Origin of the sequence: Desulfofalx alkaliphila DSM 12257 (assembly GCF_000711975.1) — a bacterium.
GTDB lineage: Bacteria > Bacillota > Desulfotomaculia > Desulfotomaculales > Desulfohalotomaculaceae > Desulfofalx > Desulfofalx alkaliphila.
In genome coordinates this window covers 1-57,671 of sequence record NZ_JONT01000014.1, presented here as the reverse complement: position 1 = coordinate 57,671, position 57,671 = coordinate 1, and the positions used below count along the sequence as shown (strand labels likewise).

56 protein-coding genes and 1 riboswitch (1 of these 57 running past the window's edge) are annotated in these 57,671 nt (G+C 46.2%); of the genes, 11 read left to right on the top strand and 45 right to left on the bottom strand.

What is annotated here, in order from left to right; genetic code table 11:
- Positions 1 to 13, top strand: partial view of a hypothetical protein gene (locus BR02_RS15640; protein WP_169738591.1) — the 3' portion only. The gene continues 125 nt to the left of window position 1, outside the view; only the last 13 of its 138 coding nucleotides appear in the window; its start codon lies beyond the left edge, outside the window; its stop codon occupies positions 11 to 13.
- 77 nt (positions 14 to 90) lie between these two features.
- On the opposite strand, the gene rnhA is transcribed toward BR02_RS15640, so the two are convergent.
- Entirely contained in the window at positions 91 to 549 is a 459-nt protein-coding gene (gene rnhA, locus BR02_RS0108930; RefSeq protein WP_031516314.1) for a ribonuclease HI, read from the bottom strand.
- Positions 550 to 705: 156 nt separating this feature from the next.
- On the opposite strand from rnhA, the gene BR02_RS0108925 reads away from it, so the two are divergent.
- Together BR02_RS0108925 and BR02_RS15095 are read left to right on the top strand one after the other, a co-directional pair.
- Positions 706 to 2,199: a metallophosphoesterase family protein gene (locus BR02_RS0108925; RefSeq protein WP_031516312.1), complete on the top strand. Its 1,494-nt coding sequence runs from the start codon at positions 706 to 708 to the stop codon at positions 2,197 to 2,199.
- A gap of 101 nt (positions 2,200 to 2,300) precedes the next feature.
- Positions 2,301 to 3,173, top strand: a complete 873-nt coding sequence (locus BR02_RS15095) for a LysM peptidoglycan-binding domain-containing protein (RefSeq protein WP_084170997.1) — start codon at positions 2,301 to 2,303, stop codon at positions 3,171 to 3,173.
- Between the two features lie 31 nt (positions 3,174 to 3,204).
- Here BR02_RS15095 and BR02_RS0108915 read toward each other — a convergent pair whose 3' ends face one another.
- Together BR02_RS0108915 and BR02_RS0108910 are read right to left on the bottom strand one after the other, a co-directional pair.
- Positions 3,205 to 5,265, bottom strand: coding sequence for a RecQ family ATP-dependent DNA helicase (locus BR02_RS0108915; protein ID WP_031516308.1), 2,061 nt, complete (start codon positions 5,263 to 5,265; stop codon positions 3,205 to 3,207).
- 127 nt (positions 5,266 to 5,392) lie between these two features.
- Positions 5,393 to 6,730, bottom strand: coding sequence for an N-acetylmuramoyl-L-alanine amidase family protein (locus BR02_RS0108910; RefSeq protein WP_169738590.1), 1,338 nt, complete (start codon positions 6,728 to 6,730; stop codon positions 5,393 to 5,395).
- Between the two features lie 321 nt (positions 6,731 to 7,051).
- On the opposite strand from BR02_RS0108910, the gene hcp reads away from it, so the two are divergent.
- Positions 7,052 to 8,338 (top strand): hydroxylamine reductase, encoded by a 1,287-nt coding sequence (gene hcp, locus BR02_RS0108905; RefSeq protein WP_031516302.1) that lies wholly within the window; start codon positions 7,052 to 7,054, stop codon positions 8,336 to 8,338.
- Positions 8,339 to 8,414: 76 nt separating this feature from the next.
- On the opposite strand, the gene BR02_RS0108900 is transcribed toward hcp, so the two are convergent.
- A complete protein-coding gene (locus tag BR02_RS0108900) occupies positions 8,415 to 8,828 on the bottom strand; it encodes a winged helix-turn-helix transcriptional regulator (RefSeq protein ID WP_034639102.1) in 414 nt (137 codons plus the stop codon).
- Positions 8,829 to 9,012: 184 nt separating this feature from the next.
- On the opposite strand from BR02_RS0108900, the gene BR02_RS0108895 reads away from it, so the two are divergent.
- Positions 9,013 to 9,255 (top strand): hypothetical protein, encoded by a 243-nt coding sequence (locus tag BR02_RS0108895; RefSeq protein WP_031516298.1) that lies wholly within the window; start codon positions 9,013 to 9,015, stop codon positions 9,253 to 9,255.
- A gap of 95 nt (positions 9,256 to 9,350) precedes the next feature.
- Here the strand turns inward: BR02_RS0108895 and cooS are convergent, their stop codons facing one another.
- The 8 genes from cooS to BR02_RS0108855 all read right to left on the bottom strand — a co-directional run bounded on the left by cooS (position 9,351) and on the right by BR02_RS0108855 (position 16,639).
- A complete protein-coding gene (cooS, locus tag BR02_RS0108890; protein WP_031516296.1) occupies positions 9,351 to 11,267 on the bottom strand; it encodes an anaerobic carbon-monoxide dehydrogenase catalytic subunit in 1,917 nt (638 codons plus the stop codon).
- Between the two features lie 111 nt (positions 11,268 to 11,378).
- Positions 11,379 to 11,963 carry an ATP-dependent Clp endopeptidase proteolytic subunit ClpP gene (clpP, locus tag BR02_RS0108885; protein WP_031516294.1) on the bottom strand — a complete coding sequence of 195 codons (585 nt, stop codon included), beginning with the start codon at positions 11,961 to 11,963 and terminating at the stop codon, positions 11,379 to 11,381.
- Between the two features lie 33 nt (positions 11,964 to 11,996).
- Entirely contained in the window at positions 11,997 to 12,242 is a 246-nt protein-coding gene (locus BR02_RS14420; protein ID WP_034639100.1) for an FmdB family zinc ribbon protein, read from the bottom strand.
- Positions 12,243 to 12,261: 19 nt separating this feature from the next.
- Complete coding sequence (locus BR02_RS0108875; RefSeq protein ID WP_031516291.1) at positions 12,262 to 12,603, bottom strand: DUF134 domain-containing protein; 342 nt, start codon at positions 12,601 to 12,603, stop codon at positions 12,262 to 12,264.
- A gap of 94 nt (positions 12,604 to 12,697) precedes the next feature.
- On the bottom strand, positions 12,698 to 13,915 hold the full coding sequence (locus tag BR02_RS0108870) for an aspartate kinase (protein ID WP_031516289.1): 1,218 nt from the start codon (positions 13,913 to 13,915) through the stop codon (positions 12,698 to 12,700).
- Positions 13,916 to 13,957: 42 nt separating this feature from the next.
- Entirely contained in the window at positions 13,958 to 14,860 is a 903-nt protein-coding gene (gene thrB / locus BR02_RS0108865; protein WP_114638849.1) for a homoserine kinase, read from the bottom strand.
- Positions 14,861 to 14,869: 9 nt separating this feature from the next.
- Positions 14,870 to 16,165: a homoserine dehydrogenase gene (locus BR02_RS0108860; RefSeq protein WP_031516285.1), complete on the bottom strand. Its 1,296-nt coding sequence runs from the start codon at positions 16,163 to 16,165 to the stop codon at positions 14,870 to 14,872.
- Between the two features lie 27 nt (positions 16,166 to 16,192).
- Complete coding sequence (locus tag BR02_RS0108855) at positions 16,193 to 16,639, bottom strand: ACT domain-containing protein (RefSeq protein ID WP_031516283.1); 447 nt, start codon at positions 16,637 to 16,639, stop codon at positions 16,193 to 16,195.
- 365 nt (positions 16,640 to 17,004) lie between these two features.
- A riboswitch (cyclic di-AMP (ydaO/yuaA leader) is annotated at positions 17,005 to 17,185 on the top strand.
- 160 nt (positions 17,186 to 17,345) lie between these two features.
- Between BR02_RS0108855 and kamA the strand changes: the two genes are divergently transcribed.
- Positions 17,346 to 18,581 carry a lysine 2,3-aminomutase gene (gene kamA / locus BR02_RS0108850; protein ID WP_051688232.1) on the top strand — a complete coding sequence of 412 codons (1,236 nt, stop codon included), beginning with the start codon at positions 17,346 to 17,348 and terminating at the stop codon, positions 18,579 to 18,581.
- Between the two features lie 47 nt (positions 18,582 to 18,628).
- Positions 18,629 to 19,489 carry a putative beta-lysine N-acetyltransferase gene (gene ablB, locus BR02_RS0108845; RefSeq protein ID WP_031516279.1) on the top strand — a complete coding sequence of 287 codons (861 nt, stop codon included), beginning with the start codon at positions 18,629 to 18,631 and terminating at the stop codon, positions 19,487 to 19,489.
- A 30-nt stretch (positions 19,490 to 19,519) separates the two neighbouring features.
- Here the strand turns inward: ablB and BR02_RS0108840 are convergent, their stop codons facing one another.
- Entirely contained in the window at positions 19,520 to 20,803 is a 1,284-nt protein-coding gene (locus BR02_RS0108840) for a CCA tRNA nucleotidyltransferase (protein WP_031516277.1), read from the bottom strand.
- 104 nt (positions 20,804 to 20,907) lie between these two features.
- The gene (gene spoIVA, locus BR02_RS0108835; RefSeq protein ID WP_031516275.1) at positions 20,908 to 22,386 is read right to left on the bottom strand and encodes a stage IV sporulation protein A; all 1,479 of its coding nucleotides are present in this window, start codon (positions 22,384 to 22,386) and stop codon (positions 20,908 to 20,910) included.
- Between the two features lie 486 nt (positions 22,387 to 22,872).
- On the opposite strand from spoIVA, the gene BR02_RS0108830 reads away from it, so the two are divergent.
- The gene (locus BR02_RS0108830; RefSeq protein ID WP_031516273.1) at positions 22,873 to 23,523 is read left to right on the top strand and encodes a MarR family winged helix-turn-helix transcriptional regulator; all 651 of its coding nucleotides are present in this window, start codon (positions 22,873 to 22,875) and stop codon (positions 23,521 to 23,523) included.
- Here the strand turns inward: BR02_RS0108830 and BR02_RS0108825 are convergent.
- From BR02_RS0108825 to aroF (BR02_RS0108755), 15 genes are all read right to left on the bottom strand, one after another.
- A complete protein-coding gene (locus tag BR02_RS0108825; protein WP_031516271.1) occupies positions 23,453 to 24,487 on the bottom strand; it encodes an NAD(P)H-dependent glycerol-3-phosphate dehydrogenase in 1,035 nt (344 codons plus the stop codon). The two genes, BR02_RS0108830 and BR02_RS0108825, sit on opposite strands and share 71 nt — an antisense overlap.
- A 23-nt stretch (positions 24,488 to 24,510) precedes the next feature.
- Complete coding sequence (gene plsY, locus BR02_RS0108820) at positions 24,511 to 25,107, bottom strand: glycerol-3-phosphate 1-O-acyltransferase PlsY (RefSeq protein ID WP_034639097.1); 597 nt, start codon at positions 25,105 to 25,107, stop codon at positions 24,511 to 24,513.
- Between the two features lie 17 nt (positions 25,108 to 25,124).
- Positions 25,125 to 26,447 (bottom strand): ribosome biogenesis GTPase Der, encoded by a 1,323-nt coding sequence (gene der / locus BR02_RS0108815; protein WP_031516267.1) that lies wholly within the window; start codon positions 26,445 to 26,447, stop codon positions 25,125 to 25,127.
- A gap of 68 nt (positions 26,448 to 26,515) precedes the next feature.
- Positions 26,516 to 27,838 carry a DUF512 domain-containing protein gene (locus BR02_RS0108810; RefSeq protein WP_031516265.1) on the bottom strand — a complete coding sequence of 441 codons (1,323 nt, stop codon included), beginning with the start codon at positions 27,836 to 27,838 and terminating at the stop codon, positions 26,516 to 26,518.
- Positions 27,839 to 27,898: 60 nt separating this feature from the next.
- Positions 27,899 to 28,081 (bottom strand): capping complex subunit for YIEGIA, encoded by a 183-nt coding sequence (locus tag BR02_RS0108805; RefSeq protein WP_051688231.1) that lies wholly within the window; start codon positions 28,079 to 28,081, stop codon positions 27,899 to 27,901.
- Between the two features lie 11 nt (positions 28,082 to 28,092).
- Complete coding sequence (locus tag BR02_RS0108800) at positions 28,093 to 29,004, bottom strand: YIEGIA family protein (RefSeq protein WP_031516261.1); 912 nt, start codon at positions 29,002 to 29,004, stop codon at positions 28,093 to 28,095.
- A 3-nt stretch (positions 29,005 to 29,007) separates the two neighbouring features.
- The gene (spoIIP, locus tag BR02_RS0108795) at positions 29,008 to 30,201 is read right to left on the bottom strand and encodes a stage II sporulation protein P (RefSeq protein WP_031516259.1); all 1,194 of its coding nucleotides are present in this window, start codon (positions 30,199 to 30,201) and stop codon (positions 29,008 to 29,010) included.
- Entirely contained in the window at positions 30,201 to 30,953 is a 753-nt protein-coding gene (locus tag BR02_RS0108790) for a DUF1614 domain-containing protein (protein WP_031516257.1), read from the bottom strand. Before BR02_RS0108790 ends, spoIIP (BR02_RS0108795) begins: the two co-directional genes overlap by 1 nt.
- Positions 30,954 to 31,020: 67 nt before the next feature.
- Positions 31,021 to 32,184: a stage II sporulation protein P gene (gene spoIIP, locus BR02_RS0108785; protein ID WP_051688230.1), complete on the bottom strand. Its 1,164-nt coding sequence runs from the start codon at positions 32,182 to 32,184 to the stop codon at positions 31,021 to 31,023.
- Positions 32,185 to 32,312: 128 nt separating this feature from the next.
- Positions 32,313 to 34,358 (bottom strand): bifunctional 4-hydroxy-3-methylbut-2-enyl diphosphate reductase/30S ribosomal protein S1, encoded by a 2,046-nt coding sequence (locus BR02_RS0108780; protein ID WP_207641004.1) that lies wholly within the window; start codon positions 34,356 to 34,358, stop codon positions 32,313 to 32,315.
- A gap of 16 nt (positions 34,359 to 34,374) precedes the next feature.
- Positions 34,375 to 34,962, bottom strand: a complete 588-nt coding sequence (locus BR02_RS0108775) for a lysophospholipid acyltransferase family protein (protein ID WP_031516250.1) — start codon at positions 34,960 to 34,962, stop codon at positions 34,375 to 34,377.
- A gap of 50 nt (positions 34,963 to 35,012) precedes the next feature.
- Entirely contained in the window at positions 35,013 to 35,687 is a 675-nt protein-coding gene (gene cmk / locus BR02_RS0108770; protein WP_031516248.1) for a (d)CMP kinase, read from the bottom strand.
- Between the two features lie 145 nt (positions 35,688 to 35,832).
- Positions 35,833 to 37,122, bottom strand: coding sequence for a 3-phosphoshikimate 1-carboxyvinyltransferase (gene aroA / locus BR02_RS0108765; RefSeq protein ID WP_031516246.1), 1,290 nt, complete (start codon positions 37,120 to 37,122; stop codon positions 35,833 to 35,835).
- 144 nt (positions 37,123 to 37,266) lie between these two features.
- Positions 37,267 to 38,361 carry a prephenate dehydrogenase gene (locus BR02_RS0108760; RefSeq protein WP_031516243.1) on the bottom strand — a complete coding sequence of 365 codons (1,095 nt, stop codon included), beginning with the start codon at positions 38,359 to 38,361 and terminating at the stop codon, positions 37,267 to 37,269.
- 9 nt (positions 38,362 to 38,370) lie between these two features.
- Positions 38,371 to 39,390, bottom strand: a complete 1,020-nt coding sequence (aroF, locus tag BR02_RS0108755; RefSeq protein WP_031516241.1) for a 3-deoxy-7-phosphoheptulonate synthase — start codon at positions 39,388 to 39,390, stop codon at positions 38,371 to 38,373.
- Between the two features lie 302 nt (positions 39,391 to 39,692).
- Here aroF (BR02_RS0108755) and BR02_RS0108750 point away from each other — a divergent pair, with 302 nt between their 5' ends.
- Positions 39,693 to 40,883: a pyridoxal phosphate-dependent aminotransferase gene (locus BR02_RS0108750; protein WP_031516239.1), complete on the top strand. Its 1,191-nt coding sequence runs from the start codon at positions 39,693 to 39,695 to the stop codon at positions 40,881 to 40,883.
- 27 nt (positions 40,884 to 40,910) lie between these two features.
- The gene (locus BR02_RS0108745) at positions 40,911 to 41,426 is read left to right on the top strand and encodes a hypothetical protein (RefSeq protein ID WP_031516238.1); all 516 of its coding nucleotides are present in this window, start codon (positions 40,911 to 40,913) and stop codon (positions 41,424 to 41,426) included.
- 39 nt (positions 41,427 to 41,465) lie between these two features.
- Here the strand turns inward: BR02_RS0108745 and BR02_RS0108740 are convergent, their stop codons facing one another.
- The 3 genes from BR02_RS0108740 to pdxR form a co-directional block, all read right to left on the bottom strand.
- Entirely contained in the window at positions 41,466 to 41,927 is a 462-nt protein-coding gene (locus tag BR02_RS0108740) for a GyrI-like domain-containing protein (protein WP_031516236.1), read from the bottom strand.
- A complete protein-coding gene (locus BR02_RS0108735; RefSeq protein ID WP_238442438.1) occupies positions 41,924 to 42,196 on the bottom strand; it encodes a helix-turn-helix transcriptional regulator in 273 nt (90 codons plus the stop codon). The genes BR02_RS0108740 and BR02_RS0108735 overlap by 4 nt, the downstream gene beginning before the upstream one ends.
- Positions 42,197 to 42,281: 85 nt before the next feature.
- Positions 42,282 to 43,805, bottom strand: a complete 1,524-nt coding sequence (gene pdxR, locus BR02_RS0108730) for a MocR-like pyridoxine biosynthesis transcription factor PdxR (protein WP_031516232.1) — start codon at positions 43,803 to 43,805, stop codon at positions 42,282 to 42,284.
- 123 nt (positions 43,806 to 43,928) lie between these two features.
- Between pdxR and BR02_RS0108725 the strand changes: the two genes are divergently transcribed.
- Positions 43,929 to 44,972: a branched-chain amino acid aminotransferase gene (locus BR02_RS0108725; protein WP_034639093.1), complete on the top strand. Its 1,044-nt coding sequence runs from the start codon at positions 43,929 to 43,931 to the stop codon at positions 44,970 to 44,972.
- Between the two features lie 40 nt (positions 44,973 to 45,012).
- On the opposite strand, the gene BR02_RS0108720 is transcribed toward BR02_RS0108725, so the two are convergent.
- The 13 genes from BR02_RS0108720 to trpB (BR02_RS0108660) form a co-directional block, all read right to left on the bottom strand.
- A complete protein-coding gene (locus BR02_RS0108720) occupies positions 45,013 to 45,768 on the bottom strand; it encodes an ABC transporter permease (protein ID WP_031516228.1) in 756 nt (251 codons plus the stop codon).
- A complete protein-coding gene (locus tag BR02_RS0108715) occupies positions 45,761 to 46,690 on the bottom strand; it encodes an ABC transporter ATP-binding protein (RefSeq protein WP_031516226.1) in 930 nt (309 codons plus the stop codon). The genes BR02_RS0108720 and BR02_RS0108715 overlap by 8 nt, the downstream gene beginning before the upstream one ends.
- 138 nt (positions 46,691 to 46,828) lie before the next feature.
- Positions 46,829 to 47,416, bottom strand: a complete 588-nt coding sequence (locus BR02_RS0108710) for a DJ-1/PfpI family protein (protein ID WP_031516224.1) — start codon at positions 47,414 to 47,416, stop codon at positions 46,829 to 46,831.
- 220 nt (positions 47,417 to 47,636) lie between these two features.
- Complete coding sequence (locus BR02_RS15090; protein ID WP_084170995.1) at positions 47,637 to 48,956, bottom strand: DUF4825 domain-containing protein; 1,320 nt, start codon at positions 48,954 to 48,956, stop codon at positions 47,637 to 47,639.
- A gap of 27 nt (positions 48,957 to 48,983) precedes the next feature.
- Entirely contained in the window at positions 48,984 to 49,187 is a 204-nt protein-coding gene (locus tag BR02_RS0108700) for a 2-hydroxymuconate tautomerase family protein (protein ID WP_031516220.1), read from the bottom strand.
- A gap of 18 nt (positions 49,188 to 49,205) precedes the next feature.
- Positions 49,206 to 50,018 (bottom strand): 3-deoxy-7-phosphoheptulonate synthase, encoded by an 813-nt coding sequence (gene aroF, locus BR02_RS0108695; protein WP_051688229.1) that lies wholly within the window; start codon positions 50,016 to 50,018, stop codon positions 49,206 to 49,208.
- Positions 50,018 to 50,821 (bottom strand): tryptophan synthase subunit alpha, encoded by an 804-nt coding sequence (gene trpA, locus BR02_RS0108690; protein WP_031516216.1) that lies wholly within the window; start codon positions 50,819 to 50,821, stop codon positions 50,018 to 50,020. The genes aroF (BR02_RS0108695) and trpA overlap by 1 nt, the downstream gene beginning before the upstream one ends.
- Positions 50,821 to 52,017, bottom strand: a complete 1,197-nt coding sequence (gene trpB, locus BR02_RS0108685; protein WP_031516214.1) for a tryptophan synthase subunit beta — start codon at positions 52,015 to 52,017, stop codon at positions 50,821 to 50,823. Before trpB (BR02_RS0108685) ends, trpA begins: the two co-directional genes overlap by 1 nt.
- The gene (locus tag BR02_RS0108680) at positions 52,014 to 52,637 is read right to left on the bottom strand and encodes a phosphoribosylanthranilate isomerase (RefSeq protein WP_031516212.1); all 624 of its coding nucleotides are present in this window, start codon (positions 52,635 to 52,637) and stop codon (positions 52,014 to 52,016) included. Before BR02_RS0108680 ends, trpB (BR02_RS0108685) begins: the two co-directional genes overlap by 4 nt.
- Positions 52,630 to 53,421 (bottom strand): indole-3-glycerol phosphate synthase TrpC, encoded by a 792-nt coding sequence (gene trpC, locus BR02_RS0108675; RefSeq protein WP_031516210.1) that lies wholly within the window; start codon positions 53,419 to 53,421, stop codon positions 52,630 to 52,632. The genes BR02_RS0108680 and trpC overlap by 8 nt, the downstream gene beginning before the upstream one ends.
- A complete protein-coding gene (gene trpD / locus BR02_RS0108670; RefSeq protein WP_031516208.1) occupies positions 53,421 to 54,458 on the bottom strand; it encodes an anthranilate phosphoribosyltransferase in 1,038 nt (345 codons plus the stop codon). The genes trpC and trpD overlap by 1 nt, the downstream gene beginning before the upstream one ends.
- A gap of 130 nt (positions 54,459 to 54,588) precedes the next feature.
- Positions 54,589 to 56,076 (bottom strand): anthranilate synthase component I, encoded by a 1,488-nt coding sequence (gene trpE, locus BR02_RS0108665; RefSeq protein WP_051688228.1) that lies wholly within the window; start codon positions 56,074 to 56,076, stop codon positions 54,589 to 54,591.
- 244 nt (positions 56,077 to 56,320) lie between these two features.
- Positions 56,321 to 57,511: a tryptophan synthase subunit beta gene (gene trpB / locus BR02_RS0108660; RefSeq protein WP_031516204.1), complete on the bottom strand. Its 1,191-nt coding sequence runs from the start codon at positions 57,509 to 57,511 to the stop codon at positions 56,321 to 56,323.
- Between the last annotated feature and the right edge of the window lie 160 nt (positions 57,512 to 57,671).

Sequence of the window (57,671 nt, the reverse complement as noted above, 5' to 3'; positions counted from 1 at the left end):
CGGCACCTGGTAATTAAATGGGGAACGGTCTTTTTAACCGTTCCCTTTTGACTCTTTCATAAACCATATAAGCTGTTATTTTCAAAATTGTTACTGTGGCCTATCTTCCAGCGGCGTCTTTTCTTTAATTGCCTTCACAGCCAGTTCATCACACCGGTTGTTAAACTTATTATCAGCGTGGCCCTTTACCCACACCCACTTTACCTGGTGTTCAGCCACCAGCTCCAACAGCCTAATCCATAAGTCAACATTTTTAGCCCGCTCTGTTTTATTGCGCATCCAATTGTTTTTTTGCCATTTTTCTACCCAACCCTTTGTCATGGCGTTTACCACATATTGGCTGTCAGTATATAAGGTCACCCGGCAGGGACGTTTTAACGCTTCAAGGGCCTTGATTACAGCCATAATTTCCATGCGATTATTTGTAGTGTTGGTGTAGGCCCCGGACATTTCTTTTAAATGTTCCCCGTAAATCATTACAACACCGTACCCACCTGGCCCGGGGTTGCCGGAACAGGCACCGTCAGTATATATTTCAACCTTCTGCATTAATATTACCACCTTATTTTTAAAGTACGAAAATCAACATTCTATATTTTACCATAAACAAATTACGGCTTACAACCGGCTTGATTTGAGCGTCCCAGGATAAAATAATTTAAGGCAGCAAATTTACATACCGGTTATGCCTTTATGGAGTGAATTATGAATACCAAGGTGAAAAGATTTTTAATTATTATTGCACTGGCTGCATTTATTTCTTTGGCTTTCTTGCACTTTTTTGGGGGCACACAAATAACCGTTGAAGGCTTAGAGTTTCAAATTGATACTTCTTTAGCTTATCGGGGGTCGACACAGCTTGTTATCCCACCCTTGGGATCAATACGCGCTTATACCCATGATACCCCGGTAAGGCTCACTGTAACTCTGACGAACATTAATTTAGAACGGGTTCAGCAACTGCTGGAAACTGCCCCTGACCAGGAGGAGATATTTCAGCACCTGGAAGAAGACCTGCGTCAAAGAGCAAAGCGTTATGTAATAAGTTTGATTATCATGTCCGGCCTTGCGGCTTTACTGGCAGGTCTTGTTTTACGTTCCACCAATATATTTGAATATATGGCCGCACTGCTGGCGGCCATGGCACTGGTGGGCTCACTGTTGGGTGCTACATATAAAGATTATAATTATCATCATTTTTCTAACCCGGAATACGAAGGTGCTTTAAAAACCGCACCCTGGATGATTAGTATTGCAGAAAATACACTGGCAAAAATTGATACCCTTGGCCATAAGCTACAGCTGATTGCCCAGAACTTTAATGAGCTTTATCAGCAAATAGACCACTTACAGCCCCTGCAAACCGCCCAGGGCAACATTAAGGTGCTGCATGTGTCAGACATTCACAACAACCCGGCAGCAATAGAGTATATAGACCGCATGGCCCAACTGTTTGCTGTTAACTTCATCATCGATACCGGAGATATAAGTGACTTTGGCACCCCGCTGGAAGGATTACTGCTGGATCGAATAGCAAACTTAGGGGTTCCCTATGTATTTGTGGCTGGCAACCATGACTCCCCCGATATTATTAACAAAATGAACAGCTTGGGACCCAATGTCATTGTGTCCGACGGCCCGGTGGAAATTAGCGGTTTGCGCATTATGGGCTACCATGACCCCGCCTCGGTGACCGCCCATCTTACTCCCCCGGCCCCCGGTGAAGTGGAAGGATATATCGAAGAAATTAGGCAAAGGGTGGCAGAGGAAGTAAAAAGCTCCGGCAGGCCCATTGACATCATTGCAGTGCACAGCCCCTATATGGCAAGGCCGCTGGCCGGACTGGCGCCTGTTTTTGTTTTTGGGCACAATCACCAGTATGAGGTCACCACCGATAAGGGCAGCGTCATGGTAAACGCCGGCAGCTCCGGGGCATCGGGATTGGCCACACTGCAGGAAACCCAAAGAAGGCCCTATTCGGTAATGATGCTGCATTTTTTTAAGGATAACTCCGAAACTTACCTGGTGGGCGTCGATGCCATTCAAGTGGACAGCATCACCGCAGAGTTCAGCATGCAGCGGCACTTGTTCGACCATATGGATCTTAAATCCCTAAACTTTAAAACACGTCAAAATCCGGAGGAAGCAGAGGAGCCAAATGACGGTCTTTTGCCTTTGGAAAGGGAAGGTGGCGACTAATTGGCTAAGGCTTTTTAGAAAATTCCCCTTAAATTTTAGCACCTATTGTGCATTACTCACGTAATATGGTATAGAATTTTCTTGGGGGAGATGATTAAGATATGAAACGCCAAGTTTGCCCACCTGGCACATCCAGGTACACCGTCAGGGCAGGAGACACCTATTTCTCGTTAGCACAGCGGTTTAACACCACCGTTGAAGAAATTCGCAGGGCCAACCCAGGGGTTGACCCTAACAGACTGCAAGTAGGCCAGGTAATTTGTATCCCAAACGGAACGGCACCGGATCGCTGCCCGCCCGGCACCCAGCCCTACACCATTAGAGCAGGTGATACTTACTTTAGTTTAGCCAGAAGGTTTAACACCACTGTAGATGCCATTATTCGGGCTAACCCAAACGTAGATCCCGATAGATTACAAGTAGGTCAAGTAATTTGTATTCCCGGTGCACCGGCGCCCGACCGCTGCCCACCCAATACCTTTGAGTACACCATTAGAGCAGGTGATACTTACTTTAATTTAGCCAGAAGGTTTAACGTCTCTGTGGACGCCATTATTCGGGCTAACCCAAATGTTGACCCCGACAGATTACAAATAGGCCAAGTAATTTGTATCCCTGAAACAACGGCACCGGGCCGCTGTCCGGCCAATACCTTTGAGTACACCATTCGGGCCGGGGACACCTTGTTCTCACTGGCCACAAGATTCAACACCACTGTGGCAGCCATTATGAGGGTTAACCCCGGAATTGACCCCGACAGATTACAAATAGGCCAAGTAATTTGTATCCCTGAAACAACGGCACCGGGCCGCTGTCCGGCAGGAACCTTTGCTTATGTTATAAGAACCGGTGATACCTTCTTCTTGCTGGCCCAGCGCTTTGGCACCACTGTGGATGCCATCCGTCGGGCTAACCCCGGTGTTGATCCTAACAACTTACAGGTGGGCCAGGTAATTTGCATACCTGAAGCCTAATATGGGAATAGGAGCCGGAATTTTCCGGCTCCTATTTACGATGATAACCCACTATGGCCAATAAATCTTTGCCATACTGTTCTACTTTTTTCGGTCCAATACCCGGCACCTGTTTTAACCTTTCCAATGAGCAAGGCTTCCGATGAGCAATTTCCTCCAATACCCGGTCATGAAAGAACATGAAGGGGGGCATTTGATGCTGGCGGGCTAAACTGGTACGAAATTCCTTTAAGCTTTGCAGTAGCTTTTGATCAGGCTTTGGCGGCGTATCATTAGTTTTATGAAGGCAGCCCTTTACCTTAGTTTGAACACCGGTTGGCTCTGAAGGTACAGTGAGGGGATTGCCCAGGGAAATGGTCTCCCATCCTTTGGAGGTTAGTTCTAATACCGGATATTCGCCTGCTGTGGTAGCCAAATAGCCATCCCCCAACAACCTATCCACCATGGCCAGCACTGCGGCAGCGGTGCGGTTTTTTAACTTGCCGTAGTTAGGCAGGAGGTGGTAGTCCCTGGCAATAATATCCTTGGCTTTGGAACCATGCATAATGGCGGCTAATTTTTTACGCCCTACCCCATGCCGCATTTGCTGCACACAGCGAAGTATTTCTAAGGGTTCAAAGGAAACTTCCTCCTCGGCGCCGCCATTACAAGTATCACAACATGGCTCAACTGTATTTTTGGTTTTTTCCCCAAAGTATTCCAGCAGCGCGGCCCTGCGACAGCGTCCGGTGTGAATCCAGTTCACCATTGCCGCCAGCTTACTGCGCCGCTCCCTTTGGCGCCTCTGGGCTTGCTCCAGTACCTCCTGGGCAGCCTTGGAATCCATTTCTGTGAGGCCGGCTTCCACTTCCAAGTATTCAGCGCTGCGCTCCACCTGTGTAAGGACACCCTGGCGTTCAAGGGCCCCCACAATCAGGCGCAGTTTATTTTCATCCAGTTCTAATCTTTCTAACTCCGCTGGGTTAATAACGGAGCGTCCGTCTTTTAAATCCCTTTGATAGGCCTTCCAGAATATAACCAGGTGGTCCCTGGTCAAGCCGTCATTTTCAATCATCCATTCCTGCAAGGACTTATCCCGGGGGGTATAAAGCAGGGTGCATCTGGCCGGCCGGCCGTCGCGACCGGCCCGGCCCACCTCTTGATAATAAGCTTCTATGCTGGACGGAATACTGTAGTGAATTACAAATCTGATATCGCTTTTATCTATGCCCATGCCAAAGGCGTTGGTGGCTACCACAACAGGGTACTCCCCGCTAATAAAGGCCTCCTGCACTGCAGATCGCTGCTCTGCCTCCATACCGGCATGGTAAGGGGCGGCTTTAAGGCCCAACCGGGATATTAAAAACTGGGCCACCGATTCAGTCTCTTTACGGGTGGCAGTGTATACTATGCCAGAGCCCTTTTCTTCGGCCATTAGTTGGGCTAAAGCCTGTAGTTTTGCTTCACCGTTTTCTAAACGCATGGCCGACAGGTAAAGATTTGGCCGGTCACTGCCCACAATTACCCGCTGGGCATTTTCCATGTCCAGGCGGGCCAAAATATCCCCTTGCACCTTGGGTGTTGCAGTGGCAGTTAAGGCCAACACCTTGGGACGGGGGGCAATATTATTAATAAATTCTTTTAGGTATAAATAATCAGGACGAAAATCGTGTCCCCACTGGGAGATGCAATGGGCCTCATCCACCACCAATAATTCCAGCGGCATATCAGCTATCAGGTTAGTGAAGGTGCGGGTACGCAGTCTTTCCGGTGCCACAAATACCAATTTGTACTTTCCCTGACGAATACCCTGTAAACGTTCCCGGTGCTCTTCAGTAGTCAGTTGGCTGTTTAAAAAGGTAGCTTGGAAGAGCCGGCGTGTGTGTAAACTATCCACCTGGTCCTTCATCAGGGCCACCAGCGGTGAAATGACCAATGTTACCCCCGGCAGCATTAAGCCGGGCAATTGGTAACACAATGATTTGCCCAGCCCAGTGGGCATTACCGCCAGAACATCTTCCCCCGCCAGCACCTTTTCAATCACTTCCCGCTGGCCCGGGCGAAAACTATTAAAACCAAAGTATTTATGTAAAGCAGCCAATAGCTCAGCCAATGTATAAACTCCTTTATTATTTTTTACCATCCCTATTTTAACCTTCCCGGCATGGCTTGTCCAGGAAAGGCCTGTCCGGGAGTGCCCTTTCTCAAAACAAAAAGACCGACAGTACGTCGGCCGAAAACTAAGGTGCTACTCTGTCTCGGTACTCAAGTATCCCATCGACAATGCCTTGGGCAATAACCTCTTGATTTCTCGGGTCATACAAATACTGTTCCTCCTGGACATTGGTCAAAAACCCGGCTTCAATCAATATGGCCGGCATGCCGGTATGCCTGATAACATAGAAGTCAGCCTCTTTAGCGCCCCTATTGTTTTGACCGGAACGCTTAACTATTGCATCGGCGGTAATCCTTGCAAAGGTACGGTCAGATCCCCGCTTGGTATAGACCTCCACCCCCGACACCTCAGTGTTTGGGGCAGAGTTTGCGTGGATACTTACAAAAGCAAAGGCATTGGTACTGTTAGCCAGGCGCACCCTTTCTTCTAAGCTTACATATTCATCCCCGGACCTTGTCATTATAACGTCAAAGCCTTCATCCTCCAGCAAGTCAGCCACCAATTGAGCAAGGGCAGTACAAAACTCCTTTTCAAATCTTCCGGTGTAGGGACTAATGGCTCCGGGATCCCTTCCTCCGTGGCCCGGGTCAATAACTATGGTGTTATAATCCCTCTCTATATCTTGTCCCTTGTCGGCTGCCAGCGTTACCTTCAAAGAATCTTTCCCTTGCTGTAATTGATAGGTTACCGCTTGTTTTAAATCAACTACCACCCGCGCTACCGTTTCTTCAAACTGCCCCACCCTTACCGCAAAGACCAGGTCGCTGTCTATCTCACTGATGCCCTCAGTGTCAATGGTAGCATCTTCTAAGTCAATCACCAGCCGGTTTGGATTGCTTAGGGTAAACACCTTGTTTACACCCTCAGCCACTGCCAGATCCAACACCACGGCATCATCTTCCACTTCCGCCTCTATATTTTCCACAGTTCTCGCAGTTTTAGGCTTTACTTCTTCAATTAACTCAATGTTAATAACCATTCGTCCCGATTGATTGTCGGCCTCTACAGTACAACCCAGTGATTCCCCAATGAATCTCAGTGGCACCAAGGTCCTGCCCTGGCGTATTTGGGAAGCCACATCCAAGGGTATTTCTTTGTCATTTACAAAGCCCTTTGCTTGACCGATAGGAAGTTTAATTACCACATCGCCCTTTATCCCAATGGCAGTTCTCGACTGCTCATCATACTCAACTTCGGTGCCCAAAGCTTCAAAGATGGCCCTAAAGGGAACCAAGGTTCTTTGTGACCGTAAATCAATAATTGGCCTGGAATCAAATTGCACAATTTCACCGTTAACATAAACCTCAATGTCTTTTCCGCCATTATCTAAAGCAAATGCTTTTGACGATAAAGTTAATGCCAATAACAATATCAATAAAATTGTAATTTTTTTATATTTCAAATTGCCATTTCCCCTTTTAAAAATTTTTGCCATTCCCTTGGCTGATTAATTAGTCTATCAATATCCTCCCCTTATTTTAACCTGACTGGCAAAGCTTGTCCATATTAGTCGCAAATTGTACTAAAGGATAAATATTCCAATTGCCTCTTGCCCATAAAAGACTTGCTAAAGATGTTATTTATTTGAAGAATGTGATCTATATCATATTAAACGGTTTTTTAACCATGTATAATTTAAACATCATTAATAGAAATTTTAAATACACAGGAGGGATTCTCAGTGTTCTTGTTCAAAAGCAAAAAAGAAGAAGAAAAAAAAGCTATGTTTTGTTATCAATGCATGCAAACCCCCAGCGGTGGTTGCACCAAAATTGGCGTGTGCGGTAAAAACCCAGACCTTGCCAGCCTGCAAGACACAATTATATTTGGTCTGAAAGGTGTGGCAGCTTACGCCAACCACGCCAGACAACTGGGCTACACCGACCCTGAAGTGGATGCCACCATCCAGGATGCACTTTATACCACACTGACCAACGTTAACTTTAGCTTGCAAGAAAACATTGCCACAGCCTTGCGTGTCGGTTCTGCCACCGTTAAAATAATGGATTTATTGGATAAAGCCCATACCGAAAAATTGGGTGTACCACAACCGGTCAATGTACCCTCCGATAAAATAGAAGGTAAGTGCATTGTGGTAACCGGTCACAACCTCTTTGCTTTAGAAAAACTATTACAGCAATCGGAAGGAAAAGGTGTAAACATTTATACCCACTCCGAAATGCTTCCGGCCCACGGTTACCCCGAATTGAGAAAATACAGCCACTTAAAGGGCAACATTGGTAAGGCATGGTACGACCAAAGAAAGCTCTTTGAAGAGTTCCCCGGTGCCATACTGGCAACCACCAACTGTGTAATGCCCATCCGCGGTAGTTACGCAGATCGCTTCTTCTCCTATGACGTAACAGGACTTGAGGGCGTAACTAAAATTGAAAATGATGACTTTACTCCGGTGATTGAAAAAGCCTTGGCACTGCCGGCAGCAAACATGCAATCAGACAAAACAATGTCAACCGGTTTCCATCACGAAACCGTTTTGAGCCTTGCTCCTGAAATTATCGAAGCGGTTAAAGCAGGTAAAATTAAGCGTTTCTTCACCATTGCCGGCTGCGATGCACCGGGTAAAGGCGGCCAATACTACAGAGAATTGGCCACATCGCTGCCTAAGGACTGCGTTATCCTCACCACCTCCTGTGGTAAGTTTAGATTTAACGATGTGGACTATGGCACCGTACCCGGTACCAACATCCCCCGTTACATTGACTTGGGCCAGTGCAACAACTCAGTGTCAGCGGTAAAAATCGCCCTTGCCTTGGCGGATGCCTTTAACTGCACAGTTAACGACTTGCCCTTGACCATCGTACTGTCCTGGTTTGAACAAAAGGCAGTGGCCATTTTGTTAGGCTTGTTCAGCCTGGGTGTACAAAACATCTACATTGGACCAAAGGCTCCGGAATTTATTTCCCCCGGGGTGCTCAAGGTACTGGTCGAAAACTTTAACCTAAAATTAACCTCTGATGTGAAAACTGATTTGGCTGAAATGCTGAAGTAATATATAAAGACCCGAGGCCTGCCTCGGGTCTTTTACTGTGGAGCTGCAGGGTGGCCGGCAAATTTCAGAACACCGGTCAGGCCTTTCTAAATTCCTTGCGAAATTCCCTCAAAGACACGCCATCATACCCCTGTTCTAAATAGCCGGTTCCAAAACCATGCATCATTTCCAATATAGGAATTATTTTTTTTCCAATTTCCGTTAGCCCGTATTCCACCTTGGGGGGAACAACAGGATACACCTTTCTAAATATAAGTTTATCCTCTTCTAAACTCCTTAATTGCTGGGTGAGCATTTTCTGAGTTGTATAAGGCAATCTTTTTTTGATTTCGCTAAATCTTAGGGTGTTGTAACTCAAATACCACAGGATCAGTATTTTCCACTTGCCGGAAATTATTTTCTGCACCAAGGCCATGGGACATATGTCGTGCTTTAAGCATTTTTCTTTCATGTGGCATTCCTCGTGCCATTTCTCCTTATCATCAATCATTTTTACACCCCCAAGTGCTATAGTATCTATTTAGGTACTATAGCACAAAAAAGTATCTACTTGCCAATAAGATAGTAACTGGTAATATTATAATAAAATATCGCTTGGGCCGCCACTTTATTTTGACCATGATTAACGGTCGGTTGATTTATTTAACCAATAACTAGGTTTAGGGTGTGGTTATATGCAAAAGTGCAGAAGAATAGAAGAATACATTAGTACGGTCTTAAGGCAAATTGAGTGTTCGGAAACAAAAAGAGTAGTATGCCGGGTGCTGCGTTCAGATATTAACAAAATAATGAGAGAACAAAAAATTTCTAATCCGTCCAAGGAACAAGTGGTCAATATTCTTTTTATGAAAATGGGGGACCCCAAAACACTGGGACAATATTTTTTGTGGCTGGATAACTTGGTGGATTTACATTAAGAAGGCAAGGACTTGTATGGTATTGCGGGGTTTTCCCGAAAGTCCTTACTGCCATATACTTGCAAAGGAAAAAGGGTGCTAATCAAGCACCCTTTTTATTGCAATCCCAATGCTGCCCGCTTTTTATTTATGTGTTCTTCGATACCGTCGGCCGCTTCAACCGGTGTGTTGGCCAGTGCCACCTTGCCACCGGTAATGCCCTCTAAATCTTCGGTAAGCAATTTTACCAAATCAGGGCCACCGGCCACCGGCGGAACCGGCGCCAGGTGAGTGTATAAGCCAAAGGCCAGCGTAAATATAGCATCAATGGTGGCCTTTTGTTCTAAGTACTGGGGAGCGGTAACTGCCACCGGCAGATCAGAGGTGTCTACTCCCAATGCGTTGGCTACTTCGGTAACCAGCATGGATATGCGCCCGGTGTCGGTGCATGTGCCAAAGCTTAAGACCGGCGGAATACCTAAAGCCTTACACACCTCCTGTAAACCGCTGCCGGCCATACCCACTGCCTCGGGACTGCACAGGCCGGCCACTTCTAGGGCATGGTTACCGCAACCTCCGCTGATAACCAAAATGTCCCTCTTGATCAACTCTTTGGCTACATTTACTGTCATGTAGTCGTGGGGACCGGTGGCCAGTGTGGTACAGTTCACCAGGGCCACCACCCCTTTAACTTTACCGGCCTTGATTACGTCAAGCAAGGGATCCAACTTACCCCCCAGCGCCTTAACCACCGCCTCGGTCGAAAAGCCGGCCACTGCCTTTTGTACCTGCTTGGGTACCTGGGCTTCAATTTTTCTCTCTTTCCGCTTTTTATAGTTTTCTATGCCCCAATCTATCAATTGCTGGGCAAGGTTAGCCACCTCCGGCGGCTTGTAATCAAAGTTTTTCTCCACCCCCGGTATGCGCACCAAATCATTTACCGACACCAAGGTTATTTGGTATTTTTCAGCGTAGGGTGCTATATAGGGGGGCGAACAGTTTTCATCCATGGCAAATACATCCACCGTTCCGGTGGCCAGCAGGGGTTCTATGGCCAACCAGTTTCCAATGAGGCCGTTGAAAACGCCATCCATTTCAAAACGCTGCAGCACCTCTTGCCCGCATTCTATGGAGCCGGTTACCTTGATCCCCTTTGCACCTGCCTGCCGGGCTTTTTCCTGGTTGGCCTCATCCCTGGCCGCCAATATACAGGCAACACCCACCCAGGGTTCATGGCCGTTAAATACAATGTTTACATAGTCAGGATCCATAATACCCAAATCCACCTGCACCTGGTGGGGGCTTGGGGTGCCAAATAAAATATCCTGCACCATTTCCAAGCCAATTTGAGAACCGTAAATGGTAGCTATGCCCAGGCGCAGGGCCTTTTTGGCCATTGACAGGTGGTCGCCGTCCACGTTGGTCAAACAGCTGGCAGCGCTATCCTTAATTTCATGCATTACCCCTGCAGGATAGATGGCCAACTCCCGCCACAACTTCTTTCTGGGTTCAGGGGCAAATACCTCCACCATTTTGGGCGGCTGGTCGTAGTCACTGCTGAGCTGTGCCATCAAAAAATCTGCAAGGTTGATAGCCGCCTGCTCCTTGCTGTTGCCCTTATCAATACCTAACTTGTCACACATCCAGTAAAGCTTGTCCACATCGGTTATTTGAAAGGGTGTTTTACCTTCCGCCGTGGACTTTAAAGTACGAAAGGCATTATAGGCGTGGTGCGTATAGGTGGATGTACCCATCATATTGCGCAGCAACATGTCCCTCATGGCCATGGCATTGCGGTCAATACCACAGGTGCCATGGGTAGCCCCAACCTTATCTGAGATTCTGCAGGGCCCACCGGTACACAGCTGACAGCTCACTCCCTCAGAACAAAAGTTGCACCGAATCTTGGCCTGGGGATCAAAACGATCAAAAACATTGCTAAGGCCATCGGCCTTTATCCTCTCATACATTTCTTGTACAGAGTCGTGTACACTTACCCGACCGTCCATGCGATAATCTTGCTCCCTTGCCATATACTACCTCCTAATATAATTTTTAATATCTTTTCCTTATTTCTTAAAATAATGTGCTAATAAAGAAAAAAACTTGCACAAGATGCCTTGTGCAAGTTAAATAAAAAAAACCTATCTTCTTGTAACTATCCGGTCAACGATACCATACATTCTGGCCTCTTCGGCGGACATAAAGTAATCCCGCTCGGTATCCACTGCCACATTACTAACCGGTTGATTAGTATGCTTGGCTAATAGTTTATTTAATAAATCTTTCATGTAGAGAATCTCCCTGGCATGGATATCGATGTCAGTGGCCTGACCTTGAACACCACCCAGTGGCTGGTGAATCATTACACGGGCGTTGGGCAGTGCAAACCGCTTACCCTTGGCACCTGCCGCCAGCAAAAAGGCAGCCATACTTGCCGCCTGGCCCATACAAATGGTAGACACATCGGGCCTAATGTATTGCATGGTATCATAAATAGCCAATCCCGATGTAATTACCCCACCGGGAGAATTTATGTACAGATGAATATCCTTTGCAGGGTCCTCGGCCTCTAAAAATAACATTTGGGCAATAACAAGGTTTGCGGTATTGTCATCTATGGGCCCGCCAATAAAAATAATGCGATCCTTTAACAGCCGGGAGTAAATGTCATAGGCCCGCTCTCCCCTGTTGGTTTGCTCAACCACAAACGGTACTAATCCAGACATAAATTCACGCTCCCCATTAATTTGTTATTGTAATCAGTGGCATCCGCATCCACCGTCTCCACAGCTAAACTGAGGTTGGTCACAGCCGGTGCCACACACTTCACTGCTTCCGCAGCAGGACTTAGTAGACTTTTTTACAAAGGGTGAAGATATCAACTTAGTTAACTGGCCGGCACCACAAGAAGGACACTTCAAATCCCTTTGCGGATCTTTTCCCACCCCTTGCAGCACCTCAAAATTATTACCGCATTTGTTACATTTATATTCAAATATAGGCATATATGACCCCCCCTTATACTTATTCTTCAGTTTTTCCCCTGAGTCGGCATCCCTTGCCCCGCCCTTTGCCAACGTGAACATAATTGCCCCCCTCCACCCTAATGGCTTTTCCCTGCACCAGTGCCTGGGCCACCTTGTGGCGGGCGGATGTCAGCACACGGTGAAAGGTGGGCCTGGATACCTGCATTCTTTGGGCACACTGCTCCTGCTCTAAATATTCTAAATCCTTTAAACGAATGGCCTCCAGTTCTTCAACGGCTAAAGACACTTCCTCTAAATTCACAAGGGGTACACCGGCAGGTTTAAAATAGGTTATCTCCGGAATAAATTCAACACGCCTGCATTTAGATGGTCTTGACACATAATTCCCCCCCTTTTAATACAATATTTTAACCAGTTTATGAACGTATGTCAATAAACATATAACCCGGTGTTTTACACACCGGGTTATATGTTTAATTTATCTCATTTAGTTTAAATTTATTATGAATTGATTTAACAGCCTTTTCAACGTCCTTGTCATCGACCACACAGGAGACCTTAATCTCAGATGTGGTGATCATATCTATGTTCACGCCGGCCTCTGCCAGCGCCTCAAACATCATTGCCGCAACCCCAGGGTGGCTAACCATCCCGGCGCCCACAATAGACACCTTAGCAACATCCTCATCATGGGTGTAGCCCGCAAAACCGATTTCCGGCTGAATCTCCTCCACCACTGTCAATGCCTTTCGCAAATCATCCCTGGTAATGGTAAAAGAAATATCGTTTAAGTTGTTGCGCATTGAACTCTGGATAATCATATCCACGTCAATATTCTTTTGGGCCAGGGCATTAAATATTCTATAGGCAATACCGGGTTTATCCGGCACATCAAACAAACCGATTTTAGCCACATTATAGTCGTGGGCCACTCCACTGACCATAACTTCCTTTTCCATTTTACCTACCTCCTTAACAATGGTGCCGGGCTTGTTATTAAAACTGGAGCGCACATGCATAGTGACCTTATATAGCTTTGCCAGTTCCACCGACCGCGGATGCAGCACCTGTGCACCTAAACTGGCTAACTCTAACATTTCATCATAGGACACTTCCTTTAGTTTGCTGGCATCTTTTACTAGGCGGGGATCTGCGGTATAAATTCCGTCCACATCGGTGTAAATTTCACACATATCAGCCTTTAATGCCACCGCCAAGGCCACTGCGGTGGTATCAGATCCGCCCCGGCCCAGGGTAGTAATGTCCTTGTTTTCATTGACACCCTGAAAGCCGGCCACCACTAAAATGCGTCCCCTATCTAACTCATCTCGCATTCTTTTACTATCTATATCAACAATTTTTGCCTTGGTATGTACCTCATTGGTTTTTATACCTACTTGTCCACCAGTTAGAGAAACAACATCACAGCCCAAGTCTTTAATAGCCATTGATAGTAGAGAAATGGACACCTGTTCCCCTGTAGAAAGGAGCATATCTATTTCCCGTCCTGTAGGGTTGTCTGTAATTTTTTTCATTAACGCTATTAAATCATCAGTAGTATCACCCATGGCCGATACAGTAACCACCATGTCATTACCTGCTTTGCGGCCTTCCACCACTCTGCGGGCAACTCTTTTGATACGCTCTGGGTCAGCCACCGAACTACCACCAAATTTTTGTACAATTAACATTACTGCTGATTCACCCCTAGCTCTTGTTCAATAATTTGTATTCTATACCCTTTCCAACGCTCTGGCACCCACTGGACTTGGCTCCAGCACCATTACCTTAGCCATTACACCGCTTTCTCTGAAAGTATCGCGCATCACTTTAGCAATTAGCTCAAAATTGTCATCTGCAAAGGCTATTAACGTTGGGCCGGCACCAGAAAGCACCACACCTTTTGCTCCCGCAAGTCTAGCCGCAGCCAACACCTTTTTCATACCAGGCACAAGGTTTGCACGGTAGCTTTGATGTAATTTGTCTTCCATAGCATAAGTTAATTTACTTAAGTCTCCTTGGCATAACGCCGCCACTAAGAGCGATGCCCGACCTACATTAAACACAGCATCCTGAAGTGTTACCTGGGTAGGTAGCGCCTCTCTGGCTAGCTTGGTTGAAAGCTGAAAATCTGGAACGGCAACCACCGTCTTTAATTCAGTAGGAGGTTGGATTTTAATGAAACGCACCCCGTCTTCATCAGATGCCGACACCACAATACCACCAATTAATGCTGGTGCTACATTGTCGGGATGCCCTTCCATTTCATTGGCCAACTCCAATAATTCCTTGGTTCCTAATTTACTTCCTGAAAGAATGTTAGCAGCGATGATGCCGCCGACAATTGCAGCAGCACTACTGCCCAACCCCCGGCAAACAGGTATTTGATTATTTAATCTTATTTTAAGGCCGCTTGGACGATAGCCTACCTGATTAAACACCTTATATGCCGCTTTATATACAATGTTATTTTCATCTCGGTCAATATCATTGGCTCCATCACCATGCAATTCAATGTTTAAACCAGTAGCAATTTGCTGCATTTCTACAGTATTATAGAGTTTTAAAGCCATTCCTAAGCAGTCAAAGCCCGGACCTAAATTTGCAGTTGTAGCAGGAACTTGCACACGGATCATATCCATCCTCTACCCTTCAACTCTAATCACGTTACCAATTTCTTTCACACAGGAAAGATTTCTTATGTCACCTAAAGCATCCTGCAGATTCTCTTCTTTAGTATTATGAGTAACCAGCACCAACTCCGCTGTGGATCCTTCAGCATCCTTTTGGATTACCGATGCTAAACTTACACCTTTATTACCAAATACCAGTGCGATAGACGCCAACACCCCTGGTTTGTCAGACACTAGTGTACGTACGTAAAAGCGGCTTTTGCTTTCACTCATTGGTTTAAGGGGTTTGTTGTCATAGCAAGTACAGCTAATAATTCCAGGCACATTCCTAACCAAGTCTCTAGCAGCATCCATAATATCTGCCACTACTGCACTGGCAGTAGGAAGCTCCCCTGCCCCTTGACCGTAAAACATAGTATCCCCCACAGCGTCACCCTTGACAAAGACTGCATTAAATACATCATTCACCGATGCCAACGGGTGCTCTTCAGGTATAAATGTTGGATGTACCCGCACTTCAATACCATCATCATTATATTTTGCAATACCTAACAGTTTAATAATATACCCCAGTTCCTTGGCATACGCAATATCTTCTGCAGAAATCTTTGTAATTCCTTCTACATAAACATCATTTACAGTTACCCGGGTATTAAAGGCAATTGAAGCCAAAATGGCAATTTTTCTGGCAGCATCATACCCTTCCACATCTGCAGTGGGATCGGCTTCAGCATAACCCTTTTGCTGTGCTTCCTTTAAAACATCGTTAAACTGAGAACCTTCTCTGGTCATTTTGGTTAACATGTAGTTGGTGGTTCCGTTAATGATACCAAATACCTGCTCAATGTTATTTGCCGCCAGGCTTTGTTTTAAAGTACGAATGATGGGAATACCACCGGCAACGCTGGCTTCAAACAGCAAGTCACAGTTATTGGCCTCTGCTGCGCTAAACAATTCTTCACCGTGCATTGCCACCATATCTTTATTGGCGGTTACCACACTTTTACCGTTGTTTAAGGCTTGTAAAACGTAGTCTAACGTTGGGTTTATACCACCCATAACTTCCACCACAATATCAATTTCCGGGTCATTGACAATATCTTTAATATCACTGGTTAGCATAGCTTGGCTAACGCTTATACCCCGCTCTTTAGTGGTATCTCTCACCATTATCTTTTCAATCTCAACCTTTATGCCAGCACGGCGCTGGATATTATCTGCGTTATCTTTCAAGATGCGATATACACCTTGACCCACAGTACCTAAACCCAAAAGACCCACTTTTATTATCTGTTTATTAACTGACATAACTTTAACCTCCGCATACAATTTATTTTAACTCTGACCTACCAGTTCTACCCTTCGCACACCATCTATGTTCTGTAACCTGGCTACCAGTTCTTCCAAATCACCTCTTAATTCAGCGGTTTCAATGGCCACCGTAACACCAGCCACACCCTCAAGGGGTACATTTTGATTGATAGTAAGCACATTCCCATCCACTTGTGCAATGTTATTCAATATACTGGATAACACCCCTGAACGATGCTCTAGCAATAACGAAATCGTTACTATGCTCCCCCTACTCCACTGGTGAAAAGGAAATATTCCCTCTTTATATTTGTAAAAAGCACTACGAGAAAGCCCCACCTTCTCCACCGCTTCATTAACGGTGGTAGCACGCCCCCGGCTTAGCAGTTCCTTTGCTTGTGCCGTTTTAATGATTGCTTCTGGTAAAATATCCTCTCGAACTAAAAAAAACCGCGGGTCTTTGTTTGTCAAAGATACTCCCTCCGCTTCCCTGTCTTTCTGTGGTGGATATATTTCTCCCTGCAGTAGACATTATATCACTGCCTTTTAAAGCTGACAATGATAAAATTTAATTTTTACCATAGTCGAAATGGTCTGTAAATACACTCTTTTCATACAAACAAACAAGCTTATGGTCATAATTTGAAGGCAATGGCTTGTACTATCAGTAAATATTTAAGCAAAGTAGTTTATATAGACGTTCTCCGGAGACAGAACTTGATCAGTTTGTTATAAACAGCTCTTATCATTATTTTTAATATTATTTCTAGTTATACGCCATTGGACTATACTGCCAGTTATAGTTATAATAATCAAGTAGAATAATTTTATATTTATACAATGCAGCGCTTAATTCCCATTAATGGAAGCGGGGGACCCAATTATTTGGGGTGAATCCCATTGCTGAGGTTTTTGAGGTTTTTCTCTTCTAGCATCCAACCTCTCACCTCACAAAGGGTAGGGCTACCCTTCAGCCCGAACCCGTCAGCTAACCTCGTAAGCGTAGCAAGGGGATCAGACACGGTATTTGACGTGAATAATTATACGCAATAATTTTGCCCTTTACCAAGGCATTTTTTGTTGTGCCCACACCCCTTGTTAATTCTTTGATAAGAGGTGTGGGCACTTTTGATTTTAGATATTACTCCCGGAGTTTACCGGGCATGAGGAGGCAGATATGAGCCAAATTAAAGAAAAGTTATTAAAGAAACATAACGCCACTGAAGAGGATTGGGACAGTTGGCAGTGGCAAATTAAAAATCGTATTGATTCAGTTGAAAAACTAAAGGGTATTATTTCATTGTCTGAGCAAGAAGCAAAAGGTATTGAAAAGTGTTTAAAACGTTTTCGTATGGCTATCACCCCATATTACGCCTCAATAATGCACCCCACCGACAAAAATTGTCCTGTTCGCAAACAGGCGGTACCAAGTGATTTAGAATTAAAGGTTACCACTTCAGATATGGAAGATCCTCTCCATGAGGATGTAGATTCACCGGTGCCAGGTGTAACCCACCGTTATCCAGATCGTGCTTTATTACTGGTAACAGACCAGTGTTCGATGTACTGCCGTCATTGTACCCGACGCCGTATGGCAGGGTCTCACGACAGTCCGCTACCTAAGGCTCAGGTGGATAAAGCCATTCGGTATATCCGTAAAACCAAGGAAATTAGAGACGTTGTTATCTCCGGCGGTGACCCGCTGACATTATGTGAAAGCAAGCTTGAATATATATTAAAGCAGTTGCGCGCAATTGAACATGTTGAGATTATTCGTATCGGTACTAGAATGCCGGTGGTGTTGCCCCAGCGCATAACAGATGAACTGTGTAATATGCTTAAAAAGTATCACCCAGTATGGATAAACACACACTTTAACCATCCTCAAGAAATCACCAAAGAAACAACAGAGGCCTGTAGTAAGTTAGCGAATGCTGGTATACCTTTGGGTAACCAAAGTGTACTATTAAAGGGTGTAAATGACTGTGCTTATATATATAAAGAGCTAGTGAGAAATCTTGTTAAGATAAGGGTTCGCCCCTATTATTTATATCAGTGTGATTTGTCCATGGGTATAGGACATTTCCGCACCTCGGTTTCTAAAGGTATTGAAATTATTGAATCCCTGCGGGGTCACACTTCCGGTTTGTCTATACCGCAGTTTGTGGTGGATGCTCCAGGAGGAGGCGGAAAGATACCAGTTAACCCACAATACATGATATCACAGTCAGACAGCAAAGTAGTGTTACGCAACTATGAAGGGGAAATGTTCGTATACGAAGAGACCCCAGACAAAACTAGCAGTTGTGATAAATGCTTCAACTGTATGGTGAAAAAGACCGAAAATAACACCGGGCCATCTAGCCTATTGCTGCCTAGCAAGCGACGCAAGGCGGAAAAACGAGTGGGTTAGGTTAGGCAAAAGGTAAGAATGTTTGAACTTTTGACTGGAGGAAAAGAATGCTATTTGATAATCAAACTATGCTAACTCACAACGATAATAATTTCTCCCTAAAAGTAATGGTAGATAGCATTAACCAGCGACTATGGGTATGGGATTATTCTCTCCGAAATGGCGAGGCTTTTTCTCAATACCTGAAAAATAAAGCCTCCATGCATTCTGCTGCTAAAATAATAATTCCCGCCCGTAGAAAAGATTTGGGCGAACTAATAAAACATGGATACCTGCTAGAAGGTACTGCTGAAGGGTTTTTTAATGGTAAAGATGCATTTTTCATGGCAAGTTACCCCGAGCCCACACGCAGGCAAAGCGATAAACTAGAACAGAAAATGAACGATCTAAGAAAAATATTAGCATCACCAAAAAAGCTTGCTAAAAAATTACCCCCGGGGTATTCACTTAGATTTGCCACAACTGAAGATGCTACAGAATTAGCTAAACTTTTCAATATGGTGTTTTCCACCTACCCTACACCTTTAAACAATGCAGACTATATCTGTGAACTAATGAATAATGATACGATCTTTATACTAACTGAACAAAATGGAGCTATCATTGCAGCAGCTGCAGCTGAAATCGACAGTGATAATAGCAACGCAGAGATGACAAACTGCGCCACAAACCCTAGTCATCAAGGACTTGGATTAATGCACATTATCATGGAGGAACTGCAGCGCACGGTATTAGATAGAAACATAAAATGCTTGTATAGCTTATCCAGAGCATCTGAATATGGCATTAATTTAATACTGCACCGGATGGGTTATACTTATAGTGGTACATTAATAAATAATTGCCACATTTCTGGTCAATGGGAAGATATGCACTTATGGGTTTTGAACTCCCCCCATCTCAAATAAAGCCGGTAAAACGGCAAAGCCCGCAGCTCATCACTGCAGGCTTTCTCCCTTTAGTTTACCCACCAAAATAGTTAGTTTTTCTCTAGTATTAAGACTTGGTTCCTCCATCACCAGATCCAACACTTGTTTGAGCATCTTCCCTATGGCAGGTCCAGGTTTAATACCCATCCTGATTAAGTCAACACCATTAATGGCCAGTTCTTTTACCGTCATTGGCTCCCCTTTATTTAGCACTTCATCAACCTTGCTTCGCAAATCGGTAACCATAGAAAAATCATCCGAGCGAGCGCTACCCTTAATATCGGCAATTTGCAAAGCAAATAAATCATCGAGATTTTCAACACCCACCCTGTTAATAAATTTCTTTACACTTTTTTCTCTTAAAAACTCAAATCTCGACATATGCTCCTTTACCAGCACAGTAACCACAGCAATTGTTTTATTGTCGAATTTAAGTCTGGTGAGAATATGGCGTACCATTTCACTCCCCGCCTTTTGATGGTCATAAAAGTGCCCTCTACCATCTTTGCCGATAGTAAAGGTTTGGGGCTTACCGATATCGTGCAGCAAAGCCGCCAACCTAACACTTAACCTAGCTGGCGAATTATTTAGCACTGCCACAGTGTGCTGAAATACATCCTTGTCGTGATGGGGGCTGTGTTGTTCAAAGCCAATACATTCTTCCAGTTCCGGCATCACTACAGGCAGTAAATTATGCTGAGCCAATAGCATAATACCACTACCTGGGTTGTCAGAGAGAATTATTTTACAAAATTCATCCCTTATCCTCTCAACGGATACTTTACTAATTAGGGGTGCATTGATAATAGCCTTTTGTTTAGTACCTTTATCAATATTAAACTCTAGCACAGTGGCAAACCTAATTAGCCGCATCAAACGCAAAGGGTCTTCTTTAAATCTGTCATCTGCATTTCCCACCGCGCGCAATATTCGGAGTTCAGCATCACGCTTTCCTCCATAATAGTCATATAAAACTCCCTCTTCATCCATAGCCATGGAATTAATAGTAAAATCTCGTTGAGAGCAATTTTGTTCCAATGTACCTATCATGGTGGATACTTCAACACTGCGGTATTGGGTCAACAGCGTAACTGTACCAAACCGTTTACCGATGGGGATCACCCGGGGAAATATACCTGCTAGTTGTTCAGCCAAAGCGTCACTAATTATATCAAAATCGTGGATAGTTCGACCCAAGAAAAAGTCTCTCACGCAACCACCCACTAAGTAGGCTACAAAGCCATTGTGCTTTAAAGTTTTCATTATTTCTTGAACATCAGAAGGTATGCGCATGGGATTACCTCTTTTAATCTTTTTCGGAAGGGTCAAGACCCTTCCCTATCATTATCTTTCAAATACATAAAACCCGCAAGTTTTTACCTGCGGGTTTTTTATTCTTATATTATGATGCATATTAGTCCGCCACTTCCATCATTTACTATGCGCTGCAGTGTCTCTTGTAGCTTAACCTGGGCATTTTCTGGCATGCGATGTAGTTTGTTTTGAATGCCCTCTCTAACGAGATCATGCAGGCTCTTGCCAAATATTTCAGAGCTCCAGATCTTTTTCGGGTCTTCATCAAATTCATCTAGCATATAACGCACTAACTCTTCACATTGCTTCTCTGTTCCAATAATTGGAGTTATTTCAGTGGTTATGTCAGCCTTAATAATGTGTAATGATGGTGCACTGGCCTTAAGTTTAACACCAAACCTGCTTCCTTGACGTATAAGCTCAGGTTCTTCTAAGTTCATTTCATCCAGTTTGGGTGTAACCACACCATATCCTGTTTCTCTTACCTCCATTAGGGCATCAGCTACTTTATCCCATTCGGTTTTCGCAACGGCAAATTCACACATTAAGCGGAAGATGTCTTGATCTCCCTGCACCTCGTAACCGGTTTCTTCGGTAAGAACTTTATAGAACAACTCTTGTTTAGCCTTCATTTCTATTGACGCCGAACCGGTACCCATGTCCATGCTGGTAAGTATAACTTGATCCACAAAGTCAAAATCTGACAGCGCATCCAGTGCCGTTTCGATGTCCCGCAGGCGGCGCACATGGTGAACAGTGGTTTTTACTGCATCTTCAAAACTATCCCGCAGCCAGTGCTTAACATCCAATTCTTCCACCCATTTAGGCAGTGTGATGGTCACTTCATTGACCGGGAATTCAAATAAGATTTGCTCCAGGATGTATAAAATGTCTTCCTGGCTCATTTCCGCAACATTGATAGGCAATACGGGCACGTCATATTTATCTTGCAAATCAGCGGAAAGTTCATGCACATCCGGTGAATTTTGTCTAATTGTATTCATGATAATTACAAATGGCTTCCCCAGCTCTTTAAGTTCTTCCACCACCCGCTCTTCAGCATCTAAGTAATTTTCCCGGGGAATATCACTGATGGTACCGTCAGTGGTCACCAGCACCCCAATGGTTGAGTGCTCAGAGATAACTTTGCGGGTGCCAATTTCAGCTGCCTCTTGGAAGGGGATGGGGTCTTCAAACCAGGGAGTGGTAACCATCCGGGGGCCGTCTTCTTCTTCATAACCCAGGGCACCTTCCACCCGGTAGCCCACACAGTCCACCAAGCGCATCTTTACTTCTAAGCCGGGACTCATCGTTATTTCTACCGCTTCATTGGGCACAAATTTAGGTTCGGTAGTCATAATTGTACGACCGGCACCGCTTTGGGGAAGTTCGTCCCGGGCACGTTCCCTGTCATGTATGTTTTTAATATTTGGTATTACAGATAAATCCATAAACCTTTTTATAAATGTTGATTTGCCGGTTCGCACCCCGCCGACCACGCCCAGATAAATATCTCCACCGGTGCGTTCGGCAATATCACGAAAAAGGTCAATTTTTTCCATGCACACTCTCCCTCCTTTGAGAATATATAAAATTTTTTCTTTCTAATCTGTATGTAAAATCATGCATCCCTCCCCCGCCAAGCGAAAGGTCAGGACAACAGACTACATTTTTTCAGATACCTTACCCCGGGCATCGGGTAGTCCTGTCCATGTGTATTATTTTTCCAAGCACATACAATAACAATATATATATATGACGGCAATTTAGAATTATGACCTTCTTTATTAAACAAGCAAAAAAAATCTTGGCACTGATTAATTGTATGATGCCAAGTAGTAAAAAAATGACAGCAAAAGTTATTTAATATCGGCAAAGTTCTGCCATTTTGTGGAACATTATTTGCACATTTTACGTACACTAAAAAAGGACTCAAATAGAGTCCTTTAAAACAAAAATATGTTTATTTCAATCACCGCGGCAACGGTTAACCTGGGTTTTAAGAGCATCGTTAACGAAGAAAAATGTATAAAACAGAGGTGAGTACTTTGAAGGAAGAGCCGGTAACAGGTCTTAAGAAAAAATCAGGGCGCGCAAAAAAGATTCCACCCCTTAACAGTGAAGCCATGTGGTCCTTAATTAAACATTACCCTTGTAAAAATGACAAGATCAGTGATCGCCTGCGTATACTTATGTACTTGCGCCGCCTTTATCACTATCTGGATGTCTCGTGGGAAAAGCAGCTCAGTGCCTTTAATTTAACCCCTGCCCAGCACCTGGCATTATTAACTGTAATTGCAGCCGAGGGCTTATCCATGACTGATTTGGCAGCCCTGTGTTTATGGAATCGTTCCACTGCCAGTCGCATCTCCCGTTCACTGCAAAAGAAAGAGCTAATTAGCATCACGCCGGTGGACGGTAAGACTTCGGCCTTAAAAGCAACCCACAAGGGGCAGGAGCTTGCTGCACTGTATTTGGCAAAGGAACAGGGCGAGTTTGAACACGGTTTGTCAATTATCGCCCAAGAGGCCTACGAAAACAGGGATGTTTATCAGTGGCTTAACAAAAGCACCGGTTTGTTAGTTGGCACAGATGTGTCCGCTTATGTTGAAAATATATGTTCCAATGTTAGGACTGCCAATTCAACAGAGCAACCTCTTCAATCTCAGGTTTACCTGAACGACCCATCAGACTCATAACCGCTTCCCGCGGCGAGTGGCCCTCATATAGAACCTTATAAATGTGCTCAGTTATGGGCATTTCAACTCCGTACCGGGCGGCCAAACCTTTGGCTGCCCGGGTGGTGCGCACTCCCTCCACCACCATACGCACACTTTGAACAGCCTCATCCATAGATTTACCTTTCCCTATTGCAATGCCCGCCCTGCGATTGCGGCTGTGCATACTGGTGCAGGTGACAATTAAGTCGCCAACCCCGGCCAAACCGGCAAAGGTCATTGGCGATGCACCCATGGCTTCACCCAGGCGTGTAATTTCTGCTAAACCCCTGGTCATCAATGCTGCCTTAGTGTTATCTCCGAAGCCTAAGCCATCGGCTATACCGGTTCCCAAAGCAATAATGTTTTTCAGTGATCCACCAAGCTCTACACCGACCACATCGGGATTGGTATAAACCCTCATGTAATCAGACATAAAAAGTTCTTGCACCCCTTGGGCACTTTTCATGTCCTTTGATGCCACTACCAAAGCAGTGGGAATATTAAGGGCCACCTCTTCCGCATGGCTGGGCCCGGAAAGCACCACATAGCTTTTATCACCGCCGCCGTCAGTTTCTTCGTTAAAAACATCTGACATGCGTTTAAGGGTTTGCTCTTCAATACCCTTTGCCGCATTGATTACCACTGCCCTTTGGCTTAAATAAGGCAGGGTCATTTTTATTACTTCCCTAAAGGAATGGGACGGGACACCGTATAAGACATATTGACAGCCGGACAGCACTTCTTTATAGTCCCCGCTGCAAGTAATGTTTTGGGGTATTGTTATTCCTTCGAGGTATTTATTGTTTTGGTGTTCATTATTTATTTCTCGCACGGTCTCTTCATTGCGGGACCACATCTTTACTGTATGCCCCTTGTTGGCTAACTGTATTGCCAGCGCAGTGGCCCAACTGCCCGCTCCCACCACCGCTACCATTTGTTTCATTGCTTAGCGCCTCCCCTGGTTAATCATTGCTTTTTTTGCCCGCATTTAAATTCAGTGCCATTGATAATGCGTTTAATGTTAGAACGGTGCTTATATATGGCAAATACCGCCGCCAATAGCCCAAATACTACAAAGGGAAGTTCCAGATCCAGCCAGTAAAAGGATAGGGGCACCGAAATTGCAGCCATCATTGAACCCACCGATACGTATCTGGTAATGGCAATGGAGCCAATAAAAAGTATTAAGCCAATAATACCGGACAGGGGTGAAAGCGCAAAAACTATGCCGGCCCCGGTGGCTATAATCTTTCCCCCTTTAAACTTTAAAAAGACAGGATAGCCATGGCCAAGCAAGGCACCCACTGCCGCCGCCAGCACCGAAAAGGTACCGTCAAGGAAAGAAGTTGCTAACAGCACGGCAGCGGCACCCTTGGCCATATCCAATAGAAGAACAATAAGGCCCGGCACGGTGCCCAGTGTGCGCCATACATTGGTGGCACCTATATTGCCACTGCCGTAACTGCGAATATCTATCCCTTTCCAAAGTCGGGCCAGTAAATACCCAAAGGGAATTGAACCCAATAGATAGCCGACGAGAAACCCTATAATATATCCAATCACTTTACCCTCCGCTTATCTTACTCTTTTTCACGTTTGCGTAAATAAAATCTTATGGGAGTGCCTTCAAAACCATAGGAAGACCGGAAAAAGTTTTCCAGGTAACGCATATATGAAAAATGCATTAGTTCCGGGTCGTTAACAAATAAAATAAAGGTTGGGGGGGCAACCCCTCCTTGCATGGCGTAGAGTATTTTAAGCCGTCTTCCCTTATCGGAAGGGGGTGGGTTTTGCTGCATTGCCTCTCGCACCAGCTGATTTACATTGCTGGTGGCTATACGTAAATTGTGTTGCTCCGCAACATAGTCAACCAGTTCTAAAACCCGGGGAACTCTTTTTTTGGTTAAGGCTGAAATATACACTATTGGAGCATATCTAACAAAGCCCAGTGCCTCTCTTATATGCTCATTAAAACGCAGCATGGTTTTATCATCTTTTTCTATTAAGTCCCATTTGTTAACCACTAAAACAATGGCCCTACCCTTTTCCTCGGCATAGCCTACAATTCTTTTGTCTTGTTCAGTAACACCCTGGCTGGCATCAATAATCATCAGCACCACATCTGAACGATCCACCGCCCGCAGCGATCTAATAACGCTATACCTCTCTGCCGGCTCCTCTATTTTTTTCCTGCGCCGCATACCGGCGGTGTCAATTAACACATAATTTTTTCCACCCCGTTCGATGGGTGTATCAATGGCATCCCTGGTGGTACCGGGTACATCACTGACAATAACCCGTTCGTCCCCAAAGATGGCGTTAACCAAAGTTGATTTGCCGACATTGGGCCTGCCTATTACTGCCACCTTTATGGTATCATCGTCATATTGTTCCTCACCTGCATCCGGCAGCAATTCCACTAACTGATCCAACATATCCCCGGTGTTCATTCCCTCAGCTGCTGACACCGGAATTGGATCTCCCAGACCCAGCTCATAGAAATCATAATAGGGTATTTTTAGGGTGTCAAAGTGTTCAACTTTGTTGGCCACCAAAAGCACCGGTTTTTCTGTTTTTCGCAACACTTCGGCCACATCTGCATCGGTTGGATGCAAGCCTGCCCTGGCATCCACCACAAACAATATGACATCGGCTTCGGCAATTGCAATTTCTGCCTGCTTTCTCACCTGGGCGGTAATTTGGTCGTTCTCATCAAATTCTATGCCCCCGGTGTCAATCAGGGTGAATTCTTTGCCATTCCATTCAGCATCAAAATACAGTCTATCCCTTGTTATTCCGGGTTGGTCCTCCACTATGGCCACCCGGTGACGAACTATACGGTTAAATAAAGTTGACTTGCCAACGTTGGGCCTGCCAACTATAGCCACAATAGGTTTGGGCATCTCTTTCACGCCCTTTCTAGGTTTATAATGCATATAATACCAGTTTTTAACTGTAAATAGCAAATTAATTATCGTGCCCCGCCGGTCAGTATTATTTCTACCAGTTGGGCAGGGTTACCTGCCGGGTATACCGGCACCTTCAGCCGTTTAGCAAGCTGTTCCACTGTCATATCGTCTAAAAAAACCTCTTCCCCTTGGTTTTTCAGCATGGCAGAGGGAATGATCAGCATATCGCCCAAGCTTTTGTTTTTTAACCCTTTAATCATATCTGAACCGGTGAGCAGACCGGCCACGGTTACCGTTTCTCCAAAAAAATGATGGGGTATCTTCAACAACCGGGCATTAACACCCTTTACTTTATTTAATCTATTGATTACCGGCTCTAAAATTGCAAATGCAGATAAGCCGGTGGCAACGGTTACCTTTCTTGGCACTGTAGCCTGCAAGGGTAATTTTTTTTCTACTTCATGCCACTGATCTAAAAACAGCCTGGCTAAGCCGACGCCGTTTTCTGTTTGGGGATAGTCTGCATATCTTTCATCCGGGGGGAATGGCTCCTGGGCCATGACGTAAAATTCGTCTGAGGCAAAGACAAAGGGGTATTGAAATTTGTCTATAAACCTTTCTTGCCAACCATGTATTTGGTTTATTATTTCCCGGGCAGTTTTCTCATCAAATAATTTCAGCTCAGCCAATCCCTCACGGTACTTGGTAAGCCCCACCGGAACCACCGCCAATGATTGTACGCTGGGCCACAGGCCGGCCAAGTCTTTAACTGTTCGCTGCAACTCAGGCCCGTCATTTATTCCCGGGCACAGCACCACCTGGGTATGCATTTCTATGCCTGCCTCAGCCAAGGCCGAAAGCTGCTCCATTATTTTTGCCGATCTGGCATTTCTCATAAGTTTGCGCCGCAGGTCAGGGTTAGTGGTATGTACCGATATATACAAGGGGCTCAGTCTTTGTTTTATTATCCGCTGTAGTTCTTCCCCGTTAACGTTGGTTAAGGTAACAAAGTTGCCCTGCCAAAAGGAAAGCCTGTAGTCATCATCTTTAACATACAGGGTGCTGCGCATATTGGGCGCCATTTGATCCACAAAGCAAAAAAGGCACTTGTTTTGACACCGTCTGGTGGCACCAAAGGCGCCAGCGCCAAAATCCAGTCCCAGGTCTTCATCATAATCCTTCTCTATTTCCAGTATCCACTGTTCTCCGGCGGCATCAATTAGTTTAACGCTTATTTCCTCATCGCAAACCAAGAAGCGGTAGTCAATTATATCTCTCACCGGATGGCTGTTTATTTCCATTATAATATCCCCCGGTTGAACACCTATTTCATCACCGATGCCGCCGGGGGTTACGCCGGTTACCTTTAAACCTTGGGTAGGCATAGCCACCTCCACGCTGTGTACTGCATAAATTATCTAATAACAACAAAATTTAGTCAAGCGCTAGTGCCTTACTATTATCATTACCTTGTTTTCCAATTGGTGAACCATACCGTCGGCAATGTTTGCCAAGGTGCCGGCCATGGCCTCCAGTTCTTCTTCATCACTGGCACAAAAAATCGGCACACCACCCAATACCTTGCTCTTGTCGGTGGTTACTGCCGCAAATATAGCTTTCTCAATCACCGTCTGTCACCTCAATCTGATGCGTACCGGCCGGCTTTGGTGGCCAAAGGTTTGCTGTAGGCACTTTCCAATACAGGGCTGCGTTTTACTGCCTCCACCAGGGCTTTGGCATCCCGTTCCATGGGCATCATATACATTGCCACCGAACCGGTGTCCACATCTTTACGCAATATTGGGGTATAGTCAGGAATATCTATATCCTTTTTGGTCCCCAGCACCACCCCTGCGGTGTGGGCTATCACCATGCGCTGGCCCATGTCATGTATGGTGGCCCGGGCATTATCGTTTTTGGGATGGATCATCACCGCCAAGCCTTCTTTTAATATCTTATCCCGACGTTCTTTTAAGCCGACATTAATTAGCCCTACATTTTCAACCATGAGGGTGGGGCCGTTAAAATGTATTTTTGCCACTTTAACATCACATATATCACCAATTACTCTTCCTTTGCGATAAAGCCAACTGGTTACCAGGGTCAGTATACCTATTGTCAAGCCCGGGATAACCCCTGCCCCAGAAGATAAGCCTATTAGGGTGGCCAATGCGGTAGTAAAGGCACTGGCCATGACCAAATAGTTTCTTGCTTCAAAGGTTCTTGCTATCCCTTCAATGTAATCACTGCCGCGCTGAATAATTTCCGAATCCTCTAAGCTCTCCAAGGTGGTACGTTCTTGGTGGCGTATTTCTCGAAATTGCTGGGCGGCCAGTGCCAGAAAGGTAAAGGCGGTAAACTCCTTTTCAACAATTGCCGGTACTGCCACCGCCCCCAAGGCTGAGGCAATAAAGCCCAGCGAAAGGTGTACTATATATCCGTGGGGATAGCCGGGGTACTGACGGTAATCCACATGGAGCAGGACTAGCCTGGTAATGGTGCCCATGAGCGTGCCAATAATCACAACCAGCAGGTAGTCCTGATATTCCATTAATTATTCCCCCTGATCCTCATCTTTTGATTTTCCACCGGGCTTTTTAGCCGGGCCTCGAATACCGGTCATCTCTCTGCCAAAGCTGCTTATTCTATCTGCCGCTCCTTTTAAGCTTCCGCTGCTAATCCATAAAAATGCAATGCCTGCCACAACCACAGCCCCCAATATCCAAGCCACGGTAGTCCAGCCTGCCCTTCCTGCACCTGCGCCGGTCTCCGGCCCCGGGCCGGCACCACCCTCCAGGCCCAAGACAACGGGCACTGCATCTGCCAGCAGTACGATGCCTTCTTCAGCCATTTCCCGGCGATTGGTGTGGGTGCCCGCTTCCAGCAAGATATTAGTGGACATCAAATCCTGGTTGTAGTTGCCTTTCCCGCTGAATATTTCTTTTACTATATCCGGGTGTTTTTGATTGGCATAAGCCATTAGACGCTTAGCAAAGTCTTCATTGGCATCTTTTTTGGGGTTTTGATTACCCAAAACAATCCGGATTTGAGTTACCTCTTGGTTGCCAATGGTGTCGTAATAGAAATCAGGATCAGGTATGCCGTCCCGGTGCACATCAAACATGGCGATGGGGTTTTGCTGCATTAATTCCGTGGCTGTGCGCCGGGAGCGCATGTAGGCATTGTTATCGTGGGGGTCATGTTTGTTGTCGCTGTATAGGACCTTTACCCCCCTTTCCTCCAGGGCATCGGCAAACACCTTGCCCACATTTAAAATTCCACCCTGAAAGGGTTGTGACTCTGCTCCATCGGTGGGCACATAGGACTCCGCCGTATGGGTGTGATATACAGCCACCGGCCTTTGGTTTTCAGCGCTTGTAACAGGCACTGCCGTCATATTGGCAAAATAATCAACCCAGGCAAGATAGTCCTTGTCCATACCCAAAAGCTTGGCGGTGGCCTTTTGATCATCTACCTTTGTCACACGATAATGTTTGCCGTCACCGGTGATAAGCTCATCACCGGAATATACCGCCCGTGACATTTTGCTGATCACCCGGCCGCTTTCATCATAGATGGTGACAGTGTGGCCCACAAGGTGGTCAACTAAATCATCGGCATGGAACAGGGCCGTGGGACTCCATACGGGGCGAGGGGTCATTTCAAATTCGGCAGCCGATAAGGCCAGTAGGGCTACACCTAGGGCCACCAGCACAGCGGCAATAAATTTTTTAGATCTCACCTTCATTATTCACCCCTCCTTTTTTTATCCATATCTCCAATGGCAGTGGTTTTTTTAGCACGCCTGTTAAAGTCCGGTTTTTTCAAAGCGGCCAACAATTCCTTGGGCCTTCCTTCAGTGGCCGGCCCCCCCTGCAGGCGCTCCCGCAGTTCCCCGAAAAACTCTGCCAACAGCACCGCCAGTATACCGGCCAGTACAGTAACATCAAAGGCGCCGGCACCGCCAATGGCCACCACACCGCCCACAGCGCCCGCCTGTAGCAGCCAAATATAGTGAAACACGTCCACCAGCACCACACCCAGTACAGCGGCAATAAAGGCCGATCTGCGGGATCTGCCCACCAAGTAACCGGTTATGGCTGCAGCAATGGGGTACAGATAAATTGAATCTATCACCCCGTACCTGCCGGCCGGTTCAGGCAGTCCGGCCATCAGCAGGGAGCCAATGAAGTAAACAACTAAGCCGGTGGCCACGGTGGCAATTAGGGCCCGCACCCGCTCTTTGGTGGTTCCGGCCTTAGATAAGAGGTAAATAGCCAAGGCTATGGGTATCAATGCTCCACCCACATTTATGGAAGCCCTGATATTGCCCAGGGGCAGCGGAATGGTAATAAAACTGCCCACAATGAGGGCAACAATTACTCCCAAAGCCGCCTTGTCACTGAGCCTCATTCTGTCCAAGACCCGCTGGGCCAGTCCAAAATAAATTAAAAATGATACTGCAATTAAAGCAATTAAGCCAATGGGAAGTTGTGTCATTTAACTGCCTCCTCGCATTTAAATTAACCATTTTTTTACGACAGTAGGCTACCCCGATACGTAAAATTTATTCATTATCATTCTTTATGTTGCGTATTCTGCTGTTAATCTGATTAACCGCCCCCCTAAGGCTTTGCACCACCCTTTCTAGGGCTTTTTCATAACTGCCGGCGTTAATCAACATAAAAACCCCGGCAACCAGCACCGTAGTAAAAATTAAAGCAAGGGCTTTTCTCCATCCGCCGGCCCCCATCTCATCAACGGTGCCGGCCGCTGCTTTAACATCCTCTTCAGTTAAACCCAGTACCACCGGCACTGTGTCGGTAAAAAGCATAATTCCCCGCTCTGCCTCTTCAAGGCTATTGGTATAGGTGCCCACCTCCAATAATAATGAGGTGGAAAGCAAATCCTGATTATAATTGCCACGGCCAATATAAATATCTTTCATTATTCCCGGGTATAACTGTTCGGCGTGGGCCATCAATCTTTTGGCGAAATCTTGATTTACTTTTCGGTTACCGTTTTGTCTGCCCACCACAATACGTATTTTAGCTACCTGTTCTCCGTCTATTTCCGTCCGGTAATCAGTAGGATCTGGCACTCCGTCCCGGTGCAGGTCAAAGATTGCCACCGGATTGCCCCTTAATATACCCGATGCAGTGCGCCTGGAACGGACATAAGCATTGTTATCATGGGGATCATGGGGGGTTTGATAATATATCACATCAATGTTTTTAGCTGTCAGGGCCTTTTCAAATTTTTCTCCCACCCGGTAAATATCGCCCTCGAAGGGCACCAAGGCCTCTCCGCTGCTGGGCACATAGGACTCCCCGGTGTGGCTGTGATAAATGCCAACCGGTCTTTCACGCCAGTCATTGGCAGCAGTTGCTTGCACAGGCTTGTTTTTAAAAAATTCCAGCCAGCCCAGATATTTTTTGTTTTCCCCCAAAAGTTTTACAGTGACTGTTTTATCAACCACCCGGGATACCCGATAGTGCTTGCCGTCCGGTAATATTAATTCGTCCCCCGAATATACCGGCCGTGAGACTTCAGTGACCAATTGGCCCTTTTCATCCCGGAGAAGGTAATGCAAGCCCTCTTGATGTTCACTGTACCCAGCGGCAGATTTCTTTTGCTGCCATATACCGCCAGGCCCTACGGTGGCCCAGGCCTGCCCACAGCAGCACATTATGTAAACCAGCGCCAGCGTTACCAGCATTTTTTTGCGCAAAACTTTACACCTCCGCAAATCCAGTCAAATATATATTTCCCTGGACCTGGGCAGAAATACAAAAAGGCAGACATTATCGTCTGCCAAAAAAATAGGCGACCGTTAATTGACCGGTCGCCTACTGTTATTTATTGATTTTTCTTAAGCATTTCCTGTACTTCCGGGGGCATTGCCTCACCAAGGGTCATGCCGCCGCCGTCATTTCCGTCTTCACTTGTGGTTTGATATTCCTGGGGCTTTTGTTGTTTTTTAGGTTGACGGGGTGTACGCTCTTTGTTAACCTCGCGAATAGAGAGGCGAATACGTTTTTCCCCGGCATCCACTGAAAGCACCTTAACATTGATTTCATCACCTTCGGAAACAACGTCCTCCGGCTTTTCAACGTGCTGTTCAGCCAAGTGAGAAATGTGTACCAAACCCTCTACACCGGGCTCCAGCTGCACAAATGCACCAAAGGGTGCCAGACGAACAACTTTAGCCGGTATAATACTGCCCACAATATATTTTTCTTCAATATTGTCCCAAGGGTTAGGCAATACCTGTTTTAATCCCAAGGATACCTTTTCATTTTCTTTATCCACCTTGAGAACCTTAACATCAATTTCATCACCCACGTTAACTACTTCTGAGGGGTGATTAATGCGGTACCAGGCCATTTCAGAAATATGCAGCAGGCCGTCTACGCCGCCGATATCCACAAAGGCACCGAAATCTGTTAAACGGCGCACTATACCCTTAACAACCTGGCCGTCTTCCAGTTTTTGGAATAATTCTTCCCGGGCCTTGGCTTGTTCTTCTTCCAGTACCACCTTGCGGGATAGAATTACCTTTCTGCGGTTTTTATTCATTTCAATTACTTTAACCCGTATAGTTTCATTGAGGTATTTAGAAAGGTCTTCCACATAGCCGATGTCTACCAAGGATGCAGGCAGGAAGGCCCGTACCCCAACGTCCACCAACAGACCGCCCTTAACAACCTCACGCACTGTACCCTCAATTACAGTGCCGGCTTCCATGGCTTCTTCCAGGCCACCCCAGTTCTTTTCGGCATCGGCCCTAACCTTGGATAAAACTGCTCTGCCCTCACTGTCTTCGGACTTAATTACCACCACATCTATTTCATCTCCAACCTTTACCACCTCGTGGGGGTCGGTATTATAACTGGTCAATTCCCTCAGCGGGACTACGCCTTCAGACTTTGCCCCAACATCTACCAAAACCTCATCCGAGTTAACTTGAACCACAGTGCCCCGTACCTCGTCGCCGTGGTGCAGGGTTCTGACCTCCACATCTTCCTGCATGCCCTCTTGCATTGTTTCTTGTTCCATTGCCATTTCTTCCCCTACTTCCTTCATCCTACATTCAACCTCCTCAATAATCCAGCCAGGCGTGGATGCACCAGCTGTTAATCCGGCTCGCTCTACCCCAACAAACCACTGGCGTTTGAGCTCATCGGCAGTTTCTATCTGATAAGTTGGTGTTCCGGTACTGCGGCAGAGCCTGGTCAGCTTGCCTGTGTTGGCACTTTTGGCTCCCCCCACCACCACCATAACATCAACCTTCTTTGCCAGTTCCAGCGCTGCCTGCTGGCGCTCACTGGTGGCATGACAGATAGTATTACCTGATTTAACTTCAAATCCTTTTTGTTGCAGGGTACGAACTACCTCATTAAAATTTGCCACCGGTTGAGTGGTTTGAGCTACCACACCTATCCGGTTATAGCCTGTAAGTTTTTCGGCCTCAGCTGCGTTTTCAACAACTATCGCAGTGCCGCCGGTCCAACCCACAATGCCCTTCACTTCAGGGTGCTCCCGGTCGCCCACCACCACCACCTGATAACCTTCGTCGCTAAATTCCCGGGCCAGCTGTTGAGCCCTTCTAACAAAGGGACAGGTTGCATCCACCACTTGGTGTCCGTACTCGCGGGCACCTTCCAATATCTCCGGCCCTACCCCATGGGATCTGATAATTAAGCATCCTGGCGGACCATCATTGACATTGTCAATCTCCATAATACCCTGTTGGGTAAGTTTGTCAACCACTTGTGGGTTATGTATTATTGGGCCCAATGTATAAACCGGACTGGCCTTATCTTCGGATTCTTTTTGGGCCATTTCTATGGCCCTTTTTACTCCAAAACAAAAGCCAGCCTTAGAGGCCACAAGTACTTCCAAAAAATATCACCTCAGCCTACTGCCTCGACTTAATCAGTTGTTTTAACTGGTCCATAACCTGAGCGCTGTAACGCTCCATATCTTCTCTGCCGGCTTTTGAGCCGGTATATTGGGGCAGTGGCACGGGTTTACCAATGACCACTGTTAATTTGCCAAAAAAACCCCGGGCTCCTATTATGCCCACCGGTACTATGGGAGCATTTCCTTTAAAAGCAAGCATCACTGCCCCCAATTGTGGTTTAAGCAATTCTCCACTGCTGCTGCGTCTTCCTTCCGGAAATATCCCCAATACTTCTCCATTGGTTAAGAGTTCTATCGCTTGGCGGATAGCATTTCGATCAGGTTTGCCCCGCTTAACAGGAAAGGAACGCAAGGCCCGAATAAGGGTGTTAAACAAGGGTATTTCAAACAGCTCTGCCTTGGCCATATAATGAATGGGGCGGTTTAAGGCACATCCCACCGCCACGGGATCCCAATAGCTGGTGTGGTTGGATATCACCACCACGCCTCCCTGGGAGGGGAAATTTTCTAACCCCACCACTTGCCAGCGGCGCAGAACGACAAGCACAATTGTCACAACAAACTTGGCCAGATTGTAGAACACGGTTCATCCTCCAAATTACAGTGGTAGTCAAACAGTTTAACCAAAACCTGTTATTTGCACTCATCTATGTGTTTGACTATCAGCTCCACAACCTGATTTATTGTCAATCCCGTAGAGTCAATAATTACAGCATCTTCGGCAGGAACCAGCGGGTCAACTGCTCGGTTTTGGTCTATATTATCCCTTTCTGCTATTTCTGCTATTATAGTATCTAATGATATTTCATATCCCTGTTGTAATAATTCCAGGTGGCGGCGCTTAGCCCTTTCTTCAGTTGAAGCAGTGAGAAAAAATTTGTATTTGGCATCGGGCATCACCCTGGTGCCAATATCCCTGCCGTCCATCACTACTCCGCCGGTTTGGGCCATTATTTGCTGCTGCCGCACCATATTTTTTCTTACCTGGGGTATCTTTGCCACCAGTGAAACGTGGCGTGACACTTCCGGTTGGCGAATATGTTCGGTAACATCTTCCCCGTCTAAAAAAATTCTAAAATCATTTTGAGCACCGGAAAACAACTCTATCTTTACTTCAGATGATAACCTGGCCAGTGCCCCATGGTCATCAAAGTCGTAGTTTTTTTGTAAGGCCTTTAATGTCACTGCCCGGTACATACTGCCGGTATCAATGTATATAAAACCCAGTTTCTTGGCAATCAGCTTGGCAATTGTACTTTTACCGGCCCCTGCCGGGCCATCGATGGCAACATTATTTTTTACCTTCATATAGAACCTCTCATCAGACCGTTAACCAAATGCTAAACCCCTTATCTTTTCGACACAACATGCCCATTTCCTTTTTTTATAAGTCAAAAACATTTAACTTGTTGCCTTTTTCTCAAGGTAAATTTAAAGGTACACTTAAAATATATTATTCTACTATCAAAGATTTTAATGCGTGCTCAAATTGTGGAAATGAAATATTAACACTGTGGGCATGCTCTATTACCGTTTGTCCCTCTGCCACTAAGCCGGCCACTGCCATGGCCATTGCAATGCGGTGGTCGCCGTGGCTGTCACATACCGCCCCGGTTAAAGAAGTGCTGCCGGTTACGGTAAAACTGTCATGCCGCTCCGTTATATTAACCCCAAACTTAGAAAGTTCTGCTCCCAAAGCTGCAATGCGGTCAGTTTCTTTTACCCGCAGCTCACCCACATCCCGAAAAACCGTTTTCCCCCGGGCCACCGCCGCCGCCACCGCTAACACCGGTATTTCATCTATTAACCGGGGGATAATATCCCCACCTATTTCAACGCCCTTAAGCACACTGCCACGCACCCGCAGGTCGGCCATGGGCTCACCCCATTGGTCGCTGACATTGAAAACAGTGATGTCGGCGCCCATATTTTGCAGCACTTCCACAATGCCGTCACGGGTAGGGTTTAGCCCCACTCCCCTTATGATAACATCGGACTGGGGTACTATGGCAGCAGCCACCATAAAAAATGCAGCCGATGATATATCACCGGGCACAATCAATTGCTGACCGGTTAAATCAGGCCGGCCCTTAACCGACACTCGCCTTTTATCCACCTTGATTTCGGCACCAAAGTGCCTTAACATGCGTTCGGTGTGATCCCTGGACGGTGCCGGTTCTTCCACCACCGTTACCCCTTGGGCAAATAGACCGGCCAGCAGAATAGCAGATTTTAATTGTGCGCTGGCCACCGGCGTCTGATAGTGGATACCCTTTAGTTCTTTGCCCTGCACTGCCAAGGGCAGTAGCTTGGCATTTTGCCGTCCGCTAAAGTTGGCACCCATTTGGGTAAGGGGTTTTACCACCCGCTCCATTGGGCGTGTGCGCAGCGAGCTGTCACCGGTGAGCACAGAAAAAAAGGGCTGTCCGGCCAAAATACCCAGCATTAAACGGGCGGTGGTGCCGGAATTGCCGCAGTCCAATACATCTTGGGGCTCTTGAAGACCGTGCAGACCATTGCCCCGCACAGTAATAACACCGTCATTTTGCTCAATCTTTACCCCCAGGGCACGAAAACAGGCAATGGTGCTTATGCAGTCTTCGGCCATTAAAAAGTTGTGTATCACTGTTTGTCCCCGGGCCAGGGCCCCCAACATCACCGCCCGGTGGGAAATGGATTTATCCCCGGGCACACTGACAACACCCTCCAGCCTTTTGCATTGATTCACTACTATTTTTTTCATTTTTATGTTCTCCTTGCATCACGGAAAAAATCTGACTCTTGACTACCCGGTGAACATTGCTTTGTTCGATACAAGCTCCGGCAACGGTTCACCTGGGTTAAAATACTAACCTGTTTTCATATAAAACTTCAAAATTACTCAAACCTACCTCACATGGGCCTGATACCCTGCTTCACCCAGTATTTTTACCGCCTCTTCCTGTTCCTCTTCCGTGGCAAAGGCAAGGCGGATGGTACCGCCTTGCCCTTCGCGCACCCTTAGTATTTCCAAGTCCGTTATATTCACGCCCTTATTCCCCAATAGGGCGGAAAAATGGGCAATAACCCCCGGTTGGTCAGGCACGGTGAGTAACACTTCATACAGGGCGGGCAGATACCCCTTGCTGCGGGCAGGCAAAGACCTTCTTACTTTTCTGGCCTGTTCCAGCTTTTGCTGCAGTTTTTCACTGTCAGCATCGGTTATCAAACGCTGATAGCTGTCCAAGGTGGCCCGAAACCTTTTTATGGCCTTTAATACCTCGCCGCGATTGGAATGAAAAATGTCCCGCCACATCTCCGGGTTCCCGGCGGCAATGCGGGTGGTATCCCTAAAACCACCCGCTGCCAATGGGCTCATTTGCCCGCTGTTAGGTGTTTCATCCAAGGTGTTCACCAGAGCACAGGCTATTAAATGTGGCAGATGGCTGACCACCGCCACCGTTTGATCGTGCTGCTTAGGGGACAATTCTATCACCCGGGCACCCATTGCTTTTACCAGGTTGCGCACCTTCTCCAGCGGATAGCTTTGGGTTTTCTGGGTCGGAGTCAATATATAGTATGCATTTTCAAACAGATAGGGGTCTGCCCCCTTCATACCGGCTATTTCCGAGCCTGTCATGGGATGCCCGCCCACAAAATGCAAGCCCGACGGTAAGATTTCTTCCGCCATCACGGTGATGCTGTGCTTTGTGCTGCCCACATCGGTAATTATTGTGTTTTTTTCCACTAAAGGAGCCAATTGACGGAGCAGCCTCTCACCGGTCAACACCGGGGTGGCCAGCACCACCAAGTCTGCGCCGTCCACCGCCTGTTCTAAAGAAGATGCCACCCGATGAACGGCCCCCGCAGTTAAAGCCAGTTCTAGATTGCGGCGGTCCTTATCTAAACCGACAACTTCCTTTGCCAAGGAGCGGTGCTTTACAGCTAAGCCAAAGGAACCTCCAATTAGACCCACCCCAATAATTGCTATCCTCTGAAACATAAAGGCCTCCTAATTTATACTTTTACCCATGGCCGGTGCAATCCTCTTTAGCTCTTGCATCAAGGCAGTAAAATTGTCAGGTGTCAGTGATTGGGGGCCGTCGCACAGGGCTTCGGCCGGATTGGGATGCACCTCAATTAATAGTCCATCGGCCCCTGCCGCCACGGCAGCCCGGGACATGTCCTGCACAAAACGCCAATTGCCAATGGCATGGCTGGGATCCACTACCACCGGCAGGTGCGAAAGGTATTTTACCACCGGCACCGCCGTCAAATCTAAGGTGTTGCGGGTAAAGGTTTCAAAGGTTTTTATACCCCGCTCACACAGTATTACCTTGGGATTTCCCCCGGCTAAAATATATTCCGCTGCCATCAGCCATTCTTCTATGGTACCGGCGGGGGATCGTTTTAGCAGCACAGGTTTATCTGTTTTTGCCACTTCCCGCAGCAAGAAGAAGTTTTGCATGTTGCGGGCACCGATTTGCAGCACATCGGCATACTCACAGACCAGCGGCAGCGTGTTAACATCCATTACTTCGGTAACCACCGGCATACCGGTGAGTTCCCTGGCCTCGGCCAACAGCTTCAGCCCCTCCTCTTCCAGTCCTTGGAATGAGTAAGGTGAAGTGCGGGGCTTGTAAGCACCGCCCCGGAGCACGGCAGCCCCGGCCTCCTTGGCCTCTTTAGCCACTTGAAATAACTGCTCTTTACTCTCCACTGCACAGGGCCCTGCCATTACAGTTAAATTACCGCCCCCCACGGCTACCCCATTGCCCAACTGAACCACAGTATCCTCTTCTTTAAAGACCCGTGATGCCAATTTGTAGGGACGCATAATGGGCACCAACTTCTCTACCCCGGGCATAGCCTCTATTCCCACATCAAGCAATTGGGTTCGATCACCCACCGCCCCAATGATGGTGCGTTCAACCCCTTGGGACAGGTGTACTTGAAAACCGAAATTCTTTAATTTATTTATCACTGAATCAATATCCCTTTGATCAGCAAGATGGCTCATCACAACAATCATTATTGACCCTCCTTATCAATATAGCATAACTATTTAATTATTTTAGCCAGACAAATACAAAAAAACGCCCTATCAGGGGCGTTATCATTTAAAAATATACATACTTATCCCTCCCCCTACCGTTCTACCATACTACAAGCAGTGACCTACAAAAAAAGTACCACACGCGGGTACACCATCCTACACCTCCATAATAACACAGTATGAAAATAAAACCAATAATTTGCGGGAAACTTATTTGTATACTTCCTGGTAATGATATACAATATAGATGAAAATTCTGCATACAGGGGTGATATTTGTTGACAGTTATATCAAGCAAAATAGAAGGTTATTTAAGCAGAGCCTCTTGGATTCGCAAAATGTTTGAAGAAGGCGACCGGCTGCGTAAAATTCACGGCGCCGATAAGGTATATGATTTTACTTTGGGAAACCCCATCGATGAGCCGCCAACCAAGTTCCGTCAGCAGTTAAAATATTTGGCCGACAACCCGGTGCCGGGCATGCACCGCTATATGAGCAATGCCGGTTATCCTGAAACACGCCGGGCAGTGGCTGAAGTACTGGCCGAGGACAGCGGGCTAAGCATAGGGGCAGAACACATAGTGATGACAGTGGGTGCCGGCGGCGGTTTAAACGTGGTCTTAAAATCCATTTTAGATTCCAATGACGAAGTTATTGTGCTGGCCCCATTCTTTGTGGAATACAGATTCTATGTGGACAACCACAACGGTGTTACCAAGGAAATAAGCACCGATGAAAACTTTATGCCTGACATGGAGGCCATTAGAGCTGCCATAAACGAAAAAACCCGGGCCATTATCATCAACTCACCCAATAATCCCAGCGGCGTAGTTTATCCGGCCGAAACTTTAGAAGAACTAAATAAGCTTGTAAATGAAAAGTCCAAGGAATTGGGCCGTCCCATATACGTAATTTCTGATGAGCCCTATTCTAAAATTGTATATGATGTGGAAGTGCCCAGTGTACTGAAACATATTAAAAACTCTATACTGGTTACTTCCCACAGTAAAGATTTGGCCCTGGCCGGCGAAAGAATTGGCTATATTGCCGTTAACCCCGGAATTGAAAAAGCGGACCTGTTAATGGAAGCATTGGTGTTTTCTAACCGCACCCTCGGTTTTGTAAACGCCCCTGCGCTGATGCAACGCCTCATAGTTGGCCTACAGCGGGAAAGTGTTGATATTGAAGAATACCGCCGCAAACGGGACCTGCTTTATAACCATCTGGTGGAACTGGGCTTTGAAATGGTTAAACCCCAGGGCGCCTTTTACCTGTTCCCTAAGTCACCGTTGGCAGATGACGTTGAATTTGCAGGTCTTGCCTTAAAACATAACATTCTGGTGGTACCGGGCACCGGATTTGGCAAACCCGGCTACTTCCGCCTGGCTTACTGCATTGACAGCAAGGTAATCGAGAACTCGCTGCCTGCATGGACAGCCCTTGCTGAAGAATTGGCATTGAAAAAATAAATTGCAGAACGGAGGCGGCAAAATGAGATGGATATTTTATTCTACATAGTCTTCGGCTACTTGGGTTACAGAGTGTATAAACGCTTCTCTGCACAGCGGCAAAGGATTAAACAATTAGAACAAGCCCTACAAGAAAAAAGAGAGCTGTATAGGCAGGAGCTGCAAAAATCAGCAATGGTGGGAGCGGCGGGCAGCTTAGCAGCACTGTTCTTTATCAGCCAATTACAAGACCAAAATAGCTTAGATCAGCAAACCTTGGAACAGATGGAACAAATGGATCTGGCACAGCTGCAACAATTTGCCCTTGACCGGCAGTTGATAGATCAGCAGCAGTTGGATGAATTAATGAATCAAATTCACGACCCCTATCTAAACCCGGGGTTGGATTTACTGGTTGACGAAAGCTTCCACGGCATTGACCATGGCTTAGGCATCGCTGACCACCACCATCATAGTGACCATGATTTTGGCTTTGATAACCACCATTTTGATAACCACCATCATAATTTCGGTGGTTTCGGCGGCGGTCACGACAGTTTTTAATAATAGTATTGGGGCGGTCTTATATTACCGCCCCAATTCCTATTTTATTGGAAACACTATTTTAGTTAGTAACTCACTTTCGGGCACGTCCATGGGAGAATTGTAGTAAAACTCATAAGCAACCCCCGTCGGGGTGTAACCCTTTTCGCTTATCCACTGCATCATCGCTTGATAAACCGGCTCAACTTTACTATAAGATCCCTTGTACATACAGGAAACCTGTTTTCCTGCAGGAATTTCACCGGACTTAATTTCACCTTTGCCTTTCAAAGGTTTTGAAACCGGGAATCCCATCTCCACATCCAAATCCTGCATGTCCGTGTTATAATATGCCGCGAAAGCCACCGGCTCCGCCGGTTTTTCACCAAGCTCGTTAAGGTATTGGATAATAGCCTCGTAGGCTTTACCCAACTCCTGGGGCAGTTTATCAACCGCCGTCCTTGTCCTTATGGATAATACCGGTTGCGCCTGTTTTTCCTCTAATACAAATTCATTACTCATGGCAGCCAACTCCCTTGTTTTTGCTTGATTATAGCATTTGATTTATGACAACTGTAACCTTCAGCAATACCAATTCCACCGTTAGCCCCCTGAAAGGTGACAATGGGTATTCCAGATAAGTTTATGGCATCCACATCCCGCAGAATTGTCCTTACTGAAACCCCAAACCTCTCGGCCAATTCCTTGGCCTGTACGCGCTCTTTTCTCAATAGTATTACCAGTATAGAAATCAATCGTTCCAACCTCATAACAACACCGTCTTTTCTCAATAATTACGGTTTATTACTCCATTATTACCAAATATTCCTTCTCACTACTAACTATCCATGCCGGTGAGCACAGGCAATAATGAAATCAGTTAATTAAATAATCAAGTCTTATGTTTGTTTTAGTTCTTTGGCTTTTAGTTTTACTTGCTGAATTAAATGCGTCACTTAACCTTCTTATGCCTTCCACCAAAGTATCCTCTGAATTAGATGCAAAACTGAGGCGGAATTCTTTATCATCAGAGGGCATGGTATAAAAGGCCTCCCCAGGCGCAAAGAAGACACCCTTTTTTAGTGACTCTTGCAATAGCTTAGAAGAGGTAACGGAGTTTTGTATTTTACACCAAATATAAAAACCTCCGTCCGGTGTTTCATATTGCAAGATATTATCATCAAAATAATGTTTTAATGCCTTTATCATTAAATTGCGTCTGTTTTTGTATTGCCGGCGAATTAAAGACAGATGTTCTTCCATATGGCCTTCATCTAGAAACAAGTGCATTAGCCATTGGGAAATATTATTGCTATGCAGATCGTTGTATTGTTTTTCTAAGGCAAGCCGTTGGATTAGAGTCGGGTGACCGTTAATGTAACCCAGGCGCAGGCCGGGCATTAGTACTTTAGAAAAGGTGCCCAAATATACCACCCCTCCGTAGTTATCTAAGGCTTTCAATGATGGTGGCGGATTATCCCCATAATACAAATCCCCGTATGCGTCATCTTCAACGACTACCAAGCGATGCCTTGCCGCTAGATTTATTAGTTGCCTTCGATCCCCTTCTGATAAAACATCCCCCGTCGGGTTTCTGAAAGTAGGGTTAGTATAGAATATTTTTGGCCTGTACCTAATTAGAAAATCTTCTAAAATATCCAAGGGAAAAATTTTAGACACAGGCAGTATTAAAACCTTTACACCCATGGCTTGAAAGATTTGAATTGCACCGGTATAGGTAGGAGACTCCACAACAACATAATCCCCGGGTGCCAGCATAGCTTTACCCATTAAGTATAGCCCCTGTTGTGACCCGGACAATATCATGGTATTTCCCCATGTTGACTCGATGCCTTTATTGTTCAACATTCGAGAAACTGAATGACGCAGCGGTGTAAAACCCTCTGTGGCAATATAACCAAAGCTTGATCTTTCTAAATGATCAATATGTCTATTGAGAAGTTCTTTAAATTTGTCTATTGGATATAGCGAAGGATCGGGCATGCCGGTGGCCAAAGATATCAGGTCTCGGTCAAGGGGAATGGAAACAAGTTCCTTAAGTATTGATGATACAGGGGTTTGAACATAGGGTATAAACAACTGTGACCAGGGTACCTGGGTCGTGACATTAGAATTGTTTGGAGGCTCACTGACATAAGTTCCACTACCAACCTTGGTTATCACCAATCCCTGCTGCTCAAGCCATCTGTAAGCATTGATGGCGGTTGTGCGGCTGACTTTAAAAAGGGAACTTAGTTCGCGCTCAGGAGGCAGTTTGGTTGCCGGCGGCAGGGTATTATCAATAATTTTATTTTCAATAACTTTGGCAATTTGCAAGTATAGGGGCTCACTGGATTGCCGATCCAATTTGATGCCCACCAGGTGTTTGGATATATCCATTTCTAAAAAACCCCCTCATAGTATCCAATTGTTCTTATATTATTAGGAATTGGATATTTACAATGTTTTACCTGCCGGTTATGGTATTAAGTAATTAAAAATTAACAATAGGGGGATTTATAAATGCGGCCACCTTTTACACAGGTAGATAGCCTGGGGTTTGGGAAGCACTTTACTGATCATATGTTCACCATGCGGTATAACGAAGAACTGGGTTGGTACAAGGGTAAAATCAGCAAACTGGAACCCTTTGCCCTTCACCCGGCAGCAAGTGTTTTTCATTATTCCCAGGAGATATTTGAAGGTTTGAAGGCTTACCTGAGCGAAGATGAAAAAGTATTATTATTTAGACCGGAGGAAAATGCCCGGCGGATGAATAGATCTGCCAGAAGGCTGTGCATGCCTGAAATACCCGAAGAGTTGTTCTTAAATGCACTAAATGAATTGATCAGTCTGGAGAAGCAGTGGATACCTAAGGCACCCGGCACCTCACTTTATATTCGCCCGGCCATGATGGGAGTAGAAGCCTTTTTAGGCGTGCGCTCTTCAAAAGAATACCTTTTTTATATCATCCTATCTCCCGTTGGCCCTTATTTTAAGGAAGGTTTCAAACCCGTGGGTATATATGTTGAAGATCAAATGGCCCGGGCTATTCCAGGCGGAGTTGGAGATATTAAGGCCGGCGGAAATTACGCCGCCAGTTTACTGGCCGGGCATAGGGCTCAAGAACTGGGTTACTCCCAGGTGCTCTGGTTAGATGCCAAAGAGCACAGGTATCTTGAAGAAGTAGGGGCAATGAATGTCTTTGTGGTCTTTGGGTCTACGCTGGTAACTCCACCCCTTACCGGCTCTATTCTTCCTGGAATCACAAGGGATTCAGTGCTAAAACTAGCTCAAAGCATGGGTTATAAGGTGGAGGAAAGATTAATCTCCATTGACCAGGTGCTGGAAGGTGTTGCCCATGGGGCGGTAACTGAAGTTTTTGGTTCAGGTACCGCTGCCGCAATATCCCCGGTGGGTTCGCTGTTTTATAAGGGCAAAAACTACGTCATTGGCAATAATAGGGTAGGTGACATAACACAGGCTATTTATGACCGCCTGACAGCCATTCAATATGGCAAGGTAAAAGATGAATTTGGTTGGGTTCGTGAAATAAACCCAAAATAAAAAGGCGTCAGGGGAATATAAAAAAACTCTCCAAAGTTTTTTATATTCCCAACTTATTTTTAATCAAACGCTTTGGAAAGGGGTATAAAATTACTATGGTAAAAAGCAAAACTCCCACATGGGCAAGTAAAAACAGCCCCACTTCCCCAAAGGCCAGGGAACGCAGCAACTCCACCACATGGTAAAGGGGCAAAAACCAGGCAGCAATTTGCACAATGCCCGGCAGGCTATCAAGGGGGAAGAATATTCCTGAAAAAAGAAACATGGGAGTAATCACCAGGGTGAAGAAAAAAGAAAACGAATCAATTTTAGCCACCAGACCTGTCCAAATCATACCCAGCAAAGCAAAGATCAATCCCGCCAGCACCAATACCAACGGTGTTAACAAGGCCCAGGGTGAAGCAACCAAACCAAAGGCTGTAATCACTAAAAGAATTATGGTCCCGTAGACAATGGCTTTAAAGGTGGCATAAAGAATTTCCCCGGCCACCACCTCTTCAATATTTAAGGGAGTAGCCACCATGGCATGATATGTTTTTTGATATTGCATTTTTACAAAGGAGCCATAGGTGCTCTCGGAGGCAGCCACCCACATGGCCGACGTAGCAATAATACCAGGGGCAATAAATTGAATATAGGGTGTACCGTTAATTTCACCAACAAAGGCCCCTAATCCCAAGCCCATGGCGGTTAAATACAACATGGGCTCTACAAAATAAAAGGTCACACTGGTGAGCCAGGTTTTTTTAAAGACCACTATATTTCTCCACAGTACTTTCAATGCATATCTATTCATCGCCTAATCCCTTTCCTGTTAATTTCAAAAATACGTCTTCCAGGTTGGCAGGACGCAGCAGTTGGTAAGATATAAATGGATATTGCTGTAGTTTACTCACCAGCGCCTGGCCTTCGTCATATAAGTACAGAAAAAGGGTGCTGCCTAAGAGCTGGTGTCCCTTAATAGATGTATTTAATTCTTCCAGTATCAACCGGTGCTTTTCTTCCGAAAGTTCCAGTTCTATCACATGTTTACCGATGTGTTTTTCAACCAAAACCTCCGGAGAACCTTCCGCTATAATTTTACCCTGGTCAATAATAAACAGATAGTCGCAAAGCTGACTGGCCTCCTCTAGGTAATGGGTAGTCAAGACAATAGTTAGTCCTTGCTGCTTTAACAAGCGCAAATGCTGCCAAATAATATGCCTGGCCTCAGGATCAAGACCCGTTGTGGGTTCGTCCAAAATAAGAATTTCCGGTGAATTTATTAATCCACGGGCCAGGGCCAGGCGCCTTTTCATGCCGCCCGACAATTGTTCCACATCAACATCTCTTTTTTCCAGCAGATTGAAAAAGGCCAGCAGCTCCAATGCCCTTTCCTTGGCAGCAGCCTTTTTTATGTCAAAATAGCTGGCGTATAACAATAAATTCTCTAAAACCGTCAGCTCTAAATCTAAATTATTATCTTGGGGTACAACACCTAACTTCCCCTTTATTTCACGGGGGTAATTATTTACATCCATACCCAGCACTTCTAACCGGCCTGCTGTTATCGGTAAGAAGCAATAAAGCATGGACACTGTGGTAGTTTTGCCGGCACCGTTTGGCCCTAGAATGCCAAAACATTGCCCTGGATAAATTTTAAAATTAATGCCTTTTACCGCTTGAAAATCACCATAGCTCTTTTGCAGGTCCCTTGCTATTACAATTGGTTCCATCATAGCATTACTCCTCTAGATACAGATTTGCCCTCCAGTATTTTACCATAATTGCCCACATATTTTATTCCTTAACAATAATTAATCCTAGCTAACCATTAAACGAAAAGGGCGCAAAATGCGCCCTTTTAAAACAGTATTTTATGGTTCAATTTTTGTTCCTAACAGCTCTAAAAACTTCCGCATCCATTCGGGATGACCGGGCCAGGCTGCAGCAGTAACTAGGTTACCGTCCACATAGGCATTGGAAAAGGTATCGTTAACTTCACCCCAAGTTGCACCTGCCTTAATTAGGTCCGGTTTAACCGCAGGGTAGGCAGTGCACAACTTACCTTCCACCACGCCCGCTGTGACTAGAACTTGCTGGCCATGGCATACTGCTGCTATAGGTTTGTTTTCAGCAGCAAAGTGACGAACTATGTCCAGCACCTGCTCGTTTAAGCGGATATATTCCGGCGCCCTGCCACCCGGAATTACTAAGGCATCGTAATCCTCGGCCTTTATCTCCTCAAAGGTAGCGGTGATGGCAAAGTTGTGCCCTCTTTTTTCGCTGTAAGTCTGCTCACCCTCAAAATCATGAATTGCGGTGGCCACTGTTTCCCCGGCCTTTTTCCCGGGGCAAACCGTATCCACGGAATGGCCCACCATGGTGAGCATTTGAAAAGGAACCATTGCTTCATAATCCTCAACATAGTCTCCCACTAACATTAGGATTTTTTTAGCTGCCATTCTATAACCCCCTTCATATATTAACTAATACTTATTACTTCTTTTTTGGTAAGTTTTCCTGCTGTTTTAAAAAAGTTTTATACACCTTTTTGCATAAATATAACTTGCCTAAGGCATTCACTTGTAATGCCCGGTTAAGGGGAATAAATTACCGCTTATAGGGGGTGGCATATCTAAAGGATTGCAATAACCCAGTGGAGCTGGTCTTGTTTACAAGTTGTCAATGGGGAATCAATTCCGGCCTGCCCTCGGCTAAGATAAGTTGTGGTTCGCTGCCCACTATTTCATAATGGAACTCTTCCACTAGAGTACCATCTTCTTTTGTCTTTTTAAAAGACACAAGGTCGTATCCATCAGCGGTTTTGCCTTGGGAGGTCTCATAGATATATCTTTCACCGTCTTCTATTTTTTCTACTGTTCCCACCCAGTAGGGGTAGTTTGCAATATAAGGATTGTATTCTTGTATTTCCCCAAATAACTTATTTGAGGCCCCAACATCAATATCCAGAAGCTCCTTTTCCACATAGTCGGCAGATACCTGGGCATTTCTACCTATTGATTGCAGATATGCCCTAGCCTGTTCCTCCTGCTGCTTGCTGAGCTTAGGATAAAACTCATGTGCAGATAGCACTGTATCATATAAGCTTCTTGGGAACATCTTCTTTATTGATTTGACATAATAGTCCCCATCCATGGGCCGTTTGTACTCCAATAAGGTATAGCTCCCATCCTCACCCCTTCTAAAGGTCATTACCGTTGGGGTAGCACCGGTACCGCTAATACTTGTAAAAATACCGTTTTCAAAACCAAAAGAGCCAGAGCCGGCTATGGTATAACAGGTAATAACTCCCCTCTTCTCCTTTGTGTCAAGTATTACATGCCCCTCTGTTGCACACTCTCCATCCCTAAAAGGGGATTCTTGACTGATTATTGCCTTTGATACCGCCTGTTCAAGGGTCATTGGGGCGCCTGTTGACATCAAGAGTTCAGTCTTAATAATAGATAAAAGGTTCTCAAATTGATTTTTGTCCTTTGAGTACTCCCTTAAGTCTTGCTCAAAATTACCTTGCAGGGAATCTCTGGTGTATTGATAGTGGTAGTCCTTATCCTCCACCTTAACCTTATATCCAATGACATCCAAATTATCTATCAAACTGAACAAGACCACTGAATTGGTTCGAAAATATTTATTTATATAATCCCTATCAATATAAGGCAATTCTGTTATATGATAATTAACGTTTAAACCATAGGGCTCCTCCTCGGTATCAAGTGCTATCCCCTGTTTATATTCTCCCAGGGGCAGGGTGCTTAAAAGATTAGAAACGTTACTGGCGTTTCCAATATAGGGAGATTTATACTTTAGCAGCACATTAGCCTCATAATCTGCCATCCTGGCCGAAAGATCAGCTGCAGTTTCATCCCCCGGGTTGATACCCTTAGCCTTTGTCAACAAGACACCGGAAAGTAATGCTATGCAAAGTAGTCCTAAAAGGGCAACCGTTATTTTATTATTTTTAAACAGTTTCGCCATCTTCATTTAATCTCTTCTCTGTCTGTTCTTAGATTAATTACCCTTTTGTCTGCGCTGGGTTACTGTCTCGCCGCCAATGCCCCAGTTGTCGGTTTCCACTTCTTCAATCAGTACCATTGTGGAATTAGGGTTCTTGCCAAGCACATCCACCATAAGCTGGGTTACTCCTTTGATTAGTTCTGCTTTTTTCTCGGCAGTTACATTATCCTTTGCGATTTTGATGTTTATAAACGGCATATTAATTACCCCTTTCTTTTATTTTTTAATATTTGAAGCCAAGGCCTTTACTTCCTTGATAAGAACTGCCAGTTCTTCCGGCAGCAGGGACTGGGAACCGTCTGATTTTGCTTCCTTCGGTTTGGGGTGCACTTCAATAATTAGGCCGTCTGCCCCGGCGGCAACCGCTGCCTTGGCGGCGGGGGCAACCAATTCCCTTCTGCCGGTGGCGTGGCTGGGGTCCGCTATTACCGGCAGGTGTGAAAGGTGTTTAGCTGCAGCCAGTGCACCTATATCCAATGTGTTACGGGTATAGGTTTCAAAGGTGCGAATACCCCGCTCGCACAATATCACCTGTTGGTTCCCTTCTGCTAAAATATACTCCGCAGCCAACAGCCATTCTTCAATGGTGGCCGAAAGTCCCCGTTTTAGCAGTACTGGCTTGTCAGTCTGACCCACTTCCCTTAGCAGTGTAAAATTCTGCATGTTACGGCTGCCTATCTGAATGATGTCAGTGTAGCGGTAAACAATATCAAGATCCCGGGCATCCATCAATTCAGTGACCACCGGCAAACCGGCAGCACGTCCGGCCTCATTTAATATTTGCAGGCCCTCTTCGCCCAGCCCTTGGAAAGAGTAGGGTGATGTTCTCGGTTTAAAGGCACCGCCCCGCAGCACATCCACACCCATATTTTTTAGCAAGGGCGCCAGTTGCAACATCAGTTCACGATCTTCAACTGCACAGGGCCCGGCAATAATCACAGTGCTGCCGCCACCCACCTCAGTGGTTGCTAACCGGATAACGGTATCTTCTTTTCTATATTTACGACTTACTAAGTGATAAGACGGCATTAAAAAAACCCCCTACTAGAACACGCTGCTTTATATTCAGCCACTGCCCTTGCCACCTTGTGGACGGCATTGCCAGGGTCACGCCCTATGATATTAACTATGGCGCTGCCCACAATAACTGCATCACAGTATTGAGCCACAGTCACCGCTTGGGCCGGAGAAGAAACACCAAACCCGATAGCTATTGGCAGTGAAGACGCACAGCGAACACGGTTAGTCAACTTCGATATTTCACTATTAAATTCCTGCCTAAGGCCGGTAATACCTGTTACCGAAACGCAATAAATAAATCCCATGGCAAGCTCGGCTATTTTACTTAACCGCTCTTGGGTGGTGGTGGGTGCTACCAAGGGTATTAGGCAAAGCCCCTTTTCCAAGGCACTCTTATATAGCGGCAAACATTCCTCCACAGGTAGATCGGGCACGATAACCCCGTCCACCCCGCTGCTAACCGCATCAAGCACAAAGTTTTTTAAACCGTACTGCAATATGGGATTGTAATATGACATCAGCACCAGCGGTACCTGACTGCTGCGGCGAATCTCTTGCACCGCATAAAGTATTCTCCGCAGGGTAACGCCTGCCTTAAGAGCCCGCTGGCAGGCAGCTTGAATTATCGGGCCGTCAGCCATGGGATCAGAGTAAGGCACCCCCAGCTCGATGATATCGGCCCCGGAAACATCCATCGCCTTTACCAGTTCCACAGTGACATCCAGGTGCGGATCACCGGCAGTGATAAAGGGGATAAAGGCCTTTTGATTCTGTGCCTTAAGTTTTTCAAAACACTGCTCCACTCTATTCATTATATCTCCACCCCCATCATTTCAGCCACTGTGTTTACATCTTTATCTCCCCGGCCTGAAAGGTTGACAATAATAACTGTATCCTTTGCCAGTTTCGGCGCCATCTTTACCGCCTGGGCCAGAGCATGGGCGCTCTCCAGCGCCGGAATGATACCGTCAGTGCGACACAATAATTTGAAAGCATCCAAGGCTTCGTCATCGGTAACAGCATAGTATTTCACCCGGCCAATATCTTTTAGATAACTGTGCTCCGGACCAACCCCCGGGTAATCCAGCCCCGCTGAAATGGAGTGCACCGGCAGTACCTGTCCGTCCTGATCCTGTAAAATGTAGCTGTGGCTTCCGTGTAACACCCCGGGGCTGCCCATGGTCAGGGTGGCGGCATGCCGCCCGCTGTTTAATCCCTTTCCTGCCGCCTCTACACCCACCAGTGCAACCTCTCGGTGCTGCAAAAAGGGATAAAAAATACCCATGGCATTGCTGCCGCCCCCTACACAGGCAACAATATATTGTGGCAAGCCTTTGGTCTGTTCAATAATTTGCTCCTTAGTTTCCCTGCCAATTATTGCTTGAAAATCCCTCACCATTTGGGGATAGGGGTGAGGCCCTGCAACGGAGCCAATGCAGTAGTAGGTGGTTTGCACATTGGTCACCCAATCCCTTATGGCCTCATTCATGGCATCCTTTAGGGTACGGCTGCCCCCTTTAACCGCCACCACTTCGGCACCCAGCAGTTTCATGCGAAAGACGTTTAAAGCCTGTCGTTTAATATCCTCTTCGCCCATATAAATAACACATTGTAACCCAAACAGGGCCGCAGCGGTGGCGGTGGCCACCCCGTGCTGGCCGGCACCGGTTTCAGCAATGATTCTCTTTTTACCCATTCGCCTGGCTAAAAGCAGCTGGCCGATGGTATTGTTAATTTTATGGGCACCGGTATGGTTTAGATCTTCCCTTTTAAGATAAATCCGGGCTCCATTGCAATGGCGGGTTAACCCCGCTGCAAAATACAGCGGGGTTTGACGTCCCACGTATTTGCTCAGATAGTAATTAAGCTCTGCCTCAAACTCCGCATCATTTTTTACGGACCGATAGCTTTCGCACAGTTCTTCCAAAGCAGGCATCAGTGTTTCCGGCACAAAGCGCCCGCCATAAAGTCCAAAATACCCTCGCTCATCGGGTGCTTGCATCATCATATATTAACCCCTCTCCTCAGCTCATCTATAAACAAGGCAATTTTATTTAAATCTTTAACACCGTTTGTTTCCACACCGCTGGACACGTCAACGGCGTATGGGCGCACCAATTTAACTGCTTCGCCAACGTTATCTGGGGTGAGACCCCCGGCCAGTATCAGCGGTCTTTTGATGGTCCCTGGCTCCAGCAGGTGCCAGTTAAAGGTTTTGCCCGTACCCCCGGCAACACCGGGGGTATAGGTATCCAGCAAGATGGCAGCGGCAGGAAAATTCACTGCCCGATCCAGTACACTCTTATCCTTTACACGGAATGCCTTAATAACCGGCAATTCAATTTTAGACACGTACTCCGGCAGTTCATCTCCGTGTAGCTGCACTGCATCCAATTGACAATACCGAGCAAGGCCGTTAACTTCATCCAGCGGAGCATCCACAAATACACCTACTTTACTGACCAAAGGCGGCAGCCTTTTAATAATGCTTCGGGCCAGCTCAGCAGATACTTGGCGTTTGCTCGGGGCAAACACAAACCCTAAAGCATGGGCGCCCAATTTTACCGCCCCTAGGGCTGTGTGGGCATCCATGATGCCGCATATCTTTACCCGCACCTGTTTATTCATGGCACCTGCACCCCCGCAGCAACTGCTGCAATCGTTCACCGGGGGTTGGATGTTTAACCAGCGTTTCCCCCACCAACACCGCACTGACGCCGTGCCGGGCCAACTTTTTTATGTCCGCTGCATCTTTAATGCCACTTTCGCTAACCACTGTTATCCCTAAATTATCAATTAGCGAACACAATTCCACAGTGGTTTCAATATCCGTTTTAAAGGTGTGCAGGTTGCGGTTATTAATGCCGATAAGCGTAGCCCCCAAGGCCAGCGCCCGTTTTAGCTCACTTTCATTGTGAACCTCCACCAGCACCTCTAAGCCAAGGTTAACGGATAGGCGGTACAGCTCAATCAAGGTATCCTCATCCAAGGCAGCGACTATAAGCAGGAGTGCATCAGCCCCCAGGACCTTGGTTTGGTAAACCTGATAGGGGTGGATGATAAAATCCTTGCGCAGCAAGGGAAGTGAAGTGATTTTTCTAATATCCGCCAAAAATTGATTATGTCCGCCGAAAAACTTGCTGTCGGTGAGTACCGATATGGCAGCTGCCCCCGAAGCGGTATATTCCTTTGCCAGCGTCAAATGATTAAAGTTGGTACACAGCAAGCCCTTAGACGGTGAGCGTCTCTTTACTTCAGCAATTACTTGCACTGCACCGGGTTTATTTAAGGCCCGGGCAAAGCTCCGGGTTGCAGATATTGACATGGCAAATTTTCTCATTGTATCCAGCGGTATTTGCTGCATTTGCTGCTTTACTTCCACCTGTTTATGCTCTAATATTTGCCGTAACATTAGAAACTAATCACCTCTTTACCGCCCATGGTCGAAGTGACTTTTACCAGTTGTTCCAGTTTCTTAATGGCAGCACCACTGTCTATGGCCCTTTGGGCAACGGCAATTCCGTCTTTTAAATTACTGACAATGCCTGAACATATCAGCCCTAAGGCAGCATTTAACACCACAGCATCCCTTTTGGGGCCGGTGGCACCGGCTAAAATTTCTTTGGTGATCCGGGCATTTTCTTCAGCATCACCCCCAGCGAGGTCCTCAACCTTGGCAGGGGCAAAACCATACTCTGCCGGGTCTATGGTGTAGCGGTGCACCTCCCCTGCACGCACTTCACAAATATGGGCAAGCCCCACCGGGGATATTTCATCCAATCCTCCGGCCCCGTGCAGCACAAATGCCCGGGTGCTGCCCAACCTAACCAGTGCCTGGGCCATTTTTTCCACCAAATCCGCGGCATATACCCCCAGCACCTGTGTTTGGGCCTTGGCAGGGTTGGTTAGTGGGCCAAGGATATTAAACACTGTGCGTATGCCAATTTCTTTTCGGGTTTGGGCGGCATGTTTCATTGCCCCATGTAAGTTAGGGGCAAACATAAAACAAATGCCCACTTCTTCCAAACAGCGTTCAGCCTGCCGGGCTGTGATATTTATATTTACTTTTAAAGCCTCCAGCACATCGGCACTGCCGGCACGGCTGCTCACCGAACGATTACCGTGTTTGGCCACCTTTGCACCGGCAGCGGCCAATACTATGGCAGCGGTAGTGGATATGTTAAAGGTTCCTTTGCCATCGCCCCCGGTGCCGCAGGTATCCACCAACAAAGGATGACTGCTCCTGATCGGGGTAGCCATTTGCCTCATCACCCGGGCAAAACCGGTTATTTCGTCCACCGTTTCGCCCTTTAGATGCAGTGCGGTAAGAAGTGATGCAATTTGCGAACCGCTGGCCCGGCCCTCCATTATTTCTGTCATCACTGCAGCAGCCTGCTCCTCATCAAGATGCCGGCCTGCCACCACCATTTTAATTGCCCTTTGTATCATACTCATCTCTCCTCTTCCAGTCTCTTCTCTAAATACCCATATGGGGCACTATAAAGGGCCCCTGGGTCAACAATTGGAAAGTGATACATTATTGTCGGATCTGCCCTCCAATTGGCCGGTTAATAAGTTATCATGCCAACACCCTGCTTTGAGCCCCTGCCTTGGTGAGTTTTAATTTTTCTATACCCAGTGCCTTGGCCAACACCGCTGCCTTATTGATAGTTTCCAGATATTCACTTTCCGGATCAGAGTCGGCCACTATGCCTGCCCCCGCCTGAAAATAAGCGTTCTTATTGTGAAAGACAATGGTACGAATTGCAATGGCGGTATCTAAGGAGCGGTTAAAACCCAGGTAGCCAATGGCACCGGAATATATGCCGCGCCTGGTGGATTCCAGCTCATCTATAATTTCCATGGCCGGTATTTTAGGGGCTCCACTGACTGTACCGGCAGGAAAACATGCCTTAAAGGCATCTATGGGTGTGAATTCATCCTTAAGTACCCCTTTAACACTTGATACCAGATGCATAACATGGGAGTACTTCTCCACTTGCATGTAGCTGTCAACCCTGACACTGCCCGGCTGGCAAACCCGCCCCAAATCAGTTCGGCCTAAATCCACCAGCATTATATGCTCCGCCTGCTCCTTCCTATCAGCCAACAAATCGGCAGCCAGCCGGTTGTCATGGTCTTCATCCACACCCCGGGGACGGGTACCTGCTATGGGCTGTGTCTGCACCAGTCCTCCTTCTACCCTCACCAGCATTTCCGGTGAAGCACCGACAATGGAGGCAGCACCAAAATTCAGATAATACATGTAGGGTGAAGGGTTTAAACTGCGCAGCCGACGGTAGACCTGAAAAGGATCACCGGAATAGTGGCAGCTAAATCGTTTTGACAGCACCACTTGAAAGACATCACCGGCGGCAATGTATTCCTTTGCCTTTTTCACCTGGGCAATGAATTCTTCTCTGGTACAGTTAGATTTCACCGGTCCGGCAGTGGTATTAAGGGGTAGCTCCAGCGGGGCGTGTTGCTGCATCAATTGTTGAATTTCATCCAAGGTATTTTGAGCATCCCTGTAGCCGGCAGAGGCATCTGTTATTACCCTGCTGTTTACCACCCCGGTTATTGTGTGTTTTAGATGATCAAAGATCAGCACCACACTGCACAAGACAAAGAAGGTATCGGGCAAGTTAAGATCATCAAGGGTGGTCTGGGGCAGCTTCTCCAGGGTGGTGACGGCATCGTAGCCAATGTACCCCACCGCCCCACCATAAAACCTGGGCAATCCCGGCAATTTAGGGCAATGATACCGGCACAAAACACCATACAGTAAATCCAAGGGTTTACCGCTAAGTTTTTTTACCTCACCGTCACTGCTGAAAACAACATCCGTGCCCTTGCTGGAAAAGGTGGCAAAGGGCTTTAGTCCAATAAAAGAGTAACGGGTCACCTGCTGCCCCCCATCAACACTTTCCAACAAATAAACAGGATTTAGCGGTTTTAATTTTTGATACACCGTAACAGGGGTTTCAGTATCAGCCAGCCACTGCCGATACACCGGGATTAAATTGTACTCACTGCTTAAATCAATGTACTGCTGCTCGGTAAGCACTCTTTTATCACCTCCATATTTAAAGGGTAAAATAAAAAAACCAGCACTCAGAAAGAGTACTGGTTAATGGCAAAAAAGGGCACTACTATGCCCGCATAATCACCTATAAAACTAACCCAACTCTTCTCAGCTCAACTCTTCTTAACTATAACTCATCTAAACTAGGCTCTGATTTATAAGAAGATAGCACAAAACACCGGTGGCAGTCAATAACTTTATCATCAAAAGGTACAAGAAAATGTTTTTATTGCTGTATTTGCTTTCCCAGCACTTCTGCCACCTGGTGCACGTCCTTGTCGCCACGGCCAGATAAACTAACCAGCAAAATATGCTGGGATGACAACTTGGGGGCAAGTTTCATTGCTTCAGCCAAGGCATGGGAACTTTCCAATGCCGGTATAATACCTTCTGTTTTACATATCAACTGAAATGCATCCAAGGCTTCCCTGTCCTTTATGGGCACAAACTTTACCCGTCCGCCATCCTTTAAATAACTCAACTCCGGCCCTACCCCTGGGTAGTCTAAGCCGGCGGAAATTGAGTACACCGGCATTACTCCGCCCTGATCATCTTGCAGTACATAGGTACGACAACCATGCAAAATTGCCGGTCTGCCCAGTGTCATTGTGGCTGCATGCTGGCCGTTTTCCAAATTAATACCGCCTGCTTCTGCCCCTATCAGCTGAACAGCTGCATCCCCGAGGAATGAAGTAAAAATACCTATGGCATTACTTCCACCGCCAACACATGCAATGACGTAATCAGGTAGCCTTCCTGCCTGTTCAAGTATTTGGTATCGGGCTTCATGGCCGATAATTGCTTGAAAATCCCGCACCATGGTGGGAAAGGGGTGTGGCCCCACCGCTGAACCAATAAGATAATATGTATCTTCCAAATTTTGTACCCAGTAATTTAATGCATCATCAACTGCTTCAGCTAAAGTACGGCTTCCTCTGGCCACAGACCTTATTTCAGCACCAAGCATGCGCATCCGAAATACATTTAGCTCCTGACGGCGTATATCCTCTTCACCCATAAAAATTGTACATGGCAGATTAAACATGGCCGCCGCCGTGGCAGTGGCCACACCGTGCTGCCCTGCGCCGGTTTCTGCAATTATTCTTTTTTTGCCCATTTTGCGGGCTAACAGTATTTGTCCTATGGCGTTGTTAATTTTATGGGCACCGGTATGGTTTAAATCCTCCCTTTTTAGGTAGATTTGAGCCCCACCCAGATAAGAGGATAAACCCCGCGCATGATACAGCGGGGATGGACGACCCACATAATATTTTAAGTAATATCTTAATTCACGAAAAAATTCAGGGTCTTGACGTATTGTCAGGTAAGCTTCCTCTAATTCTTGCAGTGCAGGTTTTAATTGATCAGGTACATATTGCCCGCCATAGTGTCCAAAATAACCGGGTTGGTGCGTCATATTATAAAACCCCCTGTTTTTTATTTTATTATGGCAAAAAAACAATCAAATAATGAGCTAAATAAAAAAACCCCTGGGTTCTCCCAGGGGTCAAATTTTATTTCGGCAACGACCTACTCTCCCAGGGCTTATGCCCTAGTACCATCGGCCCTGCAGAGCT

Excerpts from the sequence above, each read along its gene's own strand:
- rnhA (WP_031516314.1), bottom strand. The coding sequence starts at position 549 with ATGCAGAAGGTTGAAATATATACTGACGGTGCCTGTTCCGGCAACCCC.
- BR02_RS0108925 (WP_031516312.1), top strand. The coding sequence starts at position 706 with ATGAATACCAAGGTGAAAAGATTTTTAATTATTATTGCACTGGCTGCA.
- BR02_RS15095 (WP_084170997.1), top strand. The coding sequence starts at position 2,301 with ATGAAACGCCAAGTTTGCCCACCTGGCACATCCAGGTACACCGTCAGG.
- hcp (WP_031516302.1), top strand. The coding sequence starts at position 7,052 with ATGTTTTGTTATCAATGCATGCAAACCCCCAGCGGTGGTTGCACCAAA.
- BR02_RS0108900 (WP_034639102.1), bottom strand. The coding sequence starts at position 8,828 with ATGATTGATGATAAGGAGAAATGGCACGAGGAATGCCACATGAAAGAA.
- BR02_RS0108895 (WP_031516298.1), top strand. The coding sequence starts at position 9,013 with ATGCAAAAGTGCAGAAGAATAGAAGAATACATTAGTACGGTCTTAAGG.
- cooS (WP_031516296.1), bottom strand. The coding sequence starts at position 11,267 with ATGGCAAGGGAGCAAGATTATCGCATGGACGGTCGGGTAAGTGTACAC.
- clpP (WP_031516294.1), bottom strand. The coding sequence starts at position 11,963 with ATGTCTGGATTAGTACCGTTTGTGGTTGAGCAAACCAACAGGGGAGAG.
- BR02_RS14420 (WP_034639100.1), bottom strand. The coding sequence starts at position 12,242 with ATGCCTATATTTGAATATAAATGTAACAAATGCGGTAATAATTTTGAG.
- BR02_RS0108870 (WP_031516289.1), bottom strand. The coding sequence starts at position 13,915 with ATGTTAATTGTACAAAAATTTGGTGGTAGTTCGGTGGCTGACCCAGAG.
- thrB (WP_114638849.1), bottom strand. The coding sequence starts at position 14,860 with ATGATCCGTGTGCAAGTTCCTGCTACAACTGCAAATTTAGGTCCGGGC.
- BR02_RS0108860 (WP_031516285.1), bottom strand. The coding sequence starts at position 16,165 with ATGTCAGTTAATAAACAGATAATAAAAGTGGGTCTTTTGGGTTTAGGT.
- kamA (WP_051688232.1), top strand. The coding sequence starts at position 17,346 with ATGAGCCAAATTAAAGAAAAGTTATTAAAGAAACATAACGCCACTGAA.
- ablB (WP_031516279.1), top strand. The coding sequence starts at position 18,629 with ATGCTATTTGATAATCAAACTATGCTAACTCACAACGATAATAATTTC.
- BR02_RS0108840 (WP_031516277.1), bottom strand. The coding sequence starts at position 20,803 with ATGCGCATACCTTCTGATGTTCAAGAAATAATGAAAACTTTAAAGCAC.
- spoIVA (WP_031516275.1), bottom strand. The coding sequence starts at position 22,386 with ATGGAAAAAATTGACCTTTTTCGTGATATTGCCGAACGCACCGGTGGA.
- BR02_RS0108825 (WP_031516271.1), bottom strand. The coding sequence starts at position 24,487 with ATGAAACAAATGGTAGCGGTGGTGGGAGCGGGCAGTTGGGCCACTGCG.
- der (WP_031516267.1), bottom strand. The coding sequence starts at position 26,447 with ATGCCCAAACCTATTGTGGCTATAGTTGGCAGGCCCAACGTTGGCAAG.
- BR02_RS0108810 (WP_031516265.1), bottom strand. The coding sequence starts at position 27,838 with ATGCCTACCCAAGGTTTAAAGGTAACCGGCGTAACCCCCGGCGGCATC.
- BR02_RS0108800 (WP_031516261.1), bottom strand. The coding sequence starts at position 29,004 with ATGGAATATCAGGACTACCTGCTGGTTGTGATTATTGGCACGCTCATG.
- spoIIP (WP_031516259.1), bottom strand. The coding sequence starts at position 30,201 with ATGAAGGTGAGATCTAAAAAATTTATTGCCGCTGTGCTGGTGGCCCTA.
- BR02_RS0108790 (WP_031516257.1), bottom strand. The coding sequence starts at position 30,953 with ATGACACAACTTCCCATTGGCTTAATTGCTTTAATTGCAGTATCATTT.
- cmk (WP_031516248.1), bottom strand. The coding sequence starts at position 35,687 with ATGAAGGTAAAAAATAATGTTGCCATCGATGGCCCGGCAGGGGCCGGT.
- aroA (WP_031516246.1), bottom strand. The coding sequence starts at position 37,122 with ATGAAAAAAATAGTAGTGAATCAATGCAAAAGGCTGGAGGGTGTTGTC.
- BR02_RS0108760 (WP_031516243.1), bottom strand. The coding sequence starts at position 38,361 with ATGTTTCAGAGGATAGCAATTATTGGGGTGGGTCTAATTGGAGGTTCC.
- aroF (WP_031516241.1), bottom strand. The coding sequence starts at position 39,390 with ATGATTGTTGTGATGAGCCATCTTGCTGATCAAAGGGATATTGATTCA.
- BR02_RS0108745 (WP_031516238.1), top strand. The coding sequence starts at position 40,911 with ATGGATATTTTATTCTACATAGTCTTCGGCTACTTGGGTTACAGAGTG.
- BR02_RS0108740 (WP_031516236.1), bottom strand. The coding sequence starts at position 41,927 with ATGAGTAATGAATTTGTATTAGAGGAAAAACAGGCGCAACCGGTATTA.
- pdxR (WP_031516232.1), bottom strand. The coding sequence starts at position 43,805 with ATGGATATATCCAAACACCTGGTGGGCATCAAATTGGATCGGCAATCC.
- BR02_RS0108725 (WP_034639093.1), top strand. The coding sequence starts at position 43,929 with ATGCGGCCACCTTTTACACAGGTAGATAGCCTGGGGTTTGGGAAGCAC.
- BR02_RS0108720 (WP_031516228.1), bottom strand. The coding sequence starts at position 45,768 with ATGAATAGATATGCATTGAAAGTACTGTGGAGAAATATAGTGGTCTTT.
- BR02_RS0108715 (WP_031516226.1), bottom strand. The coding sequence starts at position 46,690 with ATGATGGAACCAATTGTAATAGCAAGGGACCTGCAAAAGAGCTATGGT.
- BR02_RS0108710 (WP_031516224.1), bottom strand. The coding sequence starts at position 47,416 with ATGGCAGCTAAAAAAATCCTAATGTTAGTGGGAGACTATGTTGAGGAT.
- BR02_RS15090 (WP_084170995.1), bottom strand. The coding sequence starts at position 48,956 with ATGAAGATGGCGAAACTGTTTAAAAATAATAAAATAACGGTTGCCCTT.
- BR02_RS0108700 (WP_031516220.1), bottom strand. The coding sequence starts at position 49,187 with ATGCCGTTTATAAACATCAAAATCGCAAAGGATAATGTAACTGCCGAG.
- aroF (WP_051688229.1), bottom strand. The coding sequence starts at position 50,018 with ATGCCGTCTTATCACTTAGTAAGTCGTAAATATAGAAAAGAAGATACC.
- trpA (WP_031516216.1), bottom strand. The coding sequence starts at position 50,821 with ATGAATAGAGTGGAGCAGTGTTTTGAAAAACTTAAGGCACAGAATCAA.
- trpB (WP_031516214.1), bottom strand. The coding sequence starts at position 52,017 with ATGATGATGCAAGCACCCGATGAGCGAGGGTATTTTGGACTTTATGGC.
- BR02_RS0108680 (WP_031516212.1), bottom strand. The coding sequence starts at position 52,637 with ATGAATAAACAGGTGCGGGTAAAGATATGCGGCATCATGGATGCCCAC.
- trpC (WP_031516210.1), bottom strand. The coding sequence starts at position 53,421 with ATGTTACGGCAAATATTAGAGCATAAACAGGTGGAAGTAAAGCAGCAA.
- trpD (WP_031516208.1), bottom strand. The coding sequence starts at position 54,458 with ATGATACAAAGGGCAATTAAAATGGTGGTGGCAGGCCGGCATCTTGAT.
- trpB (WP_031516204.1), bottom strand. The coding sequence starts at position 57,511 with ATGACGCACCAACCCGGTTATTTTGGACACTATGGCGGGCAATATGTA.